We start from the raw sequence: 57,671 nt of genomic DNA on the forward strand, positions 1-57,671 counted from the left end.
TGGCGTCGTTGAATTCCCAGTGCCCCTGCGCGAACACGCGCGGGTCGGCCGCGGCGCTTACCACCTCGACGAAAAAGGTGTCGTAGGCCGCTTCGGTATGGCGCTCGGGGATCAGGCGGCATTCCAGCCAGGCCGCCACGCCCTCCTCGACTAGCGGCAGTCCCAGCACCGGGCCCGTCACGGTGGGAATGGCATAGGCGTCGAATTTGTCCTGTGGCCCCAGGTCCCGGCCCGAGGTGCTGCCCACCGCATAGACCTTGTCGGCAAAGGCGGCGCCGGGCACGCAAATGCCGACGTGCCCGCTGGCCATGACCAGCTCGCGCGTATAGGTGCTCTTGTCGATGACCACCGCGATACGCGGCGGCGCGAACTCCACCGGCATGGACCAGGCGGCGGACATGATGTTGCGCTTGCCGCCCGCCGCGCTGGTGACCAGCACCGTGGGGCCGTGGTTCAACAGGCGGCTGGCATGTTCCAGCTGCACGGGCGTGAAGCGGCTTGGCGTGGCGGGCATATCGGGGCGGCCTCCAGGCTTGGGGCGACTTATGGGGAATGCTCGTTTGACTTCACTCGATCCGTGCGCCGGCCGCCTTGACCACCTCGCCGGCTTTCCTGTTGTCGTCGTCCAGCAGGGCCTGGAACTTCGCGACCGGCAGGGTGCCGGCCTCGACGCCGAGGCTGGCCAGGCGCTTCTGCACCACGGGATCATTCAGCACTTTTTCCACGGCCGCGTTCAATCGCTCGACTTCGGCGGGCGGCGTGCCTTTCGGCGCCAGCAGGCCAAACCAGGAGTCGAACACATAGCCCGGCAGACCGGCTTCGGCCACTGTCGGCAGCTCGGGCAGGAACTGGCTGCGCTTCTCGCCGGAATAGGCCAGCAGTTTGACGCGCGCGTCGTTGCGATAGGCGAGCATGCCCACCGTTGCGCCCGTGACCACTTCGACGCGGCCCGACAGCAGTTCGGTGACGGCATCGCCCGTGGACTTGGTGGGAATGTGCTGCAGGGTCACGCCGGCCTGGGCCGCCAGCAAGGCGGTCGCCAGGTGCGAGGCGCTGCCGTTGCCCGCCGAGGCGTAATTGAGCTTGCCCGGCTCGGCCTTGGCGCGCGCGATCAGCGTCTTCAGGCTGTCGATGCCCGAGGGCGCCGACACGCCGACCACATAGCCCGTGCGACCCAGGTACGACACGCCGATGAAGTCCCCCGCCGGGTCGTAAGGCAGCTTGCCATACAGGTGGCCGGCCAGGTAATGACTGGCGGCGGCCAGCACCAGCGTGTTGCCGTCCGGCGCCGAGCGGGCTACCAGGGCAGTCCCCAGCGTGCCGCCCGCGCCCGCGCGGTTATCCACCACCACGCTGGCGTTCAGCGCCTGCCCCAGCTCATTGCCGAAAGTACGGGCCACCGCGTCCTGCGTGGCGCCGGGGCCGTACGGCACGACGATATGGATGACGCGTTCCGCGTGAGCGGGCGCCATCATGGCCAGGCAAAGCGCGCCCAATGCGGCGGCGAGACGCGTACGGAGACGGGTGTGGGAACGGGGAAAACCAAAGGGGAACTTCATGTGAACTTCCAGGCTATCGTTGCAACCGACGTCCCGGGGGGACGTCACGGACGCGCGATGTTAGCGAAGCCTCCACCAACGGACAACGACCGTATTGCAATAAGCATAGTCTTCGTCCCGTGGGAACGGCGACGCGCGCACCGACGCGCACCGATCAAGGTACCCACGGTCGGCGGCCGCGGCAAGGTCCGACCATAAAAAAACAGCCGCCATTGCTGGCGGCTGTTTTCGCACCCGAATAGTCAGGACGTCTTTGGTAGCCCCCCTCGGAGTCGAACCGAGCACCAACGGATTATGAGTCCGCTGCTCTAACCAGGCATGAGCTAGAGGGCCTTATGAAATCGATGCCTGCCCCGCCTGCGCCTTATTGACCTTCGAGGAAGCTCTTGAGCTTATCGGCCCGGCTGGGATGACGCAGCTTGCGCAGCGCCTTGGCTTCTATTTGACGAATACGCTCGCGCGTCACGTCGAACTGCTTGCCGACTTCTTCCAGCGTCTGGTCCGTGCTCATTTCGATACCGAAACGCATCCGCAGGACCTTGGCTTCGCGCGGCGTGAGCGAGTCTAACACTTCTTTGACCACGTCGCGCATGGAACCATGCAAGGCGGCGTCCGAAGGCGCCAAGGTCGCGGTGTCCTCGATGAAATCGCCCAGATGCGAATCATCGTCGTCACCGATCGGCGTTTCCATCGAGATCGGTTCCTTGGCGATCTTGAGGATCTTCCGGATCTTGTCCTCCGGCATGTCCATCTTCTGCGCCAGGGTCGCGGGATCCGGCTCCGCGCCGGTTTCCTGCAGGATCTGGCGGCTGATCCGGTTCATCTTGTTGATCGTTTCGATCATGTGAACCGGAATGCGGATGGTACGCGCCTGGTCGGCGATCGACCGCGTGATGGCCTGGCGGATCCACCACGTGGCGTACGTGGAGAACTTGTAGCCGCGCCGGTACTCGAACTTGTCCACCGCCTTCATCAGGCCGATGTTGCCTTCCTGGATCAGGTCAAGGAACTGCAGGCCACGGTTCGTGTACTTCTTGGCGATGGAGATCACCAGGCGCAGGTTGGCCTCGGTCATTTCACGCTTGGCCTTGCGGGCCTTCGCCTCGCCGGTGGCCATGCGCTTGTTGACTTCCTTCAGGTCCTTCAGCGGCAGCACGACGCGCGCCTGCAGGTCGATCAGCTTCTGCTGCAATTCCTGCACGGCGGGCACCTGGCGCTCCAGCGTCTCGGCGTACGGATGCCCAGCGGCGACTTCCTCGACCACCCAGGCCAGATTGGTCTCGTTGCCAGGGAACACCTTGATGAAATGCGTGCGCGGCATGCCGGCACGATCCACGCAGGTGTGCAGGACGGCACGTTCGAGCTGGCGAACTTCCTCGACCTGATTGCGCAGGGTGTCCGCCAGGCGCTCCACCATCTTGGCGGTGAAGCGGATACCCATCAACTCGTTCTGGATAGCCTCTTGCGCCTTGACGTAGACCTCGGACTTGTAGCCCTCGGTCTCGTAGGAGTCGTGCATCTTCTCGAACTGGCGCGCCACCTCGTCGAACTTGGCCAGGGCCTTGACGCGCAGGTCTTCCAGCTGCTTGCTGCTCATGCCGCCGGCCGGGCCGTCGTCGTTCTCGTCCTCGTCGGCGGACACGCCGGCGCCGGCGTATTCCTCGCCATTTTCAGCGTCGACCAGGCCATCGACCACTTCGTCGATCTGCGCCTGGCCTTCGCGCACACGCTTGATGTGGGCGATGATCTCATTGATGGTCGTCGGACATGCCGAGATCGCCATCACCATGTGCTTGAGGCCGTCCTCGATGCGCTTGGCGATCTCGATTTCGCCTTCGCGCGTCAAGAGCTCGACGGAACCCATTTCACGCATGTACATGCGCACGGGGTCCGTGGTGCGGCCGAAGTCCGAATCCACCGTCGTCAACGCGGCTTCGGCTTCGTCCTCGACGTCATCGTCGTTGGCCGCCACCGGGGCGTTCTCGCTCATCAGCAGGGTTTCGGCATCGGGAGCCTGGTCGTAGACCGAGATGCCCATGTCGCTGAATGTGCTGATGATCCCGTCGATGGCTTCGGCATCGACCAGGTCGTCGGGCAGATGGTCGTTGATTTCGCCGTAGGTCAGGTAGCCGCGGTCCTTGCCCAGCTTGATCAGCTGCTTCAGGCGGTTGCGGCGAGCCTCGTATTCCTCGGGCGTCACGGGACCACGGGCAATCAGGTCCTTGGCATCGCCCTTGCCACGCTTGCCGCCGCGCTTGACGGGCTTCAGGTCGGGCAGGACCTCGCCGTCGCCGTCGCCGGCATCGTCGAAATCACCCGCATCGTTGTTCGGATTCTTGGAGGGGCGGCCCGGGCGGCGGCCGCTGGGAACCGAGGCCGGACGGCCCACCAGTTCAGCCAGCTTGTCTTCCGCCTTCTTGGCCTTGGCCGCCTTGGCCGCCTTCTCCGGCTGGTCGCCAGCCGTCTTGGAGGCCCGCTTGACCGCCGTCTTGGCGGCGGCAGTCTTGGATGCCACCTTCACGGCCGCCTTGGCCGTGGTCTTCTCCGCCGCCTTGCTCGTCACGCGTTTCGCGCGCGGCGCGATGGCGCCGTCTTCGGGCTTTTCAACTGCAGGAGAGGTTATGCCGGTGGATTTGGTCATGGTCGCTTCCGTGGACGTTACAGGCCGCGAGGCCTGCCGCACCGCTATCGACGGCGCCGGCGCAGTGCCGATGCCGAGTCAAGTCGCGTACTATAAAACTGCGCTAATAAGACAGCAAAAACTGAATTACCGCTATCGCAATACGGCCGGCCCCGGTATCGCTGACGCTGGGCGGGAGTGCTGGCGGGCCCCAAAAGGCGGATCTGCTGGCACGTCGGCCCTAAGCAGTAATAGTTCGCTCTAGCACTACACCGGCCAACGGCCGAGATACCGGGGATAGGCCCCGGACCGGCAACACGATGGGCCACCGAGGACCCGGCCGCGATGCCGGCCTTATTCACTATTCTTCACTGCCCGCCTTGCCCTGCCGCCAGGCCGGAAACCTCCGGCCGGCCGCGCCAGGCCAGGCAGGCGCCCCGTACCACTACCACCCCGTCTACCGGGGCGGGCAGACAACTACATTAGACTGCGCCACGCCCCTGAAGTTCTCGGGCGGCAAGGGCACAATCCGTCACGCAGGCCGTGCAGCACCGTTCCATGATCAAGTGACTAATTCCGCCACGCAATGCCGACTCGTTAACCCTTCAGTTAACACTGAAGTTAACGGCCCAGCCCCCATCGGGACGCGCCGGACGAGTGCCGCCGCGCACGCTGCTACCGTGGCCATCCGCCTGATTTACCTGAAAATGGACGGGGAAAACTCTCTATTTTACCGTAAATACCCTTGTCAAGCACGCTTTAATATCGCGCAACGCTGCGAAAGTTCCTGGTAGCGTTCACGATCGGCGGCTTCCTTCAACCCGCCCTTGGCTAATTCGGCCATTTCGGCCCGCAGGGAGTCGAATTCGATACGGTGCAGCGCATCCTCCCACTCGGCTTGCGGGTGAGGCAGTTCCTCCTGCCCCAACACGTCCGCGCTCATGCTGCGCAGCACCAGGTGGATGTCGGATTCCGGATCGGCGGCCTCCAGCAGCGCTCCCAGATGGCGGGCGCCGCTGCTCTGCGCCAGGACGATCAGGTCCCGCACCATACCAAGGTGGGGCCCCCGGTCGATAACTTCAAGTTGCTGGTCGCCCATGGTGTCCACCAACTCGGGATGCGACAGCAGCAACTGCAGCAGCCGCTTGGCCAGCGTGGGAACAGGACGGCGCGGTTCGATCACGCCGCCGACCTCGTTTTCCCTGCGCCAGCCGCCCTTGCCCTTGCCCTGCCCTTTACCGAAACCGCCGCCACCGCCCTGCTTGCGCGGCTGCCATCCCTGTCCCTGGCCCGGGGGGTTCCCGCCACCCGGCGGTTCTGTCCCCATATCAGGAATAGGCTCATAGTCGTAGAGCGCCCCATCGAAGTCGCCGTCCAGGTAGCCGGGCACCTCGAAGGACGGCGTACCATCCTCGGCCACCGCTCCCTGCTCGCCTGCCGCGCCCTGCGGTGCCGGACGCGGCTCCGCCGCCGACGCGGCGCGTGCTTCCGCCGCGCGGGCCGGCTGGGCGCCATCCGCCGGGGCCCCATAGGGCTGCGGCTTGGCCTGCTGCGCCATGATCAGCGTCATTTCCTCGGGCGTCAGCTGCACCTGTCGTGCCAGTTCGCGCTCGATCTGTATGCGCAGGGCGCAAGGCGGAATCATCGCGATGAGCGGCTTGGCCTCGTGCAGGCAGGCCGCGCGGCCTTCGGCCTCGGCCAGGTTATGCCGCTGGCCCAGCTCGTCGAGCAGGAAACGCGACAAGGCGGGGGCTTCCGCCATGCAGGCCCGGAAGGCTTCCGCGCCGAACTCGCGAACGTAGGAATCCGGGTCGTGCTCATCCGGCAGGAACAGGAAACGCAGCGTGATATCGTCGCGCAGCAAAGGCAGGCAGGCCTGCAAGGCCCGCCAGGCGGCGCGCCGGCCGGCCTTGTCGCCATCGAAACTGAAGATCACCTTGTCGCTGGCGCGCAGCAGCTTCTTCACATGGTCCGGCGTGGTGGCCGTGCCCAGCGTGGCGACGGCATTGCCTATGCCCAGCTGTGCCAGGCCGACCACGTCCATATAGCCTTCGACCACGATGACCTGGCCTTCCAGCCGTATGGCCTGGCGCGCTTCCCACAGGCCGTAGAGTTCCTGCCCCTTGGAGAAGACCGGCGTCTCCGGCGAATTCAGGTACTTGGGCTCGCCCTTGCCGATGATGCGGCCGCCGAAGCCGATCAGCGCCCCCCGCGCGTTGCGGATGGGAAACATGATGCGTTCGCGGAAGCGGTCGTACCGGCGGCCGTCCTCCGACTCGATCACGAGCCCGGATTCGACCAGCACCGGGTCGTCATAGCGGGGAAATACCTGCATCAGGCCCTGGCGGTCCGTACCGGACCAGCCCAGGCCGAACTGCGCGGCGATTTCGCCGGTCAGCCCGCGCTGCTTCAGATAGCGGATGGCCGGCGCAGAAGCGCGCAATTGCTTGAGGTAGTAGGACTGGGCCGTATCCAGGGCCTGGGTGTGCCGCGAAACTTCTTCTTTGCGCCGCGCCGATTCGGCGCGCTGCTGCGGACTACGCCTGTCCTCCTCCGGCACCGCCAGGCCAACCGACCCCGCGAGCGTGCGCACGGCCTCGGGAAAACTGGCACCGGTGTGTTCGATCAGGAAGGTGATCGCACTGCCATGCGCGCCGCAGCCGAAGCAGTGATAGAACTGCTTGGTGGGGCTGACAGTGAAGGAGGGACTTTTTTCGTTGTGGAAAGGGCAAAGACCAAGCAGGTTGGCGCCGCCCTTCCGCAGCTGCACGTATCGCCCGACTACGTCGACGACGTCGACCCGGGCGAGCAGATCCTGTATGAATGATTCAGGAATCAATCAGATTCAAGGAATCAAAAAATACAGATCAGTACAGACGGGGGGGCAGTTGCTGGCTGCGAATGCGCTTGTAGTGACGCTTGACCGCGGCGGCATGCTTGCGCTTGCGCTCGGCGGTGGGCTTTTCGTAGAACTCGCGCGAGCGCAGTTCGGTCAGCAGACCCGTTTTTTCAATGGTGCGCTTGAAGCGACGCAGTGCGGCTTCAAACGGCTCATTTTCCTTCAGACGAACGATGGGCATAAATCGACTCAGTTATTCCCGATGCAGTTAACCAAAACAGGTCACCCACACAGGAGGTAGAGGGTAAGTGACAACCAGCGATTCTAGCATGGAATTGCTAGTCCCCGGAACCTTTTCTCGTCCAGGCCTCCAGCTGGTGCGGCCGCAGGCTGTCGTAATCCTCGAAAGGCTGGTGTATCCAGGGATTGGTCGGCAGCTTGTCGACATAGAAGTCGGGTTCCACATGCGAGTGGCCCTTCCACCACAGGACGGCGCTGCGCAGCTCCGTAATGGCGGGAAACTGCTGCTTCAGGTGCTCGCGCACCTTGTTGAACGTCAGGCCGGTGTCCACCATGTCGTCCACCAGCAACACCCGGCCGGACAGGCTGCCGCGGGTAATGGTGATGAATTGGGCGATGTCCAGGGCCCCTTGCTTGGTGCCGGCAGCTTCGCGATAGCTGCTGGTGGCCAGGATGCCCAGCGGGACGTCGTAAATGCGCGACAGGATGTCGCCCACCCGCACGCCGCCGCGCGCCAGGCACAGGATCTGGTCGAATTTCCAGCCGGAACGGTGCACCTGCAGGGCCAGGCGCTCGATCAGCTGGTGGTAGTCGTCCCAGCTGACCCACAGGTCTTTGTCGGTACTCGGAGGCAAGCTCATCGACGGCCACTCCTTGGTTCTGGACAGGATCTGGATGGTTGGGAACGGGCGCTGGCGGACCAATGCAATACCGCCCGGCCCGCCCTTCTTCCGAAGGACGGCGCCGGGCGGCGGCCCGGGCAGCCTGCCCGGATTATCCCTTCAGGGGATTGCGCAAGACAATGGTTTCGTTGCGGTCGGGGCCGGTGGAGACCAGGTCGATCGGCACTTCGCAGACCTGGGCCACGCGCTCCAGGTAGGCGCGGGCGGCGGCCGGCAACTTGTCGTATTCCGTGATGCCGACAGTCGATTCCGACCAGCCGGGCAATTCCTCGAACACCGGCTCGGCCATTGCCACGGCATGCGCGCCATAGGGCAGCACGTCGCGGAATTCGCCGTTGACGCGGTAGCCCACGCCCAGGCGGATGGTTTCCAGGCCGTCCAGCACGTCCAGCTTGGTGATGCACAGGCCGCTGATGCCGTTCAGGCGCACGGAGCGCTTGAGGGCGGCGCCATCGAACCAGCCGCAACGGCGCGGACGCCCCGTGACCGAGCCGAATTCCTTGCCCACATTGGCCAGGCGCGCGCCGATTTCGTCGAGCAGTTCCGTGGGGAACGGACCCGAACCGACACGCGTGGTATAGGCCTTGGTGATGCCCAGGACGTAGTCCAGCGACTGCGGACCGACGCCGGCGCCGGCCGCCGCCGCGCCCGCCACGCAATTGCTGCTGGTGACGTACGGGTAGGTGCCGTGGTCGACGTCCAGCAAGGCGCCCTGGGCGCCTTCGAACAACAGGCGCTGGCCGGCCTTCTGGGCGGCGAACAGATTGCTGGACACGTCGCGCACCATGGGGGCGATCCGGGGCGCGAGCGCCATCGCCTGGTCGCGCACCTCGGCGGCGGAAACCGCCGGCGCGCCCAGGTACTGTGTCAGCACGAAGTTGTGGTATTCAAGCAGTTCACCCAGTTTTTCGTCGAACAGGGCCGGATTGAACAGGTCCTGCACGCGCAGGGCGCGGCGGGCGATCTTGTCCTCGTAGGCCGGGCCGATGCCGCGACCGGTGGTGCCGATCTTGGCTTCGCCCTTGCGCGCTTCGCGCGCCTGGTCGATGGCGACGTGGTAGGGCAGGATCAGCGGACAGATCTCGGAAATCTGCAGGCGCGAGCGCACGTCCAGGCCGGCCGCCTCCAGTTCCTCGATTTCCTTGAGCAGGGCCTCGGGCGACAACACCACACCGTTGCCGATGTAGCAGGTCACGCCGGGATGCATGATGCCCGAGGGAATCAGGCGCAGGATCGTCTTCTTGCCGTTGATCCACAGGGTATGGCCGGCATTGTGGCCGCCTTGGAAGCGGACGACGCCATGGACCGACTCGGCCAGCCAATCGACGATTTTGCCCTTGCCTTCGTCACCCCACTGGGTACCGATGATGACTACGTTCTTGCTCATGATCGAAATGAAAGTCGAGTTTCAGGGGGAAATCAGCCGATTTCCCGGGACCTCCCGGCGACGGGAGGAGTGAGTCAAATCAAATCTTGCGGACCGTCCAGGCGCCGTCCTGCTGCGCCAGTTCGCGGTCGAAAATGAATTCATCCTGGTCGTGCTCATGGCCAGGCAGGGTCTGGATGACGATATCGCCACCCTGGCGCAGCTCGCGCACCGCCTGCGCCAAGGCGGCGTCCTGTCCCCACGGCGCGCGCACCGCGCTGGCCCGTTCGGCCGGCGCCAGGCCGGCGGCCAGGCGGCGCAGGTCCAGGCTGAAGCCGGTGGCCGGGCGGGCCCGGCCGAAGGCGCGGCTGACGTTGTCATAGCGTCCGCCCGTCACCAGGGCGTTGTGCCAGCCTTCCGCATAAAGCGCGAAGGTCACGCCGGAATGATAACCATAGCCGCCCACGTCGCCCAGGTCGATGCTTACCGGCAGGTCCGGCAGGTAGCTCAGCAGTGCGTCCAGGGAGTCCAGCGCCCGTTCGATGCCGGGCAAGGCGGGCAGTTCCCGGCGCGCGCGCGCCAGCTCGGACGAGTCGCCGTACAGCGTGGTGAGCGTACGCAGGGCGTTGACGGTGTGCGCGGACGGGCCGTTGGGGCGTCGCGCCAGGTCATCCAGGCCGGGAATGTCTTTTTCCCGCAGCAGGCCCATGATGGTTTCGATATGGGGCTGGGCGGCGGGGTCCGCGTCCACGATGGCGCGCACGACGCCCGGGTGGCACAGGTCCAGGCGCGGCCGCACGACACCGGCGATGCGCACGGTTTCCAGCACCAGGCGGATGATTTCCAGGTCCGCCTCGACGCCGGCATGGCCATAGATCTCGGCGCCGATCTGCAGCAGTTCGCGGCTGGACAGCAGGTCGACCGGCTTGGCATGCAGCACGGTGCCGCAATAGCACAGCCGCGTCACGCCGGGACGGTTCAATAGATGCGCGTCGATGCGCGAAACCTGCGGGGTCATGTCGGCCCGCACGCCCAGCGTACGGCCGGACAGCTGATCGATCAGCTTGCAGGTGCGCAGATTCAAGTCCGTGCCGGTGCCCGACAACAGGGAATCGATGTATTCGACCAGGGGCGGCGCGACCAGCTCGTAACCGTATGTGCGGTAGAGATCGAGCAGTTCGCGGCGCAGTTCCTCGATGCGCCGGGCCTCGGCCGGAAGGATGTCGGCCAGGCTCTCGGGCAGCAGCCAGTTACCCATGATGATGTGTACCTGATAACGCCTTTGATTCATGCATGGGCGTCGCCGGAACCTGACGGGTAAGCAACGCCCAAACGAAAAGCGGCTGAGGGGCGTAAGCCCGCTCAGCCGCGCGGAATTTTGAATAGCTTACGGGGTATTGTACATGAGGAATCGAGGAAAGAAAAAAGGCGCGCCGGGGCGCGCCTTTTTCATGGCGGAGGGGCCGGCCAGGCGGGCCAAACCAGGCTGCCCAGGCGGGCCCCGCCTGCGACCGTGACCGTGACCGTGACCGTGACCGTGACCGTGACCGTGACCGTGACCGTGACCGTGACCGTGACCGTCGCCGTGGCCGTGGCCGTCGCCGTTGCCGTCGCTGTGGCCGAAGCAAGCTCGGCTGCGGGCCCCTGCCCGCCTCAGCGGGCGGGAGCCGGCGCCGCGGCGGGCGCGGACGGGCTGCCCGGCAGGCCGCCCTGGGCGCCGGTGGGCGCCGCCGGGTTGCCCATCGAGGACTTGAAGAACTGGAAGAATTCCGAGCTCGGGTCCACCACCAGCAGGTCGCTGGGCTTGGAGAACGCGGTCCGGTAGGCTTCCAGGCTCTTGTAGAACGTGTAGAAGACCGGATCCTTGCCATAAGCCGCGGCGTAGACGCTGCTGGCCTGGGCATCGCCCTCGCCCATGATGGCCTGCGCCTTGGCATAGGCTTCGGCCAGGATGACCTCGCGGCGGCGGTCGGCTTCGGCGCGGATTTTCTCGCCTTCGGCGGCGCCGATGGAGCGCAGTTCGTTGGCCACGCGGGTACGCTCGGCTTCCATGCGGCGATACACGGACTCCGAAATCTCCGGCGCGAATTCGATGCGGCGCAGGCGCACGTCGACGATCTGCACGCCCAGGGGCTCGGCGCGCTTGGCGACGTTGGCCAGGATTTCCGCCATGACTTTTTCCCGCTCGGCCGACACCACGTCCTTGACGGTACGCACGTTGACGGCGGCGTTCAGCGCATCGCGGATCTGCGCTTGCAGGCGTTCCTGCGCGGCGCGCTCATTGCCGCCGAAGGTCACGTAGTACAGGCGCGGGTCGGCGATGCGCCATTTCACGTAGGAGTCGATCAGCAGGTTCTTCTTCTCGGACGTCTGGATGCGTTCGGCATCCGTCGATTCGATGGTCAGCACGCGCTTGTCCAGCGTGACGACGTTCTGGAACGGCGGCGGCGCCTTGAAGTACAGGCCGGGTTCGTTGATGACCTTGCGCACTTCACCCAGCGAGAACACCAGGGCGTAATCGCGCTCGCGCACGATGAAGACGCAGGACGAGGCGGCGGCCAGGATGATCAGCAGGCCAACCAGGATGGGCAAAAGACGTTGCATGCGAGTAGCTCCTCCGGTTAGCGCGACAGACGGTCGCGAGGCAGCGTATTGCTGTTGCTGCCGCTGTTGCCGGATTGCTGCCCGGAAGTGCGCGGAGGCTGCGGTATCGACGGCTGGCTGGCGCCAGGCAGGCTGCCGCCCGTGGCGGGCGCCTGCTTGCCGGCGTCCTGCGCCGCCTGCTGGATGATCTTGTCGATGGGCAGGTACAGCATGTTGTTGCCGTCCTTGCCGTCGATCATGACCTTGCTGGAGCGCGAATAGATCTCCTGCATGGTCTCCAGGTACATCCGCTCGCGCATCACCGCGGGTGCCTTGCGGTATTCGCTCACGATGCTGTTGAAACGCGCCGTATTACCCTCGGCGTCGCCGATGACCTTGGCCTTGTAGCCTTCGGCCTGCTCCGTCATGCGCGACGCCTGGCCCGAGGCCAGCGGCACGACCTGATTGGCATAGGCCTGGCCTTCGTTGATCTGGCGCTCGCGGTCCTGGCCGGCCTTGACGGCGTCGTCGAACGCGGCTTGCACCTGTTCCGGCGGCTGCACGTTCTGGATGGCCACGGTGCTGACCTGGATGCCCGTGTGGTAGCGGTCCAGGATCTGCTGCATCAGCGCCTGCACTTCGGTGGCCACGTTGGTGCGGCCTTCATACAGCACATAATCCATGGGCTGCTTGCCGACGATCTCGCGCATGGCGGTCTCGGCCGCCTGGCGCACCGATTCATCCGGGTCGCGCGTGCGGAACAGGTAGTCCGGGGCGCCGTCGGCGCGCAGGCGATACTGCACCACGAATTGCATGTCGACGATGTTCTCGTCGGTGGTGAGCATCAGGGCCTCGGGCAGCACCTTGTTGCGCGAGCTGCCGCGGAAACCGACCTCGAACGTGCGCAGTTGCGACACGTTGACGGTTTCCTGGTTCTGGAACGGATACGGCAGGCGCCACTGGAAGCCGGCCTGCGACGTGCTCTTGTACTTGCCGAACTGGGTGACGACCGCCACCTGGCCTTCCTGGACGATGTAGAACCCGCTGGCCAGCCACAGCGCCACCAGCACCAGGACGATCACTCCCAGCCCGATGCGGGCATTGCGCGGCGAAGGCGACGGGCCGCCGGTGCCGGTGGGCCGGTTGCCGCGGCCTCCGCCCTTGCGGCCGAAGATGGCGCCGATACGGTTATTGAAATCGCGCCAGACCTCGTCGAGATCCGGCGGACCATCGCCATTGCCCTGGGGGCGGCGCGGCGGCTCGTTGCCGTTTTGGTTGCCACGCCCCCAACCGGGATCATTCAGATTGAACAGTTTGGATATTAGACGCATTGTTTCCCGCAATCTGACCAGCCTCTGCAATTGCCCCGCGCAACGCATCCAGACCGGCGCGCTCGGCGGCGCTTACAAACACCCGCGCAATCGTACCATGCGCGTTCCGGTCGACCCGCGGCGCCATTTGGACGCGGTCGATCTTGTTATAGACCAGGATGACCGGAATGGTTCCCGCGCCGATTTCCTCGAGGACCTTTTCGACCTCGTGGATCTGTTCGTCGCGCTGCGGGCTGGCCGCGTCGACCACGTGCAGCAGCAGGTCGGCGTGCACGGTTTCCTCCAGCGTGGCGCGGAAGGCGGCGATCAGGGTGGGCGGCAGGTCGCGGATGAAGCCCACCGTATCGGATAGCACGACCGACCCCGCCCCTTCGATCCAGATGCGGCGGGTGGTGGTATCGAGCGTGGCGAACAACTGGTCGGCCGCGTAGGCGTCGGCGCGGGTCAATGCGTTGAACAAGGTGGACTTGCCGGCGTTGGTATAGCCGACCAGCGACACCGACAAGGCGCCGCCGCGGGCGCGGGCGCGGCGCTGCGTCAGGCGCTGGCGCTCGACCTTCTCCAGCCGTTCGCGCAGCACCTTGACCTTGGCGCCGATCATGCGCTTGTCCATTTCCAGCTGCGACTCGCCCGGACCGCGCATGCCTATGCCGCCGCGCTGCCGCTCCAGGTGGCTCCACATGCGGGTCAGGCGCGTGGTCAGGTGCTGCAGCTGGGCCAGCTCGACTTGCAGCTTGCCCTCGTGGCTCTTGGCGCGCAGCGCGAAGATATCGAGGATAAGCGCGACCCGGTCGACCACGCGCAAGTTGAAGGCGCGCTCCAGGTTGCGCTGCTGGGCAGGCGACAGGGGGTGGTCGAACAGGACGATGTCGGCGTCATGGGCCTTCGCCAGCAGCACCGCCTCGTCGACCTTGCCCGTACCGATGAAGTACTTCGCGTCGGGACGATCGCGCCGGGCCTTGACCGTATCGACGATCTCCGCGCCCGCGCCGCGCGCGAGCATGGCGAATTCCTCCGCATGCGCGACGTAGTCGGGATTACCCAGGTCGACACTGATGATCAGGGCTCGCATAGGGCGCTAAACCTCCAAGCGTTGAACCACGGGCACTGCGACCGGCGGCTCAATGCAAAACATACTCGAAAAAACCGGAGCCCCAGCGAAAATGCCCGCCGACACGAAAACGTGCGGCGGGCAAAGGAACTGCGTGGCCGGAGCGGACTTTACTCAGCGGGGATTTCCACCTGGAAGTTGACCGGACGGGCCGGCACAACGGTCGAAATGGCATGCTTGTAGACCATTTGGGTCACGGTATTGCGCAGCAGCACCACGTATTGGTCGAAAGATTCGATTTGTCCCTGCAGCTTGATGCCGTTCACGAGATAGATGGACACCGGCACATGATCTTTGCGCAGCGTATTCAAAAACGGATCTTGCAAGGTTTGCCCTTTATTGCTCATTGGCCAGGCTCCATTGTGTTGTTTTGAGGTGGTGGCGAACGCCGAAATCGTTACTCTACAGGGTTTTCCCGGGCGGTGCCACTTAAGTTGAACCCAAAGATGCCACCAGAAATTTCAGCCGAAAATGCCCTTCAGCGCTTGCACCAAGCTGTGGCATTCGGCATCGGTTCCCACCGAAATACGCAAGAATTGGTCGATGCGCGGATGGCGGAAATGGCGCACGATAATGCCTTCTTGCCGCAGCGCAGCAGCGAGTTGCGCCGCATCGCGACCAGGGTGCCGGGCGAACACGAAATTGGCCGCCGAGGGCAACACCTCGAACCCAAAACCGTGCAGATCGGCCGTCAACGCGTCGCGCGTACGCACCACGGCGGCGCACGTCTGCTGGAAATAGGCGTCGTCCTCGATGGCGGCGACGGCGCCGGCCAAGGCCAAACGGTCGATGGGATAGGAATTAAAGCTGTTCTTGACGCGGTCCAGGCCCTCGATCAGGGCGGTTGAACCGATGGCATAGCCGACCCGCAGGCCCGCCAGCGACCGCGATTTCGACAACGTCTGGATCACCAACAGGTTGTCATGGCGCGCGACCAGGGGCACGGCTGACTCGCCGCCGAAATCGATATAGGCCTCGTCGACCACCACCACCACATCGGGATTGGCCGCGACGATACGTTCGATGTCGCCCAGCGGCAGCGCACGACCCGTCGGTGCATTGGGATTGGGAAGAATGACCGGGCCGGCGCCCTTGCCCGCCCCCGGCAGGTAGTCGGCCGGGTCGATGCGGAAGTCGGTGGTCAACGGCACCGTTTGCTGGCGTATGCCGTAGAGACCGCAGTACACCGGATAGAAGCTGTACGTAATGTCCGGGAAACGCAGCGGCGCGTCATGGTTGAGCAGGGCCTGGAAGGCCAGCGCCAGCACCTCGTCCGAACCATTGCCCACGAATACCTGGGCCGGCTCGACGCCGTAGCGCCGGCCTATGGCCTGGCGCAACTGCTCCGCGCCCGGATCAGGATAGAGGCGCAGGCTGTCGTCGCAGGCGGCGCGTATGGCCTCCAGCACCTTGGGCGAGGGACCGTAGGGATTTTCGTTGGTGTTCAGCTTGACCAGGTTGCGCAGCTTGGGCTGCTCGCCCGGCACGTAAGGGCTGAGGCCGGCGACCACCGGACTCCAGAAGCGGCTCATGGACCTATCCTCGGGGAATTATTTGTCCTTGTCCTGCGCGTAGGGATTGTGCGAGGACTTGAATTCGATGCGCAACGGCGTGCCGCCCAGGTCGAAGGCGTTGCGGAAACGCGTTTCCAGGTAGCGGCGATAGGAGTCCGGCACGGCATCCAGGGCATTGCCGTGCACGATGACCAGCGGCGGATTCTGGCCGCCCTGGTGGGCATAGCGCATCTTGGGCCGGAAGATGCCCTTGCGCGGCGGCGGCTGCTGCTCGACGGCGGCCTGCAGTTCGCGCGTCAGCCTGGGCGTGGACAACTTGGCGAAAGCAGCGGCATGCGCGGCGTTGACCGACTTCAACAAGGCCTTCACGCCAGCCCCCTTCAGGGCCGAGATCGTGTGCATGCGGGCGAACGACAGGAAACGCAGCTTGCGTTCGAACTCGCGCTGGATGCGTTCGCGCTGGTCGGCATCCAGGCCGTCCCATTTGTTGATTGCCACCACCAGCGCACGCCCGGTTTCGAGCACGAAGCCGGCGATGTGCGCGTCCTGCTCGGAAATCTCGGTCTGCGCGTCCAGCATCAACAGCACCACGTTGCAGGCCTCGATGGCCTGCAAGGTCTTGATGACGGAGAACTTTTCCACCGCCTGGAAGACCTTGCCGCGCTTGCGCAGGCCGGCGGTGTCGATCAGCGTATAGCGCTTGCCGTCGCGCTCGAATTCGATTTCGATGGCGTCGCGGGTGGTGCCGGGCATGTCGAACGCGATCACGCGCTCTTCGCCCAGCAGGGTATTGATCAGGGTCGACTTGCCGACATTGGGCCGGCCGACGATGGCCAGCTTGATGCGGTGATCCGCGGGCAAGGGTTGGTACTTGCCCTGCGACGGCGTATCGCCGTCTTCGCCGTCTTCGCCGGCGGCTTCCGCCGCATCGTCGAATTCGCCGGCGTCATCCATGTCCGAACCGGGCTCCGGTTCCGGGTCGACCAGGTCGCGCAGGGCCAGTTCGATCAGGTCGACGATGCCGTCGCCATGCGCGGCCGAAATGGGACGCGGCTGGCCCAGGCCCAGCTCATGGAAATCGGCGGTGGCGGCCATGCCCATGCCTTCGGCCTTGTTGACCGCCAGGATGATGCGGCGCTGCCCCGAGCGGCGCAGCAGCGCGGCAATCTCGTGATCGTGCGCGTTGACGCCCGCGCGGCCGTCGACCAGGAAGATGACGACGTCGGATTCCGCGATGGCCTGCTTGGTCTGGCGCGCCATTTCCAGCAGGATGCCGTCCTTGGCCACGGGCTCGAACCCGCCCGTGTCGATGGCGATGAACGGATAGTCCCCCACCCTGCCCTCGCCGTAATGACGATCGCGCGTAAGGCCCGAGAAGTCCGCGACCAGGGCCGCACGCGAACGCGTCAGGCGGTTGAAGAGGGTGGACTTCCCGACATTGGGGCGGCCTACCAGGGCGACGACAGGTTTGAAAGGCACGGAAGAAGCGGTATCAGGTTCGAGAAAAATCGCCGGAATGGCGGAAAAATGTTCAGTTGGTGCTGAGCATCACCAGGTTGCCGTTGCCCGTCTGCACCAGCACGCCTTGCGTCGTGGTGGTCAGGGGCGAGACCACGGCATCGCCCCCTACCGAGATGCGCGCCAGCAGCTGGCCGCTGTCGCGCGACACGAAATGCACGTAGCCATCATAATCGCCGACGGCAACCGCGCTGCCGATCACGGTCGGCGCGGTCAGGTGGCGATTCTTCAGGTTGTCCTGCTTCCAGAGCTGCTGTCCGCTGCGCAGGTCGAAACCATACAGCACGCTGCTCTGGTCCGGCGCATAGACGCCATGGTCATCCACGGCCAGGCCGACGGTGCTGGAGAAATCCTTGTTCCAGATCGGGCGGCCGCCCTGCGAGACGTCGAAGCAGACCACGCGGCCCTGGTAGGCAACGGCGCACATCAGCGGCCCCAGCAGCCTCGGCGCGCCGACCACGTCCGTCAGGCGTTCCAGGTCGCTGCCGCCCTTGGGCGTGGCCACGGTGCCTTCCCACTGCACGTCGCCGGAGCCGGCGTTGATGGCCATGAGCTTGCCGCCCGGCAGGCCCGTCAGGACCAGGCCCTGGGCGATCACCATCTGCGCGTTCGAACGCAGGGCCAGCGCCGGGCCGGGGCGCTGCACGCTCCAGACGCGCTCGCCGCTGTTCAGGTCGAACGCCTGGATGCGATAGTCGCTGCTGCGCACCACCGCCACGCCATTGCCGACCGCCGGCGGGATGTTGACCTCGCTGGTGGCCTGCGCCTTCCACTTGACCTTGCCGGTGTCGTCGAAGGCGATGACCTGGCCCGAGGGAGTGGCCACCACCGTGGTGGAACCGTCGCTGCCCGCGCCGGCCGACAGCTTGTCGGTGGAGACGGTCCAGATGGCGCGGCCGCTGAGCAGATCGTATTTGCCGACCTTGCCGTTGGGCGTGGCGGCGTAAACGGTATCGCCGACGACGGTCGGCAGGAAACCCAGGCCGCCCCCGCTGCCGATGGAGACCGACCAGGCCTGGTGCACCGACATGCCGGCCTTGTACTCGGTCAGCGGCGTCGGGTCATAGCGCTTGTCGTCCTTGGAGAACAGCGAGCAGGCGCTCAGGGCGACAGCGGTAGCCACGCAGGCGGCCAGCGTGAAAAAACGGCGGATAACAGGCGTGAACATCGGAATCAGGCTCCGGCGAGGGCATCGAGTTTGAGTTGCACGACAGGCACCAAGGCGTTGGATTGCCCCAGGCCGTCGATCGCATTCTGGTAGGCGGTGCGCGCTTCCTGGGCCTTGCCCTGGGCAGCCAGCACGTCGCCACGGCGATCGGCGAACAACGCGGCGAAGGCCGGCGGCGGATCGCTCAGTTGCGCCAGCGCCTCATCGTATTTCTTCTGGTCCAGCAGGATGCCCGCCAGGCGCAGCTTGGCGACCGGCTGCAAGGCGGTCTCGCGCTTCTGCGCGGCCAGCCATTCGAGCTGCTCGCGCGCGCCATCGATGTCGTTCTGCGCCTGCAGGGCCTGCGCGGCCACCAGCACGCCGCGTCCGGCATAGCCCGTCTTGGGATAGTCGCTGCGCAAGGTGCCGGCGGCGGCCTTGATGCGGGCGCTGGCGTCGGCGCCGCCCAGCCGCGCGGCATCTTCCAGCGCCTCGAAATACCCCATGGCCTGGCGACTGACGTGGCCCTGATAGGCGCGCCAGCCATTCCAACCGCCCCAGGCCAGGGCCGCGACCGCCACCACGATGCCCACCAGCAGGCCATATCTGGCCCACCAGGCCTTCAGCGCGTCGAGCTTTTCCTGTTCTTCGAGATCGTATGCCATGCTAACCCTTCGATTTCAAAACCTGTGCGAGCTCGGCCAGCGGCACCTGCTGCTGCGCGTCGCCCTGCGCGCCGTCGGCGCGCAGATATTTGATGCTGGCCGCCTGCGCGGCCACTTCGTCGGCGCCAAGGATAACCGCAACCCGGGCGCCGCTGGCGTCGGCGCGCTTGAATTGCGACTTGAAGCTGGCCGAACCGGCGTGCACGATAACGGAAAGACCGGCATCGCGCAGGGTTTCACCCACGCGGGCGGCCAGGCGCTGGGCCGCGTCCCCCTGGTGCACCACATAAATTTCACATTCGGGCACCGTGGCGGCGGGCGCCGTCTGGTCCCACAGGTCCAGCAGGCGCTCCATGCCGATGGCAAAGCCCACCGCGGGCGCCGGCTTGCCGCCCAGCAGCTCGATCAGGCCGTCATAGCGGCCGCCGCCGCACACCGTCCCTTGCGAGCCAAGACGGTCGGTGACCCACTCGAACACGGTCAGGTTGTAGTAGTCCAGGCCGCGCACCAGGCGCGGATTCAAGCGGTACGAAATGCCGGCATCGTCGAGCAGGGCGCACACCCCGTCGAAGTGGGCGCGCGACTCGGCGCCGAGGAAATCGAACAGCTTGGGCGCGCTGTCGGCCATGGCCTGCATGGCCGGGTTCTTGGTGTCCAGCACGCGCAGGGGATTGCTGTACATGCGGCGCTGGCCGTCCTCGTCCAGGACGTCGCGATGCTTTTCCAGGTGCTCGATCAAGGCGGCGCGATGCGCGGCGCGCTCTTCGGCCTGGCCCAGCGAGTTGAGCTCCAAACGGACGTCCGTCAGTCCCAGCCGCTTCCACAGGCGGGCCAGCATGATGATCAGTTCGGCGTCGACGTCCGGGCCGGCGAACCCCAGGGCCTCGACGTCGATCTGGTGGAACTGGCGGTAGCGGCCGCGCTGCGGACGCTCGTGACGGAACACGGGACCCAGCGAATAGACGCGCTGCGGACGGTCGTACAGAAGGTTGTGCTCGATGGAGGCGCGAACGATGCCGGCCGTCATCTCCGGGCGCATGGTCAGCGATTCGCCGTTGAGCGCGTCGGTGAAGGTGTACATCTCTTTTTCGACGATATCGGTGACTTCGCCGATGCCGCGCGCGAACAGCCGGGTATGCTCCAGCACCGGCGTGCGCAGGTTGCGATAGCCGTAGGCGTGCAGCCACTCGCGGACGATTTCCTCGAATTGCTCCCAACGGGCGCCCACGCCCGGCAGCACATCATTCATGCCGCGGATGGCGGCGACTTTCTGGAACGCTTGCGTCATGTCCTTGGGCATGGCGGCCGCCTGCCGGCGGCCCCACGCCTCACCTTTTGCTTATTGTGAGACCGGCGCGCCATAGCGGCGCGCCACGTAGTTTTCGACAATGGCCTGGAATTCCTCGGCGATATGGTCGCCCTTGAGGGTCACCGTCCGCTCGCCATCGACGAAGACGGGCGCGGCCGGGACCTCACCGGTGCCAGGCAGGCTGATGCCGATGTCGGCATGGCGGCTTTCGCCGGGGCCGTTGACCACACAGCCCATGACCGCCACATTCATGTTTTCCACGCCGGGATACCGGGTGCGCCAGACCGGCATCTGGCGCCGCAGATAGGACTGGATGCTGTCGGCCAGTTCCTGGAACACCGTGCTGCTGGTGCGGCCGCAGCCCGGGCAGGCGACGACCATCGGGGTGAAGGCGCGCAAGCCCATGCTTTGCAGGATTTCCTGCGCCACCACCACTTCGCGCGCGCGGTCGCCGCCCGGCTCGGGCGTGAGCGAGATGCGGATGGTGTCGCCGATGCCTTCCTGCAGCAGCACCGCCAGCGCGGCCGTCGAAGCCACGATGCCCTTGCTGCCCATGCCGGCCTCGGTCAGTCCCAGATGCGCCGGATAGTCGCAGCGCGCGGCCAGGTCGCGGTAGACCGCGATCAGGTCCTGCACGTGGCTGACCTTGCACGACAGGACGATCTTGTCGCCCGCCAGGCCAAGTTCCTCGGCGCGCCGGGCATTGCTGATGGCCGACACCACCAGGGCGTCGCGCATCACCGCCTGCGCTTCCCAGGGCTGGGCGCGCCGGTTGTTTTCGTCCATCTTGCGCGCCATCAGCTCATGATCCAGGCTGCCCCAGTTCACGCCGATGCGCACCGGCTTGTCGTAGCGGCAAGCCACTTCGATCATCTGCGCGAAATTGTCGTCGCGCCGCTTGCCGCCGCCCATATTGCCGGGGTTGATGCGGTACTTGGACAGCGCCTGCGCGCAATCGGGAAACTGCGTCAGCAGCTTGTGCCCGTTGTAGTGGAAGTCGCCGACCAGGGGCGTCGACACGCCCATGCGATCGAGCTGCTCGCGGATGGCGATGACCTCGCGCGCGGCTTCGGGGGTATTGACCGTGATGCGCACCAGCTCGGAGCCCGCCTGCGCCAGGTCGCGCACCTGGATGGCGGTGGCGATGGCGTCGGCGGTGTCCGTATTGGTCATGGACTGCACGACCACCGGCGCATTGCCGCCGATGGTGACGACGCGGTCGCCCCAGCGGACAGCCACGGCGCGCGTGCGGTGGCGCGCCGCCGCGCCCACCACGGGGGGAGGATTATCCTGGCAGGGCAAGGGCCCGCGGGGCAAAGTCGATTCTTCCATGTCTGGCGTCGTAATCTGAACGCGGCGGACAGCGGCGCTGGGGCCGGCTCAGCCCGCCTGCCTGGATAACCAGGCGGGAACCCAGTGTTGCGGCAGCCAGCCCTGCCAATAGGCATAGGCCAGGCCCGCGGCCACCACCACGAGGATGACGATCAGCCAGCCCCAGGACGAGGAGCCGCCGCGGTCTTCATCCACATGGGCGCCGCCCGTGGTCGAATGCAAGGGCCCTTGCACCAGCCTGGCGGGCTGGGCGGCGTGCATGCTGGGGTCCAGCGAGGCGAGGATGGCCTGCGGATCGGCGCCCAGCAGGCGCGCGTAGCTGCGAACCAGGCCGCGCAGCGAGATACCCTTGGGCAGCTCGCTCCACTGCTCGTTTTCCAGCGCGTCGATCTGGCGCGGCGCGAACTTGATGCGGCTGGCCACTTCTTCCAGCGACCAGCCCTTGCTCTTGCGCAGCGAACGCAATGCCGCCCCCACGGATTCGCTCCCCGCTTGCGCGACGGTCTCGGATACGGGTTGAGCGGCTTCTTGCGTCATGCATGCACCTGTTTGATCGGAATGGCCCGGCGCTGCGCGGCAATGCGTTCCGTGATCTTGGTACGGTCGCGCACTTCGCCCGCCAGCTGGCCACAGGCGGCGTCGATATCGTCACCACGGGTCTTGCGCACCGTGGTGATGACGCCGGCATCCATCAGCCGCTGCGCGAAAATGCGTACGCGCGCCATCGGCGAGCGCTTCAAGCCGGATTGCGGGAAGGGATTGAACGGGATCAGGTTGAGCTTGCAGCGCACTTCGCGCGCAATCGCAACCAGTTCCCGGGCATGCTGGTCGGAGTCGTTGACGCCGTCCAGCATGACGTATTCGAAGGTAATGAAATCGCGCGGCGCGTACGCCAGGTAGCGATTGCAGGCCGCCAACAGCTCGGCCAGCGGGTACTTGCGATTCAGCGGCACCAGTTCGTCGCGCAGCGCGTCGTTGGGCGCGTGCAGCGAGACGGCCAGGGCCACCGGGCAGTCCTGCGACAGGCGGTCCATCATGGGCACCACGCCCGACGTGGACACCGTGACGCGGCGGCGCGACAGGCCATAGGCGTTGTCGTCCAGCATCAGGCGCAAGGAGGTCAACACCTGGTCGTAGTTGAGCAGGGGCTCGCCCATGCCCATCATGACCACGTTGCTGACCACGCGATTGTCGGCCGGCGCCGTGGCTTGAACGCCCTCGGCGGCCGGCAGGCGGGCACTGGCCAGGTCCGCTTCGAGCACCTTGCGGGCCCACCACAACTGGCCGACGATTTCGCTGGCGTGCAGGTTGCGGTTGAACCCCTGGTGCCCGGTGGAACAGAAGCGGCAATTGACCGTGCAGCCGGCCTGGCTGGAAATGCACAGCGTGCCGCGATCATCCTCGGGAATGAACACGGTTTCGATGGCATTGCCCTGCCCGACGTCGAACAGCCATTTGCGGGTGCCGTCGGACGAACGCTGCTGGGTCATGACCGGCGGCGCCTCGATGACGCAGTTCTGCGCCAGCTGGCCGCGAAAGTCGCGCGCCAGGTCGGTCATGGCGTCGAACGAATCGGCGCCGCGCTGGTGCACCCAGCGCTGCAACTGCTTGGCGCGGAAGGGCTTGCCGCCCCAGCGCGCCACCAGCCCGGCCAGCGCATCGCCGTCCAGGCCCAGCAGGTTGATACGTTCAACGGTTTCCATGTCGCATTCGCCCCAGCCGGATCAGCGGCTGTGGATGTTGATTTCGGGGAAGAAGAAAGCCACTTCGACGGCGGCGGTTTCCGGCGCGTCCGAACCGTGCACGGCGTTGGCGTCGATGCTGTCGGCGAAGTCGGCGCGGATGGTGCCGGCGGCGGCCTTCTTGGGATCGGTGGCGCCCATCAGGTCGCGGTTCTTCTGGATGGCGTCTTCACCTTCCAGCACCTGGACGAAGACAGGACCGGAAACCATGAAGTCGACCAGGTCCTTGAAGAAGGGGCGTTCCTTGTGCACAGCGTAAAAACGCTCGGCGTCAGCGCGCGACAGCTGCTGCAGGCGGGCAGCGATCACCTTCAGGCCGGCCTGCTCGAAACGGGCCACGATCTGGCCGATAACGTTCTTCGCCACGGCGTCGGGCTTGATAATCGAGAGGGTACGTTGAACAGACATGAAAACTCCAATAAAAACAGGGACTTCTAATAGGTTTATAGCAACCGGCCATTCTAGCATGCCTATAAGGGCCGTCTACATCATAAAATCACAGGTTTGACCCGCCGACGTTGGATCGGACGGGAGATCTGTCCCCGGAAACGCGTAATGAATAAAGCCGTGAACGACGCCGCCTCATCCGCCGCGCCCCCCGCCGCCCCTGCCGAGACACAGGAGCTTGCCAAAAGCTTCGAGCCGGCCGACCTAGAAGCACGCTGGTACGCCGAATGGGCGCGGCGCGGCTATTTCGATGGTGGCCGCCACGTCGATACAGGTTCTGGAGACAAAACTTACACCATCCAGTTCCCGCCGCCGAATGTAACGGGCACCCTGCACATGGGCCACGCCTTCAACCAGACCATCATGGATGGGCTGGCCCGCTATCGCCGCATGTCGGGCGACGACACCGTCCTGATCCCCGGCACCGACCACGCCGGCATCGCCACGCAGATCGTGGTGCAGCGCCAGCTGGACGCCCAGAATATTTCCCGCCACGACCTCGGCCGCGACAAGTTCGTCGAGAAGGTCTGGGAGTGGAAGGAGCAGTCCGGCAGCACCATCACCAACCAGATGCGCCGGCTGGGCGCCTCGGCCGACTGGAGCCGCGAGTATTTCACCATGGACGAGCGCATGTCGCGCGGCGTGGTGGAGACCTTCGTGCGCCTGTACCGGCAAGGCCTGATCTACCGCGGCAAGCGCCTGGTCAACTGGGACCCCAAGCTGCTGACCGCGGTGTCGGACCTGGAAGTGCAGTCGGAGGAAGCCGACGGCTTCATGTGGCACATCACCTACCCCTTTGTCGACGGACCGCAGACCATCGTCGACAAGGACGGTCAGACGGTCACCCTGCGCGGGATGACCATCGCCACCACCCGCCCCGAGACCATGCTGGCCGACGGCGCGCTGTGCGTGCACCCGGACGACGAGCGCTACCGCCACCTGGTGGGCAAGCTGGTCGAGCTGCCCCTGTGCGACCGCAATATTCCCATCATCGCCGACGACTTCGTCGACCCGGCCTTCGGCACGGGCTGCGTCAAGATCACCGGCGCGCATGATTTCAACGACTATGCGTGCGCCCTGCGCCACGACCTGCCGCTGATCGTCATCTTCACGCCCGACGCGCACATCAACGACAACGGACCGAAGCAGTTCCGCGGCCTGGAGCGCTACGAGGCGCGCAAGGCGGTGGTCGCCGAGCTGGAGGAAAAAGGCTACCTGGCCAAGGTCGAGCCGCACAAGATGATGCAGCCCAAGGGCGACCGCACGGGCGTGGTGCTGGAGCCCATGCTGACGGACCAGTGGTTCATGGCCATGAGCAAGCCGGCCCCGGAGGGCACGCTACATCCCGGCAAGAGCATTACCGAGGTCGCGCTGGAAGTGGTGGCCGACGGCCGCGTGTCCTTCTACCCCGAGAACTGGACGACCATCTACAACCAGTGGCTGGACAACATCCAGGACTGGTGTATTTCGCGCCAGCTGTGGTGGGGCCACCAGATCCCGGCGTGGTATGCCGAGGATGGCACCATCTTCGTCGCGCACAACGAGCAAGACGCGCTGGCGCAGGCCCGCGCCGCCGGCGTGCAGGGCCCATTGCAACGCGACCCCGACGTGCTCGATACGTGGTTCTCGTCGGCGCTGGTGCCCTTCACCGACCTGGGCTGGCCCGACCAGACGCCGGACCTGGCGCGCTACCTGCCGTCGAACGTGTTGGTGACCGGCTTCGACATCATCTTTTTCTGGGTGGCGCGCATGGTCATGATGACCACGCACCTGACCGGGCAGATCCCGTTCAAGCACGTCTACATGCACGGCCTGATCCGTGATGCCGACGGCCAGAAGATGAGCAAGTCCAAGGGCAATACGCTGGACCCGATCGACCTGATCGACGGCGTCGACCTGGAAACGCTGGTGCGCAAGCGCACCTACGGCCTGATGAATCCCAAGCAGGCCGGCCAGATCGAGAAGGCCACGCGGCGCCAGTATCCGGACGGCATCCCCGCCTTCGGCGCCGACGCGCTGCGCTTCACCATGGCCGCCTACGCGACGCTGGGTCGCAACATCAACTTCGACCTCAAGCGGTGCGAGGGCTACCGCAACTTCTGCAACAAGCTGTGGAACGCCACGCGCTTCGTGCTGATGAACACCGAAGGGCACGACCTGAGCAAGGCGGCCACCGAGGGCGAGACGTCGTTCGTGGACCGGTGGATCGTCAGCCAGCTGCAGGAGCTGGAGGCAGAGATCGCGCGCGGCTTCGCCGACTATCGCTTCGACAACATCGCCAACGCGCTCTACCGCTACGTGTGGGACGAGTACTGCGACTGGTACGTGGAACTCGCCAAGGTGCAGATCCAGAACGGCACGCCGGCCCAGCAACTGGGCACGCGCGCCACGCTGATCCGCGTGCTGGAAGTGGTGCTGCGCCTGGCCCACCCCATCATCCCCTTCATCACGGAAGAGCTGTGGCAGAAGGTCTCGCTGGTGGCCGGCAAGCGCGCCGCGGACAAGGCGGACAGCGTCAGCGTGCAGCCCTACCCCGTGGCCAATCCCGCCGCGATCGACAAGGCCGCGGAGGCCGAGGTCGCCAACCTGAAGGCCCAGGTGGAGGCGGTGCGCGCGCTGCGTGGCGAGATGAACCTGTCGCCCGCGCAGAAGGTGCCCCTGGTGGCCGAAGGCGATCGCGCCGAGCTGGACCGCAACGGCCCCTACCTGGCCGCCCTGGCCCGCCTGAGCGAGGTGGAAACGGTGGCGGAACTGCCCGACGTCGGCGCTCCCGTGCAGGTGGTCGGCGGCGCCCGCCTGATGCTGCGCGTGGAGATCGACGTGGCCGCGGAAACGGCCCGCCTGGACAAGGAGATCGCCCGCCTGGAAGGTGAAATCGCCAAGGCCAACGGCAAGCTGTCGAACGCCAGCTTCGTCGAGCGCGCCCCGGCGGCGGTGGTCGAGCAGGAAAAGGCACGCATGGCGCAGTTCAGCGAAACGCTGGCGAAGGTGCGCGAACAGCGCGGCAAGCTGGCGGGTTGAGCGGCAGCGATCCGGGGCCGCGGCAGGAAAGGATCAGCCCTGGCCCGGGTCGCCGGGGCTCTTGTCGCGGCGCGTGGCCAGCAGGCTGAGGAAGCGCTCGTCGGCGGGGGTCAGCAGGCCCTGGCGGCGGGCGGCGTCGAGGAGATCGGGACGGCGCTGCTGGGTCAGGCGCAGGGACTGCTCGCGGCGCCAGCGGGCGATGTTGGCGTGATGGCCCGACAGCAGTTCCGGCGGGACGGAAACGCCTTCGTAGACCTCGGGCCGCGTGTAGTGCGGACTATCCAGCAGGCCGGAAAGCGCGGGGTTGAAGGAGTCCTGGACCGCGGAGGCATCGTCGTTGAGCACGCCGGGCATGAGACGCACGGCGGCATCGATCACCGCCAGGGCGGCCAGCTCCCCGCCGGACAGGACGAAGTCCCCCAGCGAGATCTCATCCGTCACGCACCGGTCGATGAAACGCTGGTCCAGGCCCTCATAGCGGCCGCAGACCAGGACCGCGCCGGGGCTGGCGGCCAGCTGCTGCGCGGCCAATTGGTCGAACCGGCGGCCGGTGGGGGACATCAGGATGACAGGAGCCGGCGCCAGGCCGGCGGATGCGCGTTGCGCCTGGGCGGCCTGCAAGGCCGCTTCCAACGGGCCGGGCATCATGACCATGCCGGGACCGCCGCCATAGGGGCGATCGTCCACGGTACGGTGCACGTCATGGGTGTAATCGCGCGGATTCCAGGCCTGGAGGGCCCAACGGCCCTGCGCATGCGCGCGACCCGTCACCCCCAGGTCCCGGACCACGCTGAACATGTCCGGAAACAGGGTGAGGACGTCGAAACGCATCAGTAATCCAGGGGCCAGTCGCTGTCGATACGGCGATTGGCAATGTCGACGGTATGGACGTGCGCCTGGACGAAAGGCACCAGGACCTCGGCCGGCCGCCCCTTGGCATCGAGTACCGCTTGCGCGACACCCGCCGCGTCCAGGTCCTGCCTGGCGACGCGCAGCACCGAATGCGCGCCGTTATCCAGCACGCCCTCGACACGGCCCAGCAGGACGGGAGCGCCATCCTGCTCGCCGTATAGCGTGCAACCGATGAGATCGACCCAGTAGAACTCGTCGTCCTCCGGTTCCGGAAAGGACGAACGCGGCGCGTAGACCGCCATCCCGCGCAGCGCCTCGGCCTGGTCGCGGTCGGCGATGCCGGCCAGTTGCGCGACCACGGTTGCCCCCTGCGGACGGGCAGTGACGACTTTATGGATCGAGATGGCGGAAGCCGGCGGTTGCGCGGATGCGGCCGCTTTCGCGGGCGCGGCAAGGCGTGCCAGCCGCCATTCGGGGAGGGAGAGCAGCACGTCGGCTTGCGCCGAATGCGGCTGCACTTTCACCCAGCCCCGTACGCCATAAGCGGCGCTGACGCGGCCCAGTTCGATCAGATCATCCGCACCCGCCGAAGCGGCGGCCGGGACCTTCATGTTGTCGGGCATGCTCAGCGCTGCAGGCAAGCCCAGCTTCAGGCCGCGGCGGAGACTTTCTGCGAGTACGACTTGACCAGGCGTTCCACGGCCGGCGACAGCTGGGCACCGCTGTCGGTCCAGTGCTTCACGCGATCCATCGCGATGCGCAGGTTTTCGGTGCCTTCGCTACCGACGGGGTTGTAGAAACCGACGCGCTCGATGAAGCGCCCGTCGCGACGGTTGCGCGAATCGGTGGCCACCAGGTTGTAGAACGGACGCTTTTTCGACCCGCCACGGGCCAGACGAATCACCACCATAGGTAATCCCTTGAATTGGTTATGGAGAACAGTAGATTCTAGCATCGTTCCGGAGAACCCGGCAAATCGATGCGGAAATGTTGTATTTGTGGCGCCCCAGCCTTCGGTGCCTCAGCCGACGTAGCGCGTTTCCTCGATGATGGCCTGGGCGCCCAGGGCGTTCAAGCGGGCGCCCGCCCGGGTGCCCAGCGCCAGCGGATCGGCATACTCGCTCTCATCGTAGACCTCGACGGCGCTGCGGCCATCCAGGGCGATCACGATGCCCCGCAGCTTGAGCTTGCCGCCGTCCAGCCAGGCATAGGCGCCGATAGGGGAATCGCAATGGCCGTTCAAGGCCTTCAGCAAGGCGCGCTCGGCCTGGTAGCAGAACATGGTCTCGCGGTGGTTGATCGCCGCCAGCAGGGCGCGCGCCTCGTCGTTGCCGGTGGCGTATTCCGCCACGACCACGCCCTGCCCGACCGCCGGGCACATTTCCTCCACCGAGAATACCCGGCTGATGCGCCCATCCAGTCCGATGCGCTCCAGGCCGTTCTTCGCCAGCAACAGGGCGTCGACCGGCGGCGTGGCGCCGCCATAGTTGAAGGTCATGGGAACGCCGTCGTCCATGCGCTGGATGCGTTTGTCGGCGGCGCCGCGGAAAGGCACGGCCTGGCTGCCGGGGAAAAGGCGACGCAGGAAGGCGGCGCGACGCACCGACGCCGTACCGATCACGGCGGGCACCGCGTCCACGGCCATGCCCTGCTTGAGCACCATGCAATCGCGCGCATCGCTGCGCGGCAGGCAGGCGCCGATGGAAAACCGCGTATCGGCGTAATACTCGTCGTTGCCAGGCAGGTCCTTGAGCGAGTGCATCACCATATCGGCCTCGCCGCGCAACATCATGTCGTGCATGGCGGTGATGAACGCGCCACCCTTGCCACCCATTCCGCCCAGGCGGGTTTTCAGGTCCAGGTCGGCGGCGGCGGGCCGCGTCACCATCTCGAAGGTGTGCTCGGGAAAGGCCAGGCTCAGGGCCCGGATAAGGTCTTCGGTCTGGCGCACCGCCATCAGGCTGGCGCGCGTGCCGATCTTGAAAGTCTTGGCCATGATGAATTCCAGTGTGCCTGGGCCTGTGAACGGGTCAACGGCGGGGGAGTCAACGGCAAGGATAACGGCGAGGCCAGCGTCGCGGTCAGCGTCGCCGCAGGTAATGCACGCCCACGCCGTCGTCTTCCTGCTGCGCCAGCAAGGCATTGCCGGTCTGCTTGCAGAAGGCCTGGAAGTCGCGGATGGCGTTGCGGTCCGTGGTCAACACCTTCAACACCTGGCCGCTTTGCAGCTGGGCCAGGGCTTTCTTGGCGCGCAGGATGGGCAAGGGACAATTCAGCCCCTTGGCATCGATTTCCATGTCCGCCTGCACGGCGCCATCCGCGGACGGCGCGGGATTGGAGGTATCCGCGTCCATCAGAGGCGCTCTTCCACCCACTGGCGCACGCTGGCGATGGCCGCCGGCAAGGCACCGGCATCGCTGCCGCCGCCCATGGCCATGTCCGGCCGGCCGCCGCCCTTGCCGCCGATCTGCGACGAGACGAAACCGACCAGGTCGCCGGCCTTGACGCGGCCGGTCAGGTCGGCGGTGACCCCCCCGACCACGCTGATCTTGCCATCCTGCGAACCGGCCAGCAGCACCACCGCGGACTTCAGCTTGTCCTTGAGTTGGTCGACCATGCCGCGCAGCGCCTTGGGATCGACGGCGCCGATGCCCGCGGCCAGCACCTTGACGCCCTTGACGTCCACGGTGGCCTTGTCGGCCAGGTCGTTGCCCGCGCTGGCCGCCAGCTTGGAGCGCGCCTGGTCCAGCTCTTTCTCCAGGGTCTTGACCTGCTCCTGGACCTGGGCAATGCGGTCCGGCAGCTCGGCAGGCGGCGTGCGCAGCGCGCCCGCGGCGCGGCCGAGCAAGGCGGTCTGCGCCTGCACCCAGGCCAGGGTGTTGTCGCCCGTGATGGCCTCGATGCGGCGCACGCCGGCGGCCACGCCGGATTCGGCGACGATCTTGAACATGCCGATATCGCCCGTGCGCGACACGTGCGTGCCGCCGCACAGTTCACGCGAAAAGCCGATGTCCAGCACCCTTACGCTATCGCCGTATTTCTCGCCGAACAGGGCCATGGCGCCGCCCTTGACGGCGTCGTCATACGCCATCACCTGGGCCTGGGTCGCATGGTTGGCCAGGATTTCGGCATTGACGATGGCCTCGACGCGCGCGATCTGCTCGGCGGTCATGGGGGCGTCCTGGGCGAAGTCGAAACGGGTCTTGTCGGGATCGACCAGCGAACCGCGCTGCTGCACATGCGCGCCCAGCACCTGGCGCAGGGCCTTGTGCATGAGGTGGGTCGCGGAGTGGTTGCGCACGGTGCGGGCACGGCGCAGTCCGTCGACGCGGGCCAGCAGGATATCGCCCACCGCCAGGTGGCCCGACTCCAGCTTGCCGTGATGGCCGAATACGCCGGCCTGCACCTTCTGCGTGTCGGCCACGGCGAAACGCACGCCGTCGGCTTCCAGGAGGCCGGTGTCGCCCACCTGGCCGCCGGACTCGGCATAGAACGGCGTGGCATCCAGGACGACGACGGCGTCCTGGCCCGCTTCGATACGGGGCACCGACGTGCCGTTGGCGTACAAGGCGACGACCTTCACGTCATCCAGTTCCAGGTGCTCGTAGCCCTCGAAGCGCGTGTCCGCGCCCTCGTAGCTCAGGCCTTCGGCCATCTTGAACTTGCCGGCGGCGCGGGCCTGCTCGCGCTGGCGCGCCATGGCCGTGTCGAAACCGGCCAGGTCGACCTCCACCTTGCGCTCACGGCAGATGTCGGCGGTCAGGTCGACGGGGAAGCCGTAGGTGTCATACAGGGTGAACAGCGTGGTGCCGTCGAGCTGGCCCCCGGCCGGCACGCTGGCCAGGGCGCCGTCGAGGATCTTCATGCCGTTTTCGAGGGTCTCGCCGAAGCGCTCCTCTTCCTGCTTCAGCACCTGGGCCACGCGGTCCGCCGTATTGGCCAGTTCGGGATAGGCCTCGCCCATCTCGGCAACGAGGTCGGCCACCATGCGGTGGAAGAAAGGCTTGGTCTGGCCCAGCTTGTAGCCGTGGCGCAGCGCGCGGCGGATGATACGGCGCAGCACGTAGCCACGGCCTTCGTTGCTGGGGATGACGCCATCGACGATCAGGAACGAACAGGCACGGATGTGGTCGGCGATGACCTTCAGCGAGTTGTTCTCCAGGTCCGTTACGCCGGTTTCGCGCGCGGCGGCGGCGATCAGCTTCTGGAACAGGTCGATTTCGTAGTTGGAATGCACGCCTTGCAGCACGGCGGCAATGCGCTCCAGGCCCATGCCGGTATCGACGCAGGGCTTGGGCAGGCGCGGCATGTTGCCCGCGGCGTCCCGCTCGAACTGCATGAACACCAGGTTCCAGATTTCGATATAGCGGTCGCCGTCTTCCTCGGGCGATCCCGGAGGGCCACCCCAGATTTCCGGGCCGTGGTCATAGAAGATTTCCGAGCAGGGACCGCAGGGGCCCGTGTCCGCCATCTGCCAGAAGTTGTCCGAAGCGTAGCGTGCGCCCTTGTTGTCGCCGATGCGGATGATGCGCTCGGCCGGCACGCCCACTTCCTTGGCCCAGATGTCGTAGGCCTCGTCGTCTTCCTGGTACACCGTGACCCACAGCTTCTCGGCGGGCAGCTTGTACACCTGCGTCAGCAGCTCCCAGGCGTACTGGATGGCGTCGCGCTTGAAATAGTCGCCGAAGCTGAAATTGCCCAGCATTTCAAAGAAGGTGTGGTGGCGCGCCGTATAGCCGACGTTCTCCAGGTCGTTGTGCTTGCCGCCGGCCCGCACGCTGCGCTGCGACGAGGTGGCGCGGGTATAGGCGCGCGTTTCCTTGCCGGTGAACACGTCCTTGAACTGGACCATCCCCGAGTTGGTGAACAGCAGCGTCGGGTCGTTGCCAGGCACGAGCGAGGACGACGGGACGATGGTGTGACCCTTGGACTGGAAAAACTGCAGGAATTTCTGGCGAATCTCGGAGGATTTCATCTTGGATGAATCTGCATGGGCATTTTGGGCAATCCTCGATTATATGCAATTGGCCGCCGTTTCCCGGGAGAACGGACCGGCCTAGCGGACGCAGAGGTAGCCTGTCGTGGCGCCCTCGCCACCATTCATATCGCCCGTCCGGGAAATCCGGATGGCGTCGTGGCCCGCCGGGCAACTGCAACGCCCGGTCCGTGGATTGGCGGTCGAGACCAGGCCGGGTGTCCAGCAGCCGAAAAAGCTGTGCACGAAAAACACGCCGCCGAAACCGCCCGGCGACGACCACCGGCCGGCCACGCAGGACAGGGATGCGCCGTCTTCCGCGCGCGCCACCAGGCCGTCGGGGGAACAGGCGTCCCCCATCCTGGCCCGGGCGCCGACGAACAAATGCCCGTCCGTGCTCAAGCGCCTGGCCGCGTGCATGCCGCCCGCGACCGTGACATCGCCCTGGAAGTCCGGATTGCGGGAGTCGCGCATGCGCACGTAAGGCCAGGCGGCGGCGGTGTCCAGGCCCGCCCAGACGGCCACCGTCCCGACCGGCAGGCGCCCCATGCCCGGGATCGGCGGATTGGGAAAATGGAAATTGGGGCCACGGAGATGGTCAGGCGCCAGCCCGTCGACGTGGCCGCCATGGCCGCCGGCCCCGGCCAGGATGGCGGCCAGGGTGGCGGGATCGGCGCCTGGCTGGCCCGTGCCCGAGCCGCCTTCCCGGCCGCTCCAGGCACCCACTGGCGGGGCGCTATAGGCCAGCGCATCCAGGCGGCAGCCCGCGCCCGGACAGGCCGGTCCGCGCAAGATCCGGATGGCCACCCGCATCCCGCCGGCCGAGGTTACCGGGAAACTGCCGGGCAGGTGGCCATGACGCATCAGTTCGTCCAACCTTGGGGCGTACGCATCGGCATAGGCCGGGCTGCCGTGCGCATCGCGCGGCGCCGCGCCTTGCGCCAGCTCATCCTGATGACGCGTCATCATGCGGGCCAGTGCGTCGCGGATTTCCAGCAGCCAGGCGCCGGCCGCCTGCCCGGCAAGCGCCTGGGCCTCGCGCCGCCATGCATCGGCGCCCCACACCGCGGCAAGACATGCAATGGCCAGGACGAATGCGAGTTCCAGCATCAGGTAGCCGTGCGCTTTCCCGCCCGGTGCGGCATCCGTCGAATGTCGGCGGGCGGACGGACGGGGCGGACGGGGCTGACGGGGCGGAAAGGAAAGACGAGAGGCCGACGGACCACGCCGGGCAGGATGGCCGCGCACCGGACGCATTGCTTTCACCGCACGGTAAAGACAAAGGTATTGGCGTCGCCCGCGCTGCACTGCTCCTGGGCGCGGGCCGGGTCGTAAGGCTGTGCAGGAATGCGGGTGGCGTCCTTCACCACCACGCGGCCGCCCTTGCCTTCTACGGCGATGATGTCCGCCATCCGCTGCATGACGGCTGCCAGTGTCGGGCATGCGGCATCGTTGACATGCGTGGCCGTGAGCGTGAAGGCGGACCCCGCCCCGCCCTCGCCCACCGCCGCGGGGGCCAGCGTCAGCGTGCCGTGGCCCGCGCGGCCCTTGCCGCCCAATCCGTGGGCCACCGAGGCCGAGACGCCCTCCCCCGTCACCGCGATCACCGAAGAACCGCGCAGGGCTTGCGCCAGCAGGCCCGTATGCACGCCGGCATAAGGCGTGGGGCCGCTGCCCTGGGCATTGGTCTTGGCGTGCGTGATGTAGCGCTGCAAGGCCTCGCCGACCTTGGGCACCTTGTTCTCGATGACGAAGGTGCCCAGCGCGGGAACGCCGATGATGGCGATCAGCAACACGATGGCGGTAACGATGGAGACCTCGATAAGGGAAAAGCCATCGGCCGGACGGAGCCGGGCGTGGCGGACAGGGGCATGGAGGGGGGCATGGAGGGGAGCATGATTCATGGCGAGAATGTCCTTGGAACGAAGTTGGAAAAACCAGCCTGGCGGGGTCAGCCTGGTGTTGAGCGGCGTCAACCGCCATGCATGCGCGTCAGGGCGTGGCGCATTTCATCGATGACGGCGTAGTGCCAGAGCGTCAGGCCCAGCACCGCCGCCAGCCCGCAGGCGAGCAGGCACCAGCGCAGGATGGCGGCCTGGACGCGCAGGCGCGGAAGAAAACGGATTTCGATACGCTGGCGCGTGCGCGCGACGCCGCCCTCCACGCCATGCGCGGCCACCATGTCGGCGAGATACCAGCTCATGTCGGCGTCGATCAGCCCCGTATCGAAGGTATCGCCGCCAACCAGGCCGGCATCGATGCGCCCGATCATCGCGGCGATATGCGCGGCGAACCATGGGGTCGCGTCCCGTCCCAGCATGAACAGCGCCTCGCGCAGCCGCGTGTCCACATTGCCGCGCTGGCGCACCAGGACGGACAGCAGCGCCAGGAACCGGATGCAATGGAAGTCGCGATACAGCCGCCAGACCGGCCGGCGGTCGAGCCAATCGCGCAACCGGCCTGTATGGCGCGACAGTGAGGCCGACAGCCCCCACAAGCCCAGGACGCAGGCCAGGCAGGACAAGGGCAAGCCCACCCGTAATCCGTCCGCGCCACTGAACAAGGCTCGGGTCAGGCCGCCGTGCCATGCGGGAGGCACGGACTGAAAGACCGCCTGCAACCGGGGGACGGTCCACAGCGGCACGGCGCCGCCCAGCAGCAACGCGACCCCCAGGGCTGCCAGTCCCACCGCGCAATTGGCCACCAGGATGCCGCGGGCCCGGTCGATCAGGGTGACGGCCCGCGCCAGGTCGCGCAAGGTGGCGGCGAATGCCCCGCCGCCGGCATCCTGCGCCACCCGCAGCAGGGCCAGCTCGCCGGCCGGCAGGGTTCCGGCCCAGGCCTGAGCCACGTCCCCGGCGGACCGCTCGTACGCCAACGCCCAATGACGCGCCAGGCGGCCGCGGGCCGTCGCGGGCCCATGCCGCCGTGCATCGTCGTCGAAGATATCGCGCAGCGTCTTGCGCCCTTGCAAGCCATCCAGGAGATCCGCCAGGTACTCGTAGTAGTCCGCCCGATGCGCGGCAAAGCGGGCCGCGTCGTGGCGCAGGCAGGCGCGCTGCCAGCCGGCGCGGCAGCGATCCACCAGCGCGGCGGCGACGGCGCCGGGCTCGCGCGGGAAATGGCGGACGGGAGACGGTTCATGCATGGGCCGCCTCCCGCCAGGACGCGCGTTCCAGCGCCACCGTTTCAAAGGAGCGGAAATGGCTTTCGATATCGCGCGGATCGATAAGGCCCAGGGACGCCTTGTAGAGCGCGCAGGCCATGGCGTTCTTGTCGCGCATGTCGGCGTCGGTAACGGAGGCGGTGGCGCGATCGCGCCACCGCTGGCGCAAGCGCACATAATCGCGATTGCGCACGCTGCGCAGGAAAGCCTCGTCCAATCCCGGCTCGATCATTTCCGCCACCACCGTGCGCCCCTTGAATCCGCGCGCCTGCGGCAGGTCCGGATGCTCGCATTCGGGACAGCCCGCGGGGTTGCGCACGCGCAAGGATGCTTCGTCCAATGCGTACAGACCCAGCAGGCGCGCGGCCCAGGCCCGACGATGCGCGCCCGCCTCGCCGCGATAGAGCGCATCCAGTGGCAGCGCGCAGGCGGGACAGAGCCGCGGCAGCAAGGCCTGCCACACCAGCAGCTTCAACACGCCCGGAATGGCAAGGAAGTCGCGCGAAACCCCAATGAAATCGGAGGCAAGGCGCTCGGGAATCATCCAGGCCGCGGCGGCGTGCGTCGTCGTATAGAGGTTGACGCCGGATCCCGCCAGGTCCATGAAGGCGCGCCCGGTCTCGGCGTCGCGTATCTCTCCCACCAGCAGGTCATGCATGGCGCAGCGCTTGATGGTGCGCAGCTTGGCGTCGAACACCGACGGCGCGGACTCGTCCAGGCTGCGACCCACCGTATTCTGCAAGGCATTGGCGATGCAATATTCCACGGGGTCTTCCAAGGTGATGACCTTGCGCGTGTCGGGCAGGGACCGGACCAGGGCAGCGAGGGTGGTCGATTTGCCGGCCCCCACGGCGCCGGCCAGGACCACCGCGCCTCCTTCGGCCAGGCAGACGCGGCGCAACATGGTGATCTGCGTGTCCAGGTAGCCGAGCTCCCGCAAGGACCAGGCCGCGCCGTCGGCCTGCGGTCGCAGCACGCGCAGGCATACCGCCGGCCCGGTATCCGCGGCCAGCGACGCCCAGCGCAAAAGGATGGGCTTGCCATCCACCTCGATGTCCAGCCGACCTTGCTGTTCGACGCGGGGATCGAACACCGCGCCATTGCCGCCGCGCACGTCCATCCACGCCACGGCCAGCATTTCCATCAAGGTCGCGGTGGGCATGTGGCGAAAGCGCGGCGGCGTCACGTAGCTGCCCCCCTGCGTGTAGCGCACTTCGGATTCGGCGCGTTGCAGGAAGACGTTGAAATGCACGTCGCTGGCGTTGTGCCTGACGCCCCAGGCAACGAGGTCGACGAATGCCGCGGCCAGCGCCGACTTGTGGCGATCCGCCAGCACCGCGCGCCGGTTGCGCAGTTGGTCCGCCCCCAACTGCCCTCGCGCGACGGCCAGCAGCAGGGGCGCCGGCATGAGATATCGCGACGGCCGGGCCATGCGGTAGCCCCGCCGCACGATCAGGCGCTCCAGCTCGTCGGCCTGGTCGCCGGCCGCGTAATCGGCAAGCAGGAACAGCGCCACCGTGCCGTCGCGCAACACCACCGGGCAGAGATGTCCCGATAGCGCCGCAAGATCGAATTCGTCGTTCAAGGGGCGCAGGAAGGCCGGCGACAGGCGGGCAATATCATCCTGGCTGGCCAGATGCGGGAGGTCACCTACGTGCTTCGTGCCCGCTGACCTGGCGCTTTCCGCGCGCACGGGCGCCGGGCCGTCGGCTTGATGCTGGGATTGATGCTGGGCTTGATGCTGGTCGAAGCGTCGCAGGAACATCGTCAATTCCTCCTTTCTTCCCGGTGCCCCTTCGCGTCCAGGCAGGCGATGCGCGCGCCGTCACCGCCTTGCAGGCGCACGCACTCGCCCAGCACGGCAGCCAGGGCATAGACGCCGGCGCCACCGCCCGGCGCGTGCTCCGGCCATCGCCGGCCCGCGCGGTAGCGCGCGACCTGGCCGTTGATATGCACATCCACATGCAGTCGCCGCCCAACGCCATAGATCGCGGCGACGGCCACACGGTCGGCATGGGGCGCCGGCGACGGCGCCAGCGATGGACCCGCCGCACCGTCCATATGGGACCGGTCGCTCCCCACGCCAAGCCGCGCGCGCAGGGCCGCCGCCGTCTCCGCTTGCAGCAAGGCCTCCACGCTGCCCGCGACCGGCCACGCGCAAGCATCGGCCGCCGGAGGCGTGTCCGGAGACCGGCCGACGCCGGGCGGCGCCTGCACCGCCGTGGCCGCGCCGCAGAGGGTCGCCGACATGAGCAGACTCATGCACGCTGCCGACCTCATGCACGCTGTGCACCTCACGCACGCTGTCCACCTCACGCACGCTGTCCATCTGGCGCACGCTGCCCATCTCATGCACGCTGCCCATCTCACGCAAGCGGTGCGGCTGCGCGCGCCCTGACCGCCATATCCAGCACGCCCGCGTGGCAAGGTCTCAGTCCTTTTCATAGACCACCCCTTGCAAGCGGGCCGTCAACACACTGCCGGCCGCTTCGGCGCGGCGGCCCGGTGTCAACGCCAGCGTGACCTCCTGCCACGCCGCTTTCGCGGGCGGCGCCTGGAACAGGGCATAGGAACGCAATGGACCATGCAGCAATACGGGACGGGAGTACAGGACAGGAAGCCCCGCCGGCCTGGGCAAGGGTAAGCCGGCCTCGTCCAGCGGCGGCGTCAATGGCAGCGCGGCAGCTGCTCCCAGCGTGAGGCTGCCAAACGCGGGTTGCAGTGTTTGCAACAGGCTGCCCAGCCGGATATCGCCGGCTTGCCGCCGACTGAGCGCATCGACATCCACGCCGGCGCCTGGCCCCGCCGCTACCCGCCAGGCCACGCGCGCGTCATCGAGCCCCTCGAAATGCGGCCCATCGAAACCTGCCTGGCCGCGCGCCGGCGGCGCGTCCGCGAAGGTCTGGTTGGTCCCGCCGGGGCCCAGGCGGCGGTAACGCGCCTCGCATCGCCACCCGCTCGCCTGGGCGGCGCAACGCGCCGACGCCAGCCGCCACCCTCGCGCGTGGATGGGAAGTTGCCGCAAGGACAGGAAGACCCTCCCCAACCACGCTGCGTCGTGCAGCGGCAATGCGGCGGCCTGGCGCGCCAACGCCGCCTGCCAGGCCGCCAGCGGATCGAGCGCCCGGGCGGCCGGGGTCGCCGGCGGTCTCCAAAGACGCCATGCCTGCCATGCCGCGCCCGCCACGAGCCCTGCCGCCAGCAGCACGCCGCATCCCCGCGCGCCCGCGGGCGCCAGGCCCACCCAGGGACTGAGACGCCAGAGCGTGGTGGAAGGACCGAGATTGGCCGCCAACGCCGCCAGGTCAAGCAGGTGCATCGCCGAAGCCAGGCCTGGATAGAACTGCTCCAGTTCCGCCAGCGCCTGGTCACGATGGGCATAGACGCGGTCGGTGCGCGCCATGACGGCGCCATCCTGCGTCGCCACCAGCCAGGCCTGGCCCGCGGTCATCGTCAACATCCCGGCCGCCAAGCCTTGCGGAAAGGACTGCGCGAAAGCCTGCGCCGCGCTGTGACAGGGACGCGGACGACACCGCAAGCGCGTGCAACCGACAGCGGCGGCCCGCGTGCCGCCGTGCACATAGTGGGTGGCGCGCGCCTCGCGAGCCCGCCGTCGCGCCAAGGTATCCGGCCGGCTTCCCACCAGGGGAAACCAGCGCATGCCGAAAACCAGCATCGCGCCATCGTCCAGGTCCATGGTCCATGCCTCGCCCATCGCGCGCAGATGCGCTTCCGGCGCCGCTTCCACATCGGCTTCCACATCTGTTTGCGTGTCCGTTTGCACCTTCATCTCACCCCTCCTCCACCTGCGCGGTGACGATGACCACCGTGGTGCTGCGCCCGCTCGCCACCTGGTCCGCCCCGCCCAGCAGCAGCGGCGCGCGCGGCGCCAGACGGCGGCGGTCGTATTCGTCCTGGCGGCGATCGAAGCCCGAGATCACCATGGGCTCGCCCGGCCTCAACGACACCTGCTGCACCATCCCGCTGCCGTCGATGGTGATCTGCTGCAATTCGATCTGGTGTTCGCGCCGTCCGAAGGTCAGGGTCTTGAGCGGTTGCGCCACCGTGTTGTCATAAGCGATGGATAGCTGGATGCTGCCGTCGTCCTGCGCGTCGGGCACCAGCGTCAGGAAGGACCCGACGGTCTCCTGCTTCTGGCTTACAGAGACGGCGGGCAACATGGCGTCCTGTCCCCTGCGGCCGATGTCGCCGCTGGCGCCCTGCACCTGGTCGACATAGGAAAACGTCGTGCGCACGGCATGGGTGACCGGCCGCCGGTTGAGCGTGAGCACCGGCACGCTGCTATGGCGCACGACCGTGCCGGTGACGCTCAACGCGCCGATCAACGCCTTCGACGTGGCGAACGGCCCGCCCGCGATACCCAGGCCCAGGTGCCCGCCGACGGCAGCCTCGACCGCGCCGGCCGCCGTGGCGGCGGATGGCGTTGCCGCCGCCACGGCGGCGCGCGCGCTGGAGAAAACGGCGCTCCAGTCTATGCCCGCGCTGGCGCGGTCCCGCATGACGATGGTGAGTTCCTCGAAGACCAGGCGGATACGCCGCGTCAACGCCCGGTTTTCGCCTTCGAGGAAGCGAGCCACGCGATCGAGCGCTTCCGGCGTATCTGTGACGATGATGGATGCCGCCGCGCCGGGCACCGCCGCCAGCACGCCGGCCCGGGTGAGGAAGGGTTCGAGACGTGCGCGCAGCGCCGCCAGCGTGTCCTGCTCCCCCACCGACAAGGTGGTATGCGACGCATTGTCGAAGCCGGCGCCGCGTCCCTGCCCCGTGCGCCCCAGCCGTGCTTCCGACTGCGCCGTGGGCGTCAGCACACGAATGTTGAAGACCCGGGTTTCGGTACGGAAGAATTCGATGGCGCCGTCCTGGTAGCGCCAGAACACGCCCAGGCGCCATGCCAGCATATCCAGGGTGCGCGCCAGCGGCTGCGGGCCGCGCGGCGGCTCCGCGCGCGCGGGAAGCTCGGCGGTCATGGCATTGGCGGCCTGGCTCAGGCGCGGCAGGAACAGCGCCTGGGGCAGCAAGGCTTCGGGCCTGACGCGTACCGGCAGGCCGGTCGCTTGCGCGATACGTTGCGCCAGCACGGAAAGCTCGGCGGCGCCGCCCGCGAACATGAGGGTAGTATCGACGTCGCGGCGCAATGCGGGAGGTAGCTTGGCTTCGCGCGCCAGGGGACGCGGCCGGCCCGCCAGCCAAGGCTTGGCGACGTCCTGCAGGGCCTGCCGGCGCCGGGCGTCCAGCAGCGCCGCGCTATTCGCGGCGGTGCCTGCCATCGCCGCCGTGCCTATCCCGGCATCCCGCGCCGCGCGCGCCTGCCCTTGCCGGGCCTGGTCGCCGATCGCGTCGATACGGGTTTCGGGCACGCAGGCCGCCAATGCAAGCATGGCTGCCGCGCCGGATGTCCAGGCCGCGATGCGGGCACTATCGAATGGCCGTTCTATAGGCCACCCTATAGGCCATCCTATGGGCCATTCGACAGTCCATTCGGATTTCGCGCGGGTCATGTCGCCGCCTCCCTTGGCGCGGAGCGATCGCAGGCCTGCGCCAGCGGCACCACACGCAGCACGCGATTCACATAGAAGCAGGGTTGCAGCGGCCGCTCGGCCATCTCGGTCGCGCCGACCAGGCCTCGTACCGCGTGCTTGAAGTCATCGCCGAAACCCGCGGCGCCCACCAGGGGGATATCCACGTCGACGTCCCAGTGCTCCGGCCCGAACGTCCAGCCCGCCAGGCTTGCCCAGCGGGCCAGCACGCCGCGCAGGTTGCCATCGGCCAATTCCGCGCGGAACACGGGAGTTGCGGCCACCTGCCCCAGGCCGGCTTGCGGGCCGCCCGGGTTGCCCGGGAGAGTCAGGTTGCCCGTCCTTCCCGGCTCCACAACCTGTCGCGATCGCGCCGGAAAACCTGTTCCGGGGCGTGCCCGGGCGCCGCGCGATGTCCCCGTCGTGCCGGCCTGGGCAGCGGATTGCGGCGGGACGGCCGCCGAAGCCGTCATGCCCGTAGCGGGTTCCGGCAAGGCCATCGGGCCGTTGTCGCCAACGGCGAGGTCCTGCGAGTCACGCAAGGGCGCAGGCCCTTCGACGCCGCGGGCATGGCTCGGCAAGGCACCTTCGGCTGCATCCCCGGGGCCTGGGTCCGCATCGAAGGCGGTGGCCGCCTGCCTGCGCGCCACGGCGCGCAGGCGGCCGCCCCGCATGATCAGTGCGGGCCATATGCCCTCGATCACCACGTAGGGATCGCGGCGCACGTAGGAAACGGGCCGCTCGCCGTCGTGCCCCAGCGCGAAAATCGCCGGCAGGGCCTGTCCTGGAGCGAAATGCAGCCATGTGCGGCGGCCGTCGTCGAACACCTGCAGCGGCGCTACCGCGCGTTCACCCGACAGCCGCCAGTTGAAGTCGTACGCAGCGCCCGGCGTTGCGACATCCCGCAGTCCCCAGGGTGGCGGCACGCATGCGGCCACGCAGGGCAGGACCGCAAGACAGCTGGATAATCGATGCACGGCACGATGCATGGCGCCTCCACGCGATGCGCACCGGAGCGGCGCGCGACACATGCATGGTGGCCCTGCCCGTCGAGCCCAACAAGATCGACTTATACGAATGGATTATTCGATCACGCGCCCCCTGCGGCGCGGTAACGCGTGGCCCTTCCAGGACCACGCTGCGCGCAGCACACACAGCACGTCGACGCCGCGGACGGCGCAAAAAAAAGACCTGTGCAATTGCACAGGTCTCCTAGATCCAGGACACCGCGGATCCGGGTCCCCCGGTCCGCCGGTGTCGCCCCCTGGGGGGCCGCGCTCCGCGCGGTACGGGGGGGCCTACCTCTGTTCCGCGATCACCTTCGCTTGCGCGGCCGCGTTATTCAGCGCCGACATCGGCGGCACCTTGCCGTCGATCGCGTCATCCAGCTGGCGGCTAAGCACCGGCTCGATGCGGCTGTAGTTGTTCATGCGGAAGCCACGGCCGGTCGGCGCCGGTTGCGTGCGCATCGCCGTGACGAACTGCTGCGCGCCCGGAATCTTGCTGTAGTACGACACATCCGAAGCGCGGAAAGCGGCTTCGGTCAACGGCAGGTAACCCGTCGTCTGGTGCCATTCCGCGGCAATGACCGGCTTGGAGAGCCACGCCAGGAACGACGCGGTCGCCTTGTCGGCTGCCGCCGGGTGCCCTTCCATGGCCCACAGCGCGCCGCCCGTCACGAAGGGACGGCCGGCCTGCGCGGTCGCCTGCGGATAATACGGCAGCGGTGCCACGCCGAAGGTCAGGCCCTTGGTGGCAAGGAAGTTGCCGATCGCGCCGGAACCGGACGTCAGCACGCCGCAGGTGCCCTTGGCGAACGACTGGTCGGCCTTGTCGTCTTCGGTGTGCTGCGTGAACAACAGGGAACGCTTCCAGCTGGCCATCAGCGAAATATGGCGCATGTACAGCATGTCGAACTGCAACTGCGGCGGCACCTTCGACTTGGTCGCCTCCAGCCCGTTGCCATTGCTGGCGTACAGCTGGTTGTTCACCGGCGCCAGGCTTTCCAGGTGCACGGTGACCTGGTCGCTGGTGGCGTACGGGCAATCCAGGTCGGCCTTGTCGCGCAACTTCAGCAGTTGATCCTGCAGTTCGGCCCACGTGCGCGCGGGCGCGTTGGCATCCAGGCCGGCCTTCTTGTAGTACGAGATGTTGTAGAACATCACCGGCACTTCGGCCATGAACGGGAACGCCAGCAGGCGGCCCTTGGCGTCGCGCGTGAAACTGGTGGTGGCCGGCAGGAACCAGGCCAGGTCCTTGATCGGATACTTGGCCAGCAACTCGTACAGCGGCTTGATGGACTTGTATTCGGCGACGGCTTCCGGCGAACGGTCGTCGTCCAGCTGGATCAGGTTGGGCTGGCGCTTGGCGCGTACGGCCGCGACGGCCTCCTGCTTCAAGGCTTGCGGACTGGCGAAGCCGCGCAGCTTGACCTCCACGTCGCCCTGTTCCTTGTTGTACTGCTTGACCAGCTTTTCCAGTTCGGCCTGGTTGGCGTTCGCCAAGGTATGCCAGACCTCGATCTGTACCGGCGCGGCATGGGCCACGCCGCCTATCAGCAGCGCAGCCCCGAATACCCATGCGCGCCCCGAGGCGCGCACGGCATGGGCAGGACTCATCTGTTGCAGTGTCTTCATAGATCTAGATACCAAGAAAAGGAAATTCCGGCTCCGGCCGCAAGCCGTTGATCAAGTCGGCCAAAGCCCGGCCCGAACCCACCCCCATGGTCCAGCCCAACGTGCCATGGCCTGTATTCAAGTACAGGTTGGGAACGCGGGTCTGGCCGATCAAGGGCACATTCGACGGAGTGGACGGGCGCAAGCCCGACCAATAGCTGACGCGCGCGAAATCGAGCGCGTCGGGAAAAAGTTCACGCGCCAATCGCGTCATGGCTTCGCAACGCGCCGGATTGAGAGCGCGGTCGTAGCCTGAAAGTTCCGCCGTGCCAGCCATGCGCAGGCGGTCGCCCAGGCGCGAGAAGACGACCTTGTGGCTGCTGTCGGTCAGGCTGACCGAAGGCGCGCCGGCGGCGTCCAGCACCGGGAACGTCGCGGAATAGCCCTTGGCGGGATAGACGTTGCAGGGAATGCCCAGGGGGCGCACCAGCAAGGGAGTGAAGCTGCCCATGGCGACCACGAACACATCCGCGTCGATGCGGCCGTAGGCGCCATCGGGCGAAATGGTTTCCGCGGCCGACACGGCGCCGCCGGCGGTCAGCAGGCGTGTGACGGTGGTCGAGTAGCGGAATTCGACGCCTTCCTGCTCACACTGGTGCGCCAGCGCCGCGGTGAACAGGTGCACGTCGCCGCTCTCGTCTTCCGGGGTGTAGTCGCCGCCGACGATGCTGCCGCGATGCCGCGCCAGCGCGGGCTCGACGGCGATGACCTCGTCGGCCGTCAGGATGCGGCGCTCGACGCCGAAGTCGCGCATGACGCCGGCCGCCTTCTGCGACAGCTCGAACTCCTCGCTATCGCGATAGAAATTCAGGATGCCGCGTTCGAGATGATCGTATTGGATGCCCAGCTCGGCGCGCATGCCGCGCAGGGTCGCGCGGCTGTACTCGGCCAGCCGCACCATGGCGCGGATATTCGGCGCAAGGCGCCCCGGCAGGCATTGGCGCAGGAAGGACAAGCCCCAGATCCATTGATGCAGGTCCAGCCGCGGCCGGAACAGCAGCGGCGCGTCCTCGCGGAACATCCACTTGATCAACTTGAGCGGCGCCTGCGGGTTGGCCCAGGGCTCGGCGTAGGAAACGGAAATCTGGCCGCCATTGGCGAAGCTGGTTTCCTGGGCGGGCCCGGTCTGGCGGTCGACCACGACGATCTCGTGGCCGAAGCGGCGCAGCCACCAGGCGGTGGAGGTGCCGATGATGCCACTACCCAACACCGCAATTTTCATTCGCTTAGGGCCTTTATTACTGAAAACGCACGGAACGCGACCGGCAGCGGCCACGAGGCGGATCGAGTGGTTCTGGAACCGCGAGTGTACCCTGGCTGGCTACGGCTGCCAGCCCGGAGGGACGGGCAGGCAATCAGCTTGTTACATAAGTCATGATCGCGATCGGACTGGGTAAAACCTGACGCGTTACGTAACGCCACGGCTTGCCTGCCCCGCCTTCCCATGCCCTCGTCCTCGGGCGGCGCGGCCGGCGTGCAGGCGCGCCGTGTCTTCCCGCGCGCCCTCGATATCCCTAGGGACGGGCCTGCGCCAGGTCCGCCTCCGACGTGAAGGCGTCGGCGTAGAACTCCTCGGCCGGCAAGCCGCACTGGGCGCTGAACTGGCGGCGCGCGGCGTCGACCATGGGCGGCGCGCCGCAGGCGTAGACCTGGTGGCCGGAAAGATCGGGCAGGTCTTGCATGACGGCCTCGTGCACGAAGCCCGTGCGGCCGGTCCAGCCGTCTTCCGGCAAGGCGTCGGAGATGACGGGAATGAACTGGAAGCCGGGCAGGCCGGCGGCCCAGCCCGCCGCCACGTCGTTCATATAGAGGTCGCGCGGACGGCGGCCCCCCCAGTACAGGCGCACCGGGCGGTCGATCTGCTTGTGCCGCATATGCTCGACCATGGCCTTGATCGGCGCGAAGCCCGTGCCGCTGGCCAGGAAGATGATGGGCTTGTCGCTGTCCTCGCGCAGGAAGAAGGACCCGAAGGGACCTTCGATGCGCAGGATCTCCCGTTCCTTCATCTGGGTGGCCCCGGCGCCGAACACATGGTCGGTGAAATAGCCGCCGGGCATGTGGCGGATGTGCAATTCCAGGGGACTGCCGGCGTGCGGCGGCGTCGCCATGGAATAGCTGCGGCGCCGGCCTTCCTTGAGGATCAGTTCGATGTACTGGCCGGCGTAGAAGCGGAATTCCTCGGACGCGGGCAGTTGCAGCTTGAGCACGGCCACGTCCTCGCCCAGGCGTTGGATGGACGTCACGCGCGAGGGCAGCTTGCGGATCTGGATGTCGCTGGCCAGGCGCACCTCGGTGGACTCGACCAGCAGGTCGGACGACGGCCGCGCCTGGCACAGCAAGGTATAGCCGGCCGCCATTTCCTCGGGCGCCAACACCTGCGCCGGGTAGGGACCCGCGTCGAACTCGCCGGAGACCACCTTGCCCTTGCAGGTCGAACACGCGCCGCTGCGGCAGCTATAGGGAAGCACGATGCCCGCCGCCAGCGCCGCATCGAGCACGGTCTGGCCGCTTTCGACGGGAAATTGATGCTGGCTGGGCGTTAGGGTGACCTGGAAACTCATGGTGGACGATCTGCCTATGGACGAAGCCGGCGCGCACCCGGCAAGAAAACCGGGCAGGCCAGGGAAGTACGGAGCAATTGCCGAAATAGCTTGGCGGCCGAATGGATCGGCGGATTGACTGGATTAGTCGCTCATTTTAGTGTTTTTGGAAAAGCCGGTCCGGGCGCCGCGCGGCCCCGGACGGTACGCACGCGGGACGCGGGCTAGAAGTCGAACTCGATGTCCACCGGGTCGCCGACGCGCAGCATGGCCCCGGCGGGCGCCGCCACGATGGCGTTCTGCCCGAAGACCACGCCGAGATCCAGCGTGCGGGTGGCCGCCAGGGTCCAGCCAGGCTCGTCATGGCGCTGCGCCGTGGCCTGGTCGATGTCCGGAATGCCGCAGCGCGTGCACGGCTTGACCAGCGCCATCCGCACCGCTCCCGTCGACAGCGATGCCACGTGGTCTTCCTCGTAGGCCTCCAGGCCGCCCTCGATCACGATATTGGGCCGGAAACGATCCATGGGCACGGGCGCCTTGCCGCTGGCGGCGAGTTGCGCGTTCAGCGCATCCAGCGAAGCCTGGTTGACGACCAGCAAGGGAAAGCCATCGGCGAAACCGAATAGATTGCGGTCCCGGTAATGCGACGCGTCCTCGGGGTGGCGCTGCAGCCAGCCGCCCACCCATTGGGCGCTGGCGGCACGCTGCGCGCTGGGCACGTCGATACGGAAGACCGCGCAGGGACGCTGCAGGAATTGACTGAACCAGGCCGCCGCGGCCTCGGATTCGAGCCGCGCGGGCATGGTATCGCGCCACACCGTCACGGCTTGCGGGTCGCCGTGCAGGCCGGAGCCATCCAGCGCGATCGCCAGGTCCGGCATCCCGGGGGCGGACAGGCGCAGGTGGGTATCGTCGAGGGCGGTGCGGACCAGGGCCATGGCGGGCAACTGCCGCTGCGTCAGGAACTGGCCGCCGGAGACCACCAGCCAGCGCCGGTCGAAAGCCAGGCCCGCCTCGTCGATGGGCGACGTGGCCAGGTCGATGCCGGCACAGGACTTCACGGGATAGATATGCAGACTGCGGATGCGGGAGGACATGATGACGGCGGGATCCGTACCAGGGGAGAATAGGCCACGGCGGGCCACGGCGCCCAGGATACAAGAAAACGGCGCATGCAAGCACGCGCCGTTTCCCCCTGCCCGCACCGGCTTCGGCGCGGACGGATCAAACCCCGCTTCGCCGCTACTCCACCAGCTTGAGCTTGTCCAGCGGCTTCAATGCCTTGATCCCGGCTCGGGTGGCGATGTGCTCGGGTCGCGGCGCCAGGCCATACTTGGGCGGCGCCAGCGCGTTGTCGATGCTGTTGTAGACCGTGAACACATTCGCGCGCGGCCAGGGCGAGATATTGCTGTTGGACCCGTGCATGGTGTTGCAGTCGAAGAAAATCACCGACCCGGCCTTGCCGGTCATGGGCCGGATACCGCCCTGCTCCACCAGCAATTGCAGGCTGACCGGATCCGGCACGCCGTACTCCTGCTTCTTCAGCGACTGCTTGTAGTGGTCCTGCGGCGTCTCGCCCACGCAGGACACGAAGTGCCTGTGCGACCCCGGAACCAGCATCAGCGGACCGTTGCAGGCATTGTTGTCGCTCAACAGCACCGTGCAGCTCAAGGCGCGCATGGCGGGCATGCCGTCCTCCACGTGCCAGGTCTCGAAGTCCGAATGCCAATAGAACTCCTTGCCCTTGAAGCCCGGTTTCATATTGGCGCGCGACTGGTGCACATAGACCTCGGACCCGAGGATCTGCCGCGCCACGTTGATCAGGCGCGGATCGCGTACCAGCCGCGAGATCATGGCGCTGAGCGTATGCACCATGAAAATGGAGCGCACCGCGTCGCTGCCCGGCTCCGTGATCGACTCCTCCCGGCGGATGATCGCGGGGTCGCGCGACATGCGGCCGATCTCGGCCAGGATGGCGGCGACCTCGTTCTCGGGCAAAAGGTTTTCCAGCATCAGGAAACCGTCACGCTCGTAGTCCCGCAGCTGCTGCCCGGACAATGCGTCGGCATAGCGGCCGTCCCCGTGGATCACCGGATCGTGGCGCGCCACGATGGCCGACATGCGGTCGGTGCGCGAGGCGTACCTGTCTTTCGCGGGTAAATTCATCCTGCGTCCTCCTTGTTCGTCCGGCCCGCGTTCAAGCCGCTTCCGCGACCGGCAGGGGATACACACCCTTGGCGTCGTGCACCTCTTGCCCGGTCAGCGGAGGATTGAATACGCAGATCACGCGCAGCGGGGTTTCGCCGCCGCACAGCCAGTGCTCGTCGTTTTCGTTCAAGGCATAGACCACGCCCGGCGACAACATGTGCTTCTTGCCGTCGGCGATGGTTTCGACATGGCCGTCGCCCTCGATGACCCACACCGCCTCCAGGTGATTCTGGTAGTGGATATGGGTGCGCGTGCGCGGGAAGATGGTGGTCTCATGGAAGGAGAACCCCATTCCGTCCTTCTTCAGCAGCACGCGGCGGCTCATCCAGGTGTCGGTGCGGACCTCGTCCTTGGTGCCGATGACATCTTTGACGTTGCGAACGATCATTAGCGTTTTCCTCCAAATTTGAGAATGCGGGCGGAATGCCCCGATTCGGTCAGCGCGTCGGCCACGCTGGCCTCGATGGCATCGAGGCCGCGCTGCAGCAGTTCGTCCTCGATGGTGAGCGCCGGCAGGAACTTGAGCACTTCGTCATGCGCCCCGGAGGTCTCGATGACGACGCCGCGCTCGAAAGCCTTGCGGGCGATGGCGTTGGCCAGCTCGGGCGTCGCGGTCGACACCAGGCCCTGGATCAGGCCGCGACCGCGCACGGCCAGGCCGGACCCGGGATAGCTGTGCGCCAGGTTCTCCAGCCAGTCGCGCACCAGCCTTTCCTTGCGCTGGACGTCCAGGGTGAAAGCGTCGTCGCTCCAGTACGTGCGCAGCGCCGCGGCGGCGGTGACGAAAGCCAGGTTGTTGCCGCGGAAGGTGCCGCTATGCGCGCCCGGCTTCCATACGTCCAGTTCCGGCTTCATCAACACCAGCGACATCGGCAGGCCGAACCCCGACAGCGACTTCGACAAGGTGATGATGTCGGGCTGGATGCCGGCGCTTTCGAAGCTGAAGAAGCTGCCGGTGCGGCCGCAGCCGACCTGGATGTCGTCGACGATCAGCAACATGTCGTGGCGACGGCAGACCTTCTCCAGCTCCTTGAGCCAGCGCAGCGTCGCCACGTTGACACCGCCCTCGCCCTGCACCGTCTCGACGATCACCGCGGCCGACTTGTCCATGCCGCTGCTCGGGTCGTCCAGCATCTTCTCCATGTAGGCCATGGTGTCCACGTCCGGACCGAAATAGCCGTCATAGGGCATGAAGGTGGTGTTGCCCAGCGCATAGCCCGCGGCGTCGCGGAACTTGGCATTGGCCGTGGCGCCCAGCGAACCGCCGCTCACGCCATGGAAGCCGTGGGTGAACGAAATGATGTTCGGCCGGCCCTTGACCTGGCGCGCGATCTTCAGCGCCGCCTCCACCGCATTGGTGCCGGTGGGGCCGGTGAACTGCAAGGTATAGCGCCACTTGCGCGGCCGCAGCAGCACCTCGTCGACGGTCTGCAGGAAGCGCTTCTTGGCGCTGGTGGCCATGTCCAGGCCGTGCACCACGCCGTCGGCCGCCAGGTACTCAAGCAGCTCCGACTTGAACAATGGGTTGTTGTGGCCGTAGTTCAACGTGCCCGCGCCGCTGAAGAAATCGATGTACTCGGTTCCGTCCTCGTCGATCAGCAAGGAGCCACGTGCCTGGTTGAAAATCACCGGAAAGGACCGGATGTAGCCCCGCACTTCGGACTCCATGCGATCAAAGATTTTCAAGTCCATAAACTTCTCTCCCTCATTGTGGTTGACTGGTGACCGATCGCATGCGCGGCCGGTCCTGGATCATCGAAGGGCTGTCGAACAGCCCGTTCAAATGGAAGCCCTTCGTCGCTAGGCCGCGACGGGGACGGACGCGAAAGGTCCGATCCGCAACAGCATTTCGTCGTCGTGGTCGCCGTCATGGCCGAACAACTGCTTGCCGAACAAGGGCTGTTCCGCGATGTGCGCGCCCAGGTCTGAAGCCAGGCTGGTGAAGGTGCGGCGCGAAGGCTGGTTGTCGGGGCCCACGGTGGTCTCCAGCTGGCGGATATGGGCCAGGCCGGGACGGCCCAGCAGGTGGCGCAGCATGGCGCCCGCCAGGCCATGGCCGCGCGCGCGCTCATGCACGGCGACCTGCCAGACGAACAAGGTGTCTGGCGACGTGGGAGGAATGTAGGCGGAGATGAATCCGTCGATATTCCCGCCGGCGCTTTCGGCCACGATGCAGGTATCGGCGAAATGCTCGCAGAGGAGCAGGTAGGCGTAGACCGAGTTGAGGTCCAGGGGGGGACATTCGGCGATCAGCCGGTGCAGGGCTGCACCATCGGCGATCCGCGGCCGTCGCAGGGTGTGCGCGGGCCGTTTCTGGGTGATGGAGGCGGTGGCAGTGGAAGCGATAACGGAGTTCCTTTTCTCTTCAGCTGTGCAAGGTGTATGCGCAGGGTGTATGCGTAGCGACGCTCAGACGACCAGCCCGGATTCCGGCGCGGGCCCCGAGGTCGGTATGTCGAGGATGGCTGTCCCGCCTTCGCTATTCGGCTCCGGCGGCGCGGCCTGGCCGCCCTGCTCCATCAACGCGACGATGCGCTCCAGGGACAGGGTGATGGTGGCTTGCTCCAGTTCCGGCAAGGCGTTCAAGACTTCGGCCAGATGCTTTTGCAACGGCGAGGGAGCCGCTTCGGCCAGCGCCGCGCCGGCCGGCGTGGCGGTGACGAACACGGTGCGGCGATCCTCGCGGCTACGCTCGCGGCGCACCAGCTCCTTGTCCTCCAGGCGGTCCAGGATGCCGACCACGGTGCTGGGACTGACGTGGATCTCGCGGCTGATCGCCGTGGCCGTGATGGGGCCCAGCGCGATGACCGTGCGCAAGCACATCAGTTGCGGCGCCGTGATATGGCTGACGGCGGCCAACTGCCGGGAATGCAGGGCGATCGAGCGCGTGATGCGGCGCAGGGCGCGCAGGATGCGCAAGTCGTATTGCTGGGCGTTGGCCGTTGCGGGAGTGGTCATAAGGGGCTTTGCCTCGGGCTGAGACGCCATTAAAAATCACGAGTGAAATCAGTCTTGTTGAATTGATTTCAGTGCGAATTATATCGACGCATTGGATTGGAAGGAATAGAAAATGTAAAACCCGGACGCGAATAGGCAATGGCCGGGGCGATGTGCATGCCTGGTTTTTGAAAAATGAAAGGAGTTCCCGGGAGTACGGGGCAGAAAAGCGGCCAACGGTGCGCAATGCGTTACGAGCCCCTGGCAGTTTGTTCCAGCACACAAAGTTACAAACTCGCCGGCTGCCGGCCGGTCCTGCGGAAAATCAGCACAGGGGTCCGCAAGGGGCGGAGCTTGCCGGGCCGTGCGAGCGGACGCCGTCAAGATCGCCCGCCCAAAATAAATGCCCCCCGACAGCGGGACATGGGTCCAGCTGTCGGGGGGCTAGCCTGACCTCGCGCCTGTCCTACAGCACCGGCGACAACACAGGCTGCTTGGGCCGCACTTCCAGCTGGCGCCCCTTGCGGGCCCGCTTGCCGACATAAGGCTGCAGGCTGGCGCCCACCAGGATGTCCTCGGTCTGCTTGTTGCGGTACAGGCCGACGGCACGCAGGCCGGCCGGTCCCACGGGCACGGTCTGGGCCACCTTGTCGTTGCCGTCCAGGCCCATGAGGATGGTGCCGCGGCCGCCGCCGGCCAGCACCTTGACCTCGTCCAGGCTGAACACCAGGAACTTGCCCTTGGCCGACAGCAGCGCCAGTTGCGTGGCGCCGGTGAACACCGGCACCGGCCGCAGCAGCGCGTCGCCCGTTTCCAGCGTGACGAACTGCTTGCCGGCGCGCTGGCGGCTGCTCATGTCGCCCAGCTTGGCGATGAAACCGAAACCGCCCTCGGTGGCGAACAGCCAGCGCGTATCCGGCGCCGCGGCGATCATGTGGGTGATGCGCGTGCCGCTGGCCAGGTCGATCATGGTCGTCACCGGCTGGCCGTCGCCGCGCGCCGACGGCAACGACGACACCGCCACGCTGTAGGCGCGGCCGTTATCGCCCAGCGCGATGAGCGTATCCGTCGTGCGGCACTCGAAGGCGCCATACAGGTCGTCGCCCTGCTTGAAGGAAAACTGCGCTACGTCGTGCCCATGCCCCTGCCGCGCACGCAGCCAACCCTTCTGCGACACGATGACCGTCACCGGCTCATCGACCACACGGGTCTCGACCACGGCCCGCTCGGCCACCTTGATCAGCGTGCGGCGATCGTCGCCGTATTGCTTGGCGTCGGCCTCGATCTCGCGCACGATGGTGCGCTTGAGCGAAGACGGGTTGTCCAGCAGTTCCTGCAGCTTGGCCTGTTCTTCCCGCTTGTCGGCGAGTTCCTGCTCGACCTTGATGCCATCCAGGCGGGCCAGCTGGCGCAAGCGCATTTCCAGGATGTCCTCGGCCTGGCGCTCGCTGAGCTTGAAACGGGCCATCAGCGCCGCGCGCGGCTCGTCGGACTCGCGGATGGTCTGGATGACTTCGTCGACGTTGAGATAGACGACCATGCGCCCTTCCAGCACATGGATGCGGTCGATGACCTTGTCCAGGCGATGGCGCGTGCGGCGCGTCACCGTATCGGTGCGGAAGGCCAGCCACTCGACCAGGACGTCGCGCAGCGGCTTCTGGCGCGGCCGGCCGTCGGTGCCGATGCACACGAGGTTGATCGGCACGCTGCTTTCCATGCTGGTCTGCGCCAGCAGGGTGTTGACGAATTCGTCGCGGTCCACGCGCGAGGTCTTGGGTTCGAACACCAGCCGCACCGGCGCATCCTTGCCCGACTCGTCGCGCACGGCGTCCAGCAGGCCCAGCATCAAGGCCTTGGACTGCTGCTGTTCGGGCGTCAGGCTCTTCTTGCCGGCCTTGACCTTGGGATTGGTGATTTCCTCGATTTCCTCCAGCACGCGCTGGCAGGACGCGCCCGGGGGCAGTTCATTGACCACCAACTGCCATTGCCCGCGCGCCATTTCCTCGAACGTCCAGCGCGCGCGCGCCTTCAGCGACCCGCGACCGACGCTGTAGATCTGCGCGATGTCCTGCGGCGACGTGATGATCTGGCCGCCGCCCGCGAAGTCAGGCCCCGGCAGCAGGCTGAACAGCTCCTCATCCGCCAGCGTGGGGTGCTTCAGCAGGGCCACGCAGGCCTGGGCGACCTCGCGCAGGTTGTGCGGGGGGATCTCCGTGGCCATGCCCACGGCAATGCCGGACGCGCCGTTCAACAGCATCATCGGCAAGCGCGCCGGCAGCATCTGCGGTTCCTGCTGGCTGCCGTCGTAATTGGGGATGAAGTCGACGGTGCCTTCGTCCAGCTCGTCCAGCAAGAGCCGCGAGATCGGCGTCAGGCGCGCTTCGGTGTAACGCATGGCGGCGGCGTTGTCGCCGTCGCGCGAACCGAAGTTGCCCTGGCCGTCCACCAGCGGATAGCGCAGGGAAAAGTTCTGCGCCATGCGCACCATGGCGTCGTAGGCCGCCTGGTCGCCGTGGGGATGGTATTTGCCCAGCACGTCGCCCACCACGCGGGCGGACTTGACGTGCTTGGACGTGGGGCCCAGCCCCATGGCCTGCATGGCGTACAGGATGCGGCGCTGCACCGGCTTCTGGCCGTCGCCGACGTCCGGCAGCGCGCGGCCGCGCACCACGGAGACGGCGTAGTCCAGGTAGGCCTGTTCCGCGTAGAGGCCCAGGGTGATGGCGCTGTCGCCCGAGGGCGGCTCGAACAGGCCGGGTTGATTGCTATCGGTCATAGGTTTCGCGAGCCGTGGCCGGCTCCAGCATCGATTCGTTCAGGTGTCAGATATCGAGTTCGGCGAGGTTGCCTTTTTCCTCGATCCAGGTGCGGCGTTGCGACGATTCGCCCTTGCCCATGAGCATGTCGAACATGCGCGTGGTGTCTTCCACGGTCAATTCGCCATAGCCCACCGGCAGCAGGCGCCGGGTGTCCGGGTTCATCGTGGTTTCCCACAACTGTTCCGCGCTCATTTCGCCCAGGCCCTTGAAGCGGCTGATGCTCCACGCGCCCTCGCGCACGCCTTCCTTGCGCAGCTTGTCCTGCACGGCCTCAAGTTCTCCGGCGTCCAGGCAATACACCTTGCGCGGCGGCCGCTTGCCCTGCGCCGGCACGTCCACGCGGAACAGCGGCGGCCTGGCGACATAGACGTTCCCGGCCTCGACCAGCTTGGGGAAGTGCTTGTAGAACAGCGTCAGCAGGAGCACCTGGATGTGCGAGCCGTCGACGTCCGCGTCGGAAAGGATGCAGATACGGCCATAGCGCAGGCCGGACAGGTCCGGCGTGTCGTTCGGCCCATGGGGATCGACCCCGATGGCGACCGAAATATCGTGGATTTCATTGTTGGCGAAGAGACGGTCGCGCTCGACCTCCCACGAGTTCAGCACCTTGCCGCGCAGGGGCAGCACCGCCTGGAATTCCTTGTCGCGGCCCATCTTGGCGGAACCACCGGCCGAATCGCCCTCCACCAGGAAGACTTCGGTGCGGCTGGCGTCGCTCGATTCGCAATCGGTCAGTTTGCCGGGCAGCACCGCCACGCCGGAACTCTTGCGCTTTTCGACCTTCTGCGCGGAACGGGCGCGCGCCTGCGCCTGGCGGATCGCCAGCTCGGCCAGCTTCTTGCCGTATTCGACGTTGCTGTGCAGCCACAGGTCCAGGGCGCTCTTGGCGAAGCCGCCCACCAGCCGCACGGCATCGCGGCTGTTCAGGCGTTCCTTGATCTGGCCCTGGAACTGCGGGTCCAGCACCTTGGCCGACAGCACGAAGCTGGCGCGCGCGAACACGTCTTCCGGCAAGAGCTTCACCCCCTTGGGCAGCAGGCTGTGCAGTTCCGCGAAGTTCTTGACGGCGCCGAACAGGCCTTCGCGCAGGCCAGATTCGTGGGTGCCGCCGGCGGGCGTGGGTATGAGATTGACGTAGGACTCGCGCACCACATTGCCGTCTTCCGCCCAGGCCACCGCCCATTGGGCGCCCTCGCCTTCGGCGAAGCTCTCGTGGTCGGCGCCCGCGTATTGGGCGCCCTCGAACATCGGCACCATCAGCTCGGCGCCGCCCAGGGCTTCGGTCAGGTAGCCCCGCAGGCCGTCCTCGTACAGCCAGGTCTTGACCTCGCCGGACTTCTCGGTGGTCAGCGTGACCTTCACGCCAGGCAGCAGCACGGCCTTGCTGCGCAGCAGGTGGGTCAGTTCGCCCAACGGGATATGGGCGGTGTCGAAGTACTTGGCGTCCGGCCATACGCGGACCCGCGTGCCGGATTTCTTGCGCGGCGCGCCGGTGAACGGCGCCAGCGGCTCGGCCACGTCGCCGTCACGGAAGACCATTTGGTGGATGCCGCCATCGCGCCAGACAGTCACCTCCAGGCGCGTGGCCAGGGCATTGGTCACCGACACGCCGACGCCGTGCAGGCCGCCGGAGAAGGCATAGGCGCCGCCGCCCTGCTTGTCGAACTTGCCGCCCGCGTGCAGGCGGGTAAAGACCAGCTCGACCACAGGGGCATTTTCCTCCGGGTGCAGGCCGACCGGAATGCCGCGGCCGTCGTCCTCCACGGAGACGCTGCCGTCGGTGTGCAAAGTGACCTGGATATGCTTGCCGTTGCCGGCCAGGGCCTCGTCAGCGGCGTTGTCGATGACTTCCTGCACGATGTGCAGCGGATTTTCGGTGCGGGTGTACATGCCCGGGCGTTGCCGCACGGGCTCCAGGCCCTTCAGGACCCGGATCGACGACTCGGTGTAACGTGGTGTGGCCAAGTTATCCCCAACATCTGTGGAAAAAAACCGACATTTTACGGAAAGGCTCAGGATTGGCGCGGCTTCCGGTGGAATGCGCACAGTCTGACCAGTACCGGCATGACGGTGGTAACGAAAGGCCCGGTGGAATCCGGTCCGGGCGGGTCTTTTCCGGCACGGGGACCTGGTCCCCGGCCCGCGATTCGCCCCCGGACCGACGGCCCACCGGACCGCGAGGCCGTTTATGCTACACAAAACCGGTGAAGCCTGTTCGTATGGACAGTGGTATGCTTTAATCCTGTCAACTCAAAAACGCCGGGTTTGAGCGCAGGCAATGCGGCGGGACTTCCCCGCCGCAGGCAATGTAGAGGAAAATGAGCGCCAGGGAACCCCTGGTTACTCGCTGGTGTCCCAGGCTACAGGCCTGCCGGATGCAATCCTGTCAGCCACCCGCGGCACGCCATTCCTCGCCGGTTCTGCCGGCCGCCTAGCGCAAAAAACCTAACGAGAAACCGCCATGAGCGACCAAATCAAGCATGTAAGCGACGCCAGCTTCGAAGCCGATGTCCTGAAGTCCGACGTCCCCGTACTGGTGGACTACTGGGCTGCCTGGTGCGGCCCCTGCAAGATGATTGCCCCGATCCTGGAAGAAGTGGCCAAGGAATACAATGGCCGCCTGACCATCGCCAAGCTCAACGTCGACGAGAACCAGGATACGCCCGCCAAGTACGGCATCCGCGGCATTCCGACGCTGATGCTGTTCAAGGGCGGTCAAGCCGCCGCCACCAAGGTCGGCGCCCTGTCGAAATCGCAGCTGACGGCCTTCCTGGACAGCGCCCTGAGTTAATTTTTCCCTTTCTCGCGCGGGCCCGTCCGTGGCCCGCCGCCCCACTCTCCCTCTTTCCTCCCCCAACAACACCGCAATGCACCTGAATGAACTAAAGGCGCAGCACGTCTCACAACTGCTCGAGCAGGCCGCCAAACTGGAAAT

50 protein-coding genes and 1 tRNA gene (2 of these 51 running past the window's edge) are annotated in these 57,671 nt (G+C 66.6%); 4 read left to right on the plus strand and 47 right to left on the minus strand.

What is annotated here, in order from left to right:
- The 22 genes from C7R54_RS04265 to ndk all read right to left on the minus strand — a co-directional run.
- A protein-coding gene (locus C7R54_RS04265) for a flavin reductase family protein (RefSeq protein WP_129148911.1) crosses the window boundary here: on the minus strand, nt 1-514 show its 5' portion. 86 nt of this gene lie to the left of the window's left edge; 514 of the gene's 600 nt are visible here — the first part of the coding sequence; the start codon lies at nt 512-514; its stop codon lies off the left edge, out of view.
- Between the two features lie 52 nt (nt 515-566).
- A complete protein-coding gene (locus C7R54_RS04270; protein WP_377813368.1) occupies nt 567-1,559 on the minus strand; it encodes a tripartite tricarboxylate transporter substrate-binding protein in 993 nt (330 codons plus the stop codon).
- Nucleotides 1,560-1,813: 254 nt separating this feature from the next.
- Nucleotides 1,814-1,892, minus strand: a tRNA-Ile gene (locus tag C7R54_RS04275).
- Between the two features lie 31 nt (nt 1,893-1,923).
- Complete coding sequence (gene rpoD / locus C7R54_RS04280) at nt 1,924-4,200, minus strand: RNA polymerase sigma factor RpoD (RefSeq protein WP_129148912.1); 2,277 nt, start codon at nt 4,198-4,200, stop codon at nt 1,924-1,926.
- Between the two features lie 727 nt (nt 4,201-4,927).
- Nucleotides 4,928-7,018, minus strand: a complete 2,091-nt coding sequence (dnaG, locus tag C7R54_RS04285) for a DNA primase (RefSeq protein ID WP_129148913.1) — start codon at nt 7,016-7,018, stop codon at nt 4,928-4,930.
- 28 nt (nt 7,019-7,046) lie between these two features.
- Nucleotides 7,047-7,259, minus strand: coding sequence for a 30S ribosomal protein S21 (gene rpsU, locus C7R54_RS04290; RefSeq protein WP_006218592.1), 213 nt, complete (start codon nt 7,257-7,259; stop codon nt 7,047-7,049).
- Between the two features lie 97 nt (nt 7,260-7,356).
- Entirely contained in the window at nt 7,357-7,899 is a 543-nt protein-coding gene (locus C7R54_RS04295) for a phosphoribosyltransferase (RefSeq protein WP_129148914.1), read from the minus strand.
- Nucleotides 7,900-8,032: 133 nt separating this feature from the next.
- Nucleotides 8,033-9,328: an adenylosuccinate synthase gene (locus C7R54_RS04300; RefSeq protein WP_129148915.1), complete on the minus strand. Its 1,296-nt coding sequence runs from the start codon at nt 9,326-9,328 to the stop codon at nt 8,033-8,035.
- A 79-nt stretch (nt 9,329-9,407) separates the two neighbouring features.
- Nucleotides 9,408-10,565, minus strand: coding sequence for an ATP phosphoribosyltransferase regulatory subunit (locus tag C7R54_RS04305; protein ID WP_129149443.1), 1,158 nt, complete (start codon nt 10,563-10,565; stop codon nt 9,408-9,410).
- A 395-nt stretch (nt 10,566-10,960) separates the two neighbouring features.
- On the minus strand, nt 10,961-11,911 hold the full coding sequence (gene hflC / locus C7R54_RS04315; RefSeq protein WP_129148916.1) for a protease modulator HflC: 951 nt from the start codon (nt 11,909-11,911) through the stop codon (nt 10,961-10,963).
- A 17-nt stretch (nt 11,912-11,928) separates the two neighbouring features.
- Nucleotides 11,929-13,221 (minus strand): FtsH protease activity modulator HflK, encoded by a 1,293-nt coding sequence (gene hflK, locus C7R54_RS04320; RefSeq protein ID WP_129148917.1) that lies wholly within the window; start codon nt 13,219-13,221, stop codon nt 11,929-11,931.
- Complete coding sequence (gene hflX / locus C7R54_RS04325) at nt 13,187-14,293, minus strand: GTPase HflX (protein ID WP_129148918.1); 1,107 nt, start codon at nt 14,291-14,293, stop codon at nt 13,187-13,189. Before hflX ends, hflK begins: the two co-directional genes overlap by 35 nt.
- A gap of 149 nt (nt 14,294-14,442) precedes the next feature.
- The gene (hfq, locus tag C7R54_RS04330) at nt 14,443-14,679 is read right to left on the minus strand and encodes an RNA chaperone Hfq (RefSeq protein ID WP_057652584.1); all 237 of its coding nucleotides are present in this window, start codon (nt 14,677-14,679) and stop codon (nt 14,443-14,445) included.
- A 114-nt stretch (nt 14,680-14,793) separates the two neighbouring features.
- Nucleotides 14,794-15,864 carry a histidinol-phosphate transaminase gene (hisC, locus tag C7R54_RS04335; RefSeq protein ID WP_129148919.1) on the minus strand — a complete coding sequence of 357 codons (1,071 nt, stop codon included), beginning with the start codon at nt 15,862-15,864 and terminating at the stop codon, nt 14,794-14,796.
- Nucleotides 15,865-15,882: 18 nt separating this feature from the next.
- Nucleotides 15,883-17,325: a ribosome biogenesis GTPase Der gene (der, locus tag C7R54_RS04340; protein WP_129148920.1), complete on the minus strand. Its 1,443-nt coding sequence runs from the start codon at nt 17,323-17,325 to the stop codon at nt 15,883-15,885.
- A gap of 52 nt (nt 17,326-17,377) precedes the next feature.
- Entirely contained in the window at nt 17,378-18,532 is a 1,155-nt protein-coding gene (bamB, locus tag C7R54_RS04345) for an outer membrane protein assembly factor BamB (protein WP_129148921.1), read from the minus strand.
- 5 nt (nt 18,533-18,537) lie between these two features.
- Complete coding sequence (locus C7R54_RS04350; protein ID WP_129148922.1) at nt 18,538-19,176, minus strand: YfgM family protein; 639 nt, start codon at nt 19,174-19,176, stop codon at nt 18,538-18,540.
- A gap of 1 nt (nt 19,177) precedes the next feature.
- Nucleotides 19,178-20,464 carry a histidine--tRNA ligase gene (gene hisS / locus C7R54_RS04355; RefSeq protein WP_129149444.1) on the minus strand — a complete coding sequence of 429 codons (1,287 nt, stop codon included), beginning with the start codon at nt 20,462-20,464 and terminating at the stop codon, nt 19,178-19,180.
- A 51-nt stretch (nt 20,465-20,515) separates the two neighbouring features.
- Nucleotides 20,516-21,817 (minus strand): flavodoxin-dependent (E)-4-hydroxy-3-methylbut-2-enyl-diphosphate synthase, encoded by a 1,302-nt coding sequence (gene ispG / locus C7R54_RS04360; RefSeq protein ID WP_129148923.1) that lies wholly within the window; start codon nt 21,815-21,817, stop codon nt 20,516-20,518.
- Between the two features lie 48 nt (nt 21,818-21,865).
- Nucleotides 21,866-22,354 carry a helix-turn-helix domain-containing protein gene (locus C7R54_RS04365; protein ID WP_129148924.1) on the minus strand — a complete coding sequence of 163 codons (489 nt, stop codon included), beginning with the start codon at nt 22,352-22,354 and terminating at the stop codon, nt 21,866-21,868.
- Nucleotides 22,351-23,520 carry a dual-specificity RNA methyltransferase RlmN gene (gene rlmN / locus C7R54_RS04370; protein ID WP_129148925.1) on the minus strand — a complete coding sequence of 390 codons (1,170 nt, stop codon included), beginning with the start codon at nt 23,518-23,520 and terminating at the stop codon, nt 22,351-22,353. The genes C7R54_RS04365 and rlmN overlap by 4 nt, the downstream gene beginning before the upstream one ends.
- A gap of 21 nt (nt 23,521-23,541) precedes the next feature.
- On the minus strand, nt 23,542-23,967 hold the full coding sequence (ndk, locus tag C7R54_RS04375) for a nucleoside-diphosphate kinase (protein ID WP_094854662.1): 426 nt from the start codon (nt 23,965-23,967) through the stop codon (nt 23,542-23,544).
- A 147-nt stretch (nt 23,968-24,114) separates the two neighbouring features.
- Between ndk and C7R54_RS04380 the strand changes: the two genes are divergently transcribed.
- Nucleotides 24,115-27,027 (plus strand): valine--tRNA ligase, encoded by a 2,913-nt coding sequence (locus tag C7R54_RS04380; protein ID WP_129148926.1) that lies wholly within the window; start codon nt 24,115-24,117, stop codon nt 27,025-27,027.
- A gap of 33 nt (nt 27,028-27,060) precedes the next feature.
- Here the strand turns inward: C7R54_RS04380 and trmD are convergent, their stop codons facing one another.
- From trmD to C7R54_RS04435, 11 genes are all read right to left on the minus strand, one after another.
- Nucleotides 27,061-27,858, minus strand: a complete 798-nt coding sequence (gene trmD / locus C7R54_RS04385; RefSeq protein WP_129148927.1) for a tRNA (guanosine(37)-N1)-methyltransferase TrmD — start codon at nt 27,856-27,858, stop codon at nt 27,061-27,063.
- Nucleotides 27,858-28,490: a ribosome maturation factor RimM gene (gene rimM, locus C7R54_RS04390; RefSeq protein WP_129149445.1), complete on the minus strand. Its 633-nt coding sequence runs from the start codon at nt 28,488-28,490 to the stop codon at nt 27,858-27,860. The genes trmD and rimM overlap by 1 nt, the downstream gene beginning before the upstream one ends.
- 38 nt (nt 28,491-28,528) lie before the next feature.
- Nucleotides 28,529-28,789 carry a 30S ribosomal protein S16 gene (rpsP, locus tag C7R54_RS04395; protein ID WP_129148928.1) on the minus strand — a complete coding sequence of 87 codons (261 nt, stop codon included), beginning with the start codon at nt 28,787-28,789 and terminating at the stop codon, nt 28,529-28,531.
- 111 nt (nt 28,790-28,900) lie between these two features.
- Nucleotides 28,901-29,875, minus strand: coding sequence for a hydroxymethylbilane synthase (gene hemC / locus C7R54_RS04400; RefSeq protein ID WP_158021146.1), 975 nt, complete (start codon nt 29,873-29,875; stop codon nt 28,901-28,903).
- An 85-nt stretch (nt 29,876-29,960) separates the two neighbouring features.
- Nucleotides 29,961-30,233 (minus strand): sulfurtransferase TusA family protein, encoded by a 273-nt coding sequence (locus tag C7R54_RS04405; RefSeq protein WP_129148930.1) that lies wholly within the window; start codon nt 30,231-30,233, stop codon nt 29,961-29,963.
- Entirely contained in the window at nt 30,233-32,854 is a 2,622-nt protein-coding gene (gene alaS / locus C7R54_RS04410) for an alanine--tRNA ligase (protein ID WP_129148931.1), read from the minus strand. The genes C7R54_RS04405 and alaS overlap by 1 nt, the downstream gene beginning before the upstream one ends.
- Nucleotides 32,855-32,935: 81 nt before the next feature.
- Nucleotides 32,936-33,964: a prepilin gene (locus tag C7R54_RS04415; RefSeq protein ID WP_129148932.1), complete on the minus strand. Its 1,029-nt coding sequence runs from the start codon at nt 33,962-33,964 to the stop codon at nt 32,936-32,938.
- A gap of 152 nt (nt 33,965-34,116) precedes the next feature.
- The gene (locus C7R54_RS04420; protein WP_129148933.1) at nt 34,117-34,758 is read right to left on the minus strand and encodes a type 4 pilus major pilin; all 642 of its coding nucleotides are present in this window, start codon (nt 34,756-34,758) and stop codon (nt 34,117-34,119) included.
- Nucleotides 34,759-34,826: 68 nt separating this feature from the next.
- Nucleotides 34,827-36,002, minus strand: coding sequence for a general secretion pathway protein (locus tag C7R54_RS04425; RefSeq protein ID WP_240039365.1), 1,176 nt, complete (start codon nt 36,000-36,002; stop codon nt 34,827-34,829).
- Complete coding sequence (locus tag C7R54_RS04430; protein WP_129148934.1) at nt 35,995-37,785, minus strand: ATPase, T2SS/T4P/T4SS family; 1,791 nt, start codon at nt 37,783-37,785, stop codon at nt 35,995-35,997. Before C7R54_RS04430 ends, C7R54_RS04425 begins: the two co-directional genes overlap by 8 nt.
- Nucleotides 37,786-37,787: 2 nt before the next feature.
- Nucleotides 37,788-38,270, minus strand: coding sequence for a hypothetical protein (locus C7R54_RS04435; protein WP_129148935.1), 483 nt, complete (start codon nt 38,268-38,270; stop codon nt 37,788-37,790).
- Here C7R54_RS04435 and C7R54_RS28820 point away from each other — a divergent pair.
- On the plus strand, nt 38,269-38,418 hold the full coding sequence (locus tag C7R54_RS28820; RefSeq protein WP_158021147.1) for a hypothetical protein: 150 nt from the start codon (nt 38,269-38,271) through the stop codon (nt 38,416-38,418). The genes C7R54_RS04435 and C7R54_RS28820 overlap by 2 nt on opposite strands.
- Nucleotides 38,419-38,451: 33 nt before the next feature.
- On the opposite strand, the gene C7R54_RS04440 is transcribed toward C7R54_RS28820, so the two are convergent.
- The 14 genes from C7R54_RS04440 to C7R54_RS04505 all read right to left on the minus strand — a co-directional run bounded on the left by C7R54_RS04440 (nt 38,452) and on the right by C7R54_RS04505 (nt 56,701).
- Nucleotides 38,452-39,810 (minus strand): type 4b pilus protein PilO2, encoded by a 1,359-nt coding sequence (locus C7R54_RS04440; protein WP_129148936.1) that lies wholly within the window; start codon nt 39,808-39,810, stop codon nt 38,452-38,454.
- 1 nt (nt 39,811) lies between these two features.
- Complete coding sequence (locus tag C7R54_RS04445) at nt 39,812-41,419, minus strand: hypothetical protein (RefSeq protein ID WP_129148937.1); 1,608 nt, start codon at nt 41,417-41,419, stop codon at nt 39,812-39,814.
- Nucleotides 41,420-41,535: 116 nt separating this feature from the next.
- Nucleotides 41,536-42,546 carry a TcpQ domain-containing protein gene (locus C7R54_RS04450; protein ID WP_240039366.1) on the minus strand — a complete coding sequence of 337 codons (1,011 nt, stop codon included), beginning with the start codon at nt 42,544-42,546 and terminating at the stop codon, nt 41,536-41,538.
- 309 nt (nt 42,547-42,855) lie between these two features.
- Nucleotides 42,856-44,193: an extracellular solute-binding protein gene (locus C7R54_RS04455; protein ID WP_129148938.1), complete on the minus strand. Its 1,338-nt coding sequence runs from the start codon at nt 44,191-44,193 to the stop codon at nt 42,856-42,858.
- A 4-nt stretch (nt 44,194-44,197) separates the two neighbouring features.
- Nucleotides 44,198-45,454, minus strand: a complete 1,257-nt coding sequence (locus tag C7R54_RS04460) for a D-amino acid dehydrogenase (protein WP_129148939.1) — start codon at nt 45,452-45,454, stop codon at nt 44,198-44,200.
- A 292-nt stretch (nt 45,455-45,746) separates the two neighbouring features.
- Nucleotides 45,747-46,793: a CDP-6-deoxy-delta-3,4-glucoseen reductase gene (locus C7R54_RS04465; protein WP_129148940.1), complete on the minus strand. Its 1,047-nt coding sequence runs from the start codon at nt 46,791-46,793 to the stop codon at nt 45,747-45,749.
- Between the two features lie 203 nt (nt 46,794-46,996).
- Complete coding sequence (locus C7R54_RS04470; RefSeq protein ID WP_129148941.1) at nt 46,997-47,869, minus strand: MOSC domain-containing protein; 873 nt, start codon at nt 47,867-47,869, stop codon at nt 46,997-46,999.
- Between the two features lie 145 nt (nt 47,870-48,014).
- The gene (gene thpD, locus C7R54_RS04475) at nt 48,015-48,938 is read right to left on the minus strand and encodes an ectoine hydroxylase (RefSeq protein WP_129148942.1); all 924 of its coding nucleotides are present in this window, start codon (nt 48,936-48,938) and stop codon (nt 48,015-48,017) included.
- A gap of 31 nt (nt 48,939-48,969) precedes the next feature.
- A complete protein-coding gene (locus C7R54_RS04480; RefSeq protein ID WP_129148943.1) occupies nt 48,970-49,368 on the minus strand; it encodes an ectoine synthase in 399 nt (132 codons plus the stop codon).
- Nucleotides 49,368-50,672, minus strand: coding sequence for a diaminobutyrate--2-oxoglutarate transaminase (gene ectB, locus C7R54_RS04485; RefSeq protein WP_129148944.1), 1,305 nt, complete (start codon nt 50,670-50,672; stop codon nt 49,368-49,370). The genes C7R54_RS04480 and ectB overlap by 1 nt, the downstream gene beginning before the upstream one ends.
- Before the next feature lie 108 nt (nt 50,673-50,780).
- Entirely contained in the window at nt 50,781-51,326 is a 546-nt protein-coding gene (gene ectA / locus C7R54_RS04490; protein WP_129148945.1) for a diaminobutyrate acetyltransferase, read from the minus strand.
- A 63-nt stretch (nt 51,327-51,389) separates the two neighbouring features.
- The gene (locus tag C7R54_RS04495) at nt 51,390-51,938 is read right to left on the minus strand and encodes a MarR family winged helix-turn-helix transcriptional regulator (RefSeq protein WP_129148946.1); all 549 of its coding nucleotides are present in this window, start codon (nt 51,936-51,938) and stop codon (nt 51,390-51,392) included.
- Nucleotides 51,939-52,383: 445 nt separating this feature from the next.
- Nucleotides 52,384-54,693, minus strand: coding sequence for a DNA topoisomerase IV subunit A (gene parC, locus C7R54_RS04500; RefSeq protein WP_129148947.1), 2,310 nt, complete (start codon nt 54,691-54,693; stop codon nt 52,384-52,386).
- Nucleotides 54,694-54,739: 46 nt separating this feature from the next.
- Nucleotides 54,740-56,701, minus strand: coding sequence for a DNA topoisomerase IV subunit B (locus tag C7R54_RS04505; protein WP_192903583.1), 1,962 nt, complete (start codon nt 56,699-56,701; stop codon nt 54,740-54,742).
- Nucleotides 56,702-57,197: 496 nt separating this feature from the next.
- Between C7R54_RS04505 and trxA the strand changes: the two genes are divergently transcribed.
- Together trxA and rho are read left to right on the plus strand one after the other, a co-directional pair.
- Nucleotides 57,198-57,527 carry a thioredoxin TrxA gene (trxA, locus tag C7R54_RS04510; protein WP_129148948.1) on the plus strand — a complete coding sequence of 110 codons (330 nt, stop codon included), beginning with the start codon at nt 57,198-57,200 and terminating at the stop codon, nt 57,525-57,527.
- A 76-nt stretch (nt 57,528-57,603) separates the two neighbouring features.
- Nucleotides 57,604-57,671, plus strand: the beginning of a protein-coding gene (gene rho, locus C7R54_RS04515; RefSeq protein ID WP_129148949.1) for a transcription termination factor Rho. Its footprint extends 1,189 nt past the window's final position; only the first 68 of its 1,257 coding nucleotides appear in the window; its start codon is at nt 57,604-57,606; the stop codon falls past the right edge of the window.

The sequence above is a fragment of the Achromobacter aloeverae genome (genome assembly GCF_004121055.1).
Lineage (GTDB): Bacteria > Pseudomonadota > Gammaproteobacteria > Burkholderiales > Burkholderiaceae_B > Bordetella_C > Bordetella_C aloeverae.

Excerpts from the sequence above, each read along its gene's own strand:
- C7R54_RS04270 (WP_377813368.1), bottom strand. The coding sequence starts at position 1,559 with ATGAAGTTCCCCTTTGGTTTTCCCCGTTCCCACACCCGTCTCCGTACG.
- rpoD (WP_129148912.1), bottom strand. The coding sequence starts at position 4,200 with ATGACCAAATCCACCGGCATAACCTCTCCTGCAGTTGAAAAGCCCGAA.
- rpsU (WP_006218592.1), bottom strand. The coding sequence starts at position 7,259 with ATGCCCATCGTTCGTCTGAAGGAAAATGAGCCGTTTGAAGCCGCACTG.
- C7R54_RS04295 (WP_129148914.1), bottom strand. The coding sequence starts at position 7,899 with ATGAGCTTGCCTCCGAGTACCGACAAAGACCTGTGGGTCAGCTGGGAC.
- C7R54_RS04300 (WP_129148915.1), bottom strand. The coding sequence starts at position 9,328 with ATGAGCAAGAACGTAGTCATCATCGGTACCCAGTGGGGTGACGAAGGC.
- C7R54_RS04305 (WP_129149443.1), bottom strand. The coding sequence starts at position 10,565 with ATGGGTAACTGGCTGCTGCCCGAGAGCCTGGCCGACATCCTTCCGGCC.
- hflC (WP_129148916.1), bottom strand. The coding sequence starts at position 11,911 with ATGCAACGTCTTTTGCCCATCCTGGTTGGCCTGCTGATCATCCTGGCC.
- hflK (WP_129148917.1), bottom strand. The coding sequence starts at position 13,221 with ATGCGTCTAATATCCAAACTGTTCAATCTGAATGATCCCGGTTGGGGG.
- hflX (WP_129148918.1), bottom strand. The coding sequence starts at position 14,293 with ATGCGAGCCCTGATCATCAGTGTCGACCTGGGTAATCCCGACTACGTC.
- hfq (WP_057652584.1), bottom strand. The coding sequence starts at position 14,679 with ATGAGCAATAAAGGGCAAACCTTGCAAGATCCGTTTTTGAATACGCTG.
- hisC (WP_129148919.1), bottom strand. The coding sequence starts at position 15,864 with ATGAGCCGCTTCTGGAGTCCGGTGGTCGCCGGCCTCAGCCCTTACGTG.
- bamB (WP_129148921.1), bottom strand. The coding sequence starts at position 18,532 with ATGTTCACGCCTGTTATCCGCCGTTTTTTCACGCTGGCCGCCTGCGTG.
- C7R54_RS04350 (WP_129148922.1), bottom strand. The coding sequence starts at position 19,176 with ATGGCATACGATCTCGAAGAACAGGAAAAGCTCGACGCGCTGAAGGCC.
- hisS (WP_129149444.1), bottom strand. The coding sequence starts at position 20,464 with ATGACGCAAGCGTTCCAGAAAGTCGCCGCCATCCGCGGCATGAATGAT.
- ispG (WP_129148923.1), bottom strand. The coding sequence starts at position 21,817 with ATGGAAGAATCGACTTTGCCCCGCGGGCCCTTGCCCTGCCAGGATAAT.
- C7R54_RS04365 (WP_129148924.1), bottom strand. The coding sequence starts at position 22,354 with ATGACGCAAGAAGCCGCTCAACCCGTATCCGAGACCGTCGCGCAAGCG.
- rlmN (WP_129148925.1), bottom strand. The coding sequence starts at position 23,520 with ATGGAAACCGTTGAACGTATCAACCTGCTGGGCCTGGACGGCGATGCG.
- ndk (WP_094854662.1), bottom strand. The coding sequence starts at position 23,967 with ATGTCTGTTCAACGTACCCTCTCGATTATCAAGCCCGACGCCGTGGCG.
- C7R54_RS04380 (WP_129148926.1), top strand. The coding sequence starts at position 24,115 with ATGAATAAAGCCGTGAACGACGCCGCCTCATCCGCCGCGCCCCCCGCC.
- trmD (WP_129148927.1), bottom strand. The coding sequence starts at position 27,858 with ATGCGTTTCGACGTCCTCACCCTGTTTCCGGACATGTTCAGCGTGGTC.
- rimM (WP_129149445.1), bottom strand. The coding sequence starts at position 28,490 with ATGAAGGTCCCGGCCGCCGCTTCGGCGGGTGCGGATGATCTGATCGAA.
- rpsP (WP_129148928.1), bottom strand. The coding sequence starts at position 28,789 with ATGGTGGTGATTCGTCTGGCCCGTGGCGGGTCGAAAAAGCGTCCGTTC.
- hemC (WP_158021146.1), bottom strand. The coding sequence starts at position 29,875 with ATGGCCAAGACTTTCAAGATCGGCACGCGCGCCAGCCTGATGGCGGTG.
- C7R54_RS04405 (WP_129148930.1), bottom strand. The coding sequence starts at position 30,233 with ATGGACGCGGATACCTCCAATCCCGCGCCGTCCGCGGATGGCGCCGTG.
- alaS (WP_129148931.1), bottom strand. The coding sequence starts at position 32,854 with ATGAAATCCTCCGAGATTCGCCAGAAATTCCTGCAGTTTTTCCAGTCC.
- C7R54_RS04415 (WP_129148932.1), bottom strand. The coding sequence starts at position 33,964 with ATGCTGGAACTCGCATTCGTCCTGGCCATTGCATGTCTTGCCGCGGTG.
- C7R54_RS04420 (WP_129148933.1), bottom strand. The coding sequence starts at position 34,758 with ATGAATCATGCTCCCCTCCATGCCCCCCTCCATGCCCCTGTCCGCCAC.
- C7R54_RS04425 (WP_240039365.1), bottom strand. The coding sequence starts at position 36,002 with ATGCATGAACCGTCTCCCGTCCGCCATTTCCCGCGCGAGCCCGGCGCC.
- C7R54_RS04430 (WP_129148934.1), bottom strand. The coding sequence starts at position 37,785 with ATGTTCCTGCGACGCTTCGACCAGCATCAAGCCCAGCATCAATCCCAG.
- C7R54_RS28820 (WP_158021147.1), top strand. The coding sequence starts at position 38,269 with ATGAGCAGACTCATGCACGCTGCCGACCTCATGCACGCTGTGCACCTC.
- C7R54_RS04435 (WP_129148935.1), bottom strand. The coding sequence starts at position 38,270 with ATGTCGGCGACCCTCTGCGGCGCGGCCACGGCGGTGCAGGCGCCGCCC.
- C7R54_RS04440 (WP_129148936.1), bottom strand. The coding sequence starts at position 39,810 with ATGAAGGTGCAAACGGACACGCAAACAGATGTGGAAGCCGATGTGGAA.
- C7R54_RS04445 (WP_129148937.1), bottom strand. The coding sequence starts at position 41,419 with ATGCTTGCATTGGCGGCCTGCGTGCCCGAAACCCGTATCGACGCGATC.
- C7R54_RS04450 (WP_240039366.1), bottom strand. The coding sequence starts at position 42,546 with ATGCATCGTGCCGTGCATCGATTATCCAGCTGTCTTGCGGTCCTGCCC.
- C7R54_RS04455 (WP_129148938.1), bottom strand. The coding sequence starts at position 44,193 with ATGAAGACACTGCAACAGATGAGTCCTGCCCATGCCGTGCGCGCCTCG.
- C7R54_RS04460 (WP_129148939.1), bottom strand. The coding sequence starts at position 45,454 with ATGAAAATTGCGGTGTTGGGTAGTGGCATCATCGGCACCTCCACCGCC.
- C7R54_RS04465 (WP_129148940.1), bottom strand. The coding sequence starts at position 46,793 with ATGAGTTTCCAGGTCACCCTAACGCCCAGCCAGCATCAATTTCCCGTC.
- C7R54_RS04470 (WP_129148941.1), bottom strand. The coding sequence starts at position 47,869 with ATGTCCTCCCGCATCCGCAGTCTGCATATCTATCCCGTGAAGTCCTGT.
- thpD (WP_129148942.1), bottom strand. The coding sequence starts at position 48,938 with ATGAATTTACCCGCGAAAGACAGGTACGCCTCGCGCACCGACCGCATG.
- C7R54_RS04480 (WP_129148943.1), bottom strand. The coding sequence starts at position 49,368 with ATGATCGTTCGCAACGTCAAAGATGTCATCGGCACCAAGGACGAGGTC.
- ectB (WP_129148944.1), bottom strand. The coding sequence starts at position 50,672 with ATGGACTTGAAAATCTTTGATCGCATGGAGTCCGAAGTGCGGGGCTAC.
- C7R54_RS04495 (WP_129148946.1), bottom strand. The coding sequence starts at position 51,938 with ATGACCACTCCCGCAACGGCCAACGCCCAGCAATACGACTTGCGCATC.
- parC (WP_129148947.1), bottom strand. The coding sequence starts at position 54,693 with ATGACCGATAGCAATCAACCCGGCCTGTTCGAGCCGCCCTCGGGCGAC.
- trxA (WP_129148948.1), top strand. The coding sequence starts at position 57,198 with ATGAGCGACCAAATCAAGCATGTAAGCGACGCCAGCTTCGAAGCCGAT.